General features: G+C 48.4%; 55 protein-coding genes and 2 pseudogenes (2 of these 57 cut by a window edge). 37 read left to right on the forward strand and 20 right to left on the reverse strand.

Annotated features, from left to right (window positions below):
- The 6 genes from ACZYR9_RS09925 to ACZYR9_RS09950 form a co-directional block, all read left to right on the forward strand.
- A protein-coding gene (locus ACZYR9_RS09925; protein ID WP_488978388.1) for an ABC transporter substrate-binding protein crosses the window boundary here: on the forward strand, positions 1–601 show its final stretch. It extends 632 nt beyond the left edge of the window; only the last 601 of its 1233 coding nucleotides appear in the window; its start codon lies off the left edge, out of view; its stop codon occupies positions 599–601.
- Between the two features lie 68 nt (positions 602–669).
- Entirely contained in the window at positions 670–1566 is an 897-nt protein-coding gene (locus ACZYR9_RS09930; protein ID WP_488978314.1) for a carbohydrate ABC transporter permease, read from the forward strand.
- A 1-nt stretch (position 1567) separates the two neighbouring features.
- Positions 1568–2389 carry a carbohydrate ABC transporter permease gene (locus ACZYR9_RS09935; RefSeq protein ID WP_488978315.1) on the forward strand — a complete coding sequence of 274 codons (822 nt, stop codon included), beginning with the start codon at positions 1568–1570 and terminating at the stop codon, positions 2387–2389.
- 123 nt (positions 2390–2512) lie between these two features.
- Complete coding sequence (gene glpK, locus ACZYR9_RS09940) at positions 2513–4003, forward strand: glycerol kinase GlpK (RefSeq protein WP_488978316.1); 1491 nt, start codon at positions 2513–2515, stop codon at positions 4001–4003.
- Positions 4004–4217: 214 nt separating this feature from the next.
- Entirely contained in the window at positions 4218–6704 is a 2487-nt protein-coding gene (locus ACZYR9_RS09945) for a glycoside hydrolase family 31 protein (RefSeq protein ID WP_488978317.1), read from the forward strand.
- 36 nt (positions 6705–6740) lie between these two features.
- Entirely contained in the window at positions 6741–8426 is a 1686-nt protein-coding gene (locus ACZYR9_RS09950) for a glycerol-3-phosphate dehydrogenase/oxidase (RefSeq protein WP_488978318.1), read from the forward strand.
- Between the two features lie 56 nt (positions 8427–8482).
- Here the strand turns inward: ACZYR9_RS09950 and ACZYR9_RS09955 are convergent, their stop codons facing one another.
- Positions 8483–8782: a putative quinol monooxygenase gene (locus ACZYR9_RS09955; protein WP_488978319.1), complete on the reverse strand. Its 300-nt coding sequence runs from the start codon at positions 8780–8782 to the stop codon at positions 8483–8485.
- 237 nt (positions 8783–9019) lie between these two features.
- Here ACZYR9_RS09955 and ACZYR9_RS09960 point away from each other — a divergent pair, with 237 nt between their 5' ends.
- Entirely contained in the window at positions 9020–9346 is a 327-nt protein-coding gene (locus tag ACZYR9_RS09960; RefSeq protein ID WP_488978320.1) for a YnfA family protein, read from the forward strand.
- On the opposite strand, the gene ACZYR9_RS09965 is transcribed toward ACZYR9_RS09960, so the two are convergent.
- The 3 genes from ACZYR9_RS09965 to ACZYR9_RS09975 are packed head-to-tail and all read right to left on the reverse strand — an operon-like array spanning position 9321 to position 13114.
- Positions 9321–10442 carry a GerAB/ArcD/ProY family transporter gene (locus tag ACZYR9_RS09965; protein WP_488978321.1) on the reverse strand — a complete coding sequence of 374 codons (1122 nt, stop codon included), beginning with the start codon at positions 10440–10442 and terminating at the stop codon, positions 9321–9323. The genes ACZYR9_RS09960 and ACZYR9_RS09965 overlap by 26 nt on opposite strands.
- Before the next feature lie 33 nt (positions 10443–10475).
- Positions 10476–11579 (reverse strand): Ger(x)C family spore germination protein, encoded by a 1104-nt coding sequence (locus tag ACZYR9_RS09970; RefSeq protein WP_488978322.1) that lies wholly within the window; start codon positions 11577–11579, stop codon positions 10476–10478.
- Positions 11576–13114: a spore germination protein gene (locus ACZYR9_RS09975; protein WP_488978323.1), complete on the reverse strand. Its 1539-nt coding sequence runs from the start codon at positions 13112–13114 to the stop codon at positions 11576–11578. The genes ACZYR9_RS09970 and ACZYR9_RS09975 overlap by 4 nt, the downstream gene beginning before the upstream one ends.
- A gap of 160 nt (positions 13115–13274) precedes the next feature.
- Between ACZYR9_RS09975 and ACZYR9_RS09980 the strand changes: the two genes are divergently transcribed.
- From ACZYR9_RS09980 to hxlB, 3 genes are all read left to right on the forward strand, one after another.
- Entirely contained in the window at positions 13275–13535 is a 261-nt protein-coding gene (locus tag ACZYR9_RS09980; protein ID WP_488978324.1) for a metal-sensitive transcriptional regulator, read from the forward strand.
- 158 nt (positions 13536–13693) lie between these two features.
- Positions 13694–14329: a 3-hexulose-6-phosphate synthase gene (gene hxlA / locus ACZYR9_RS09985; RefSeq protein ID WP_488978325.1), complete on the forward strand. Its 636-nt coding sequence runs from the start codon at positions 13694–13696 to the stop codon at positions 14327–14329.
- A gap of 2 nt (positions 14330–14331) precedes the next feature.
- Complete coding sequence (gene hxlB, locus ACZYR9_RS09990) at positions 14332–14892, forward strand: 6-phospho-3-hexuloisomerase (protein WP_488978326.1); 561 nt, start codon at positions 14332–14334, stop codon at positions 14890–14892.
- A 54-nt stretch (positions 14893–14946) separates the two neighbouring features.
- Here the strand turns inward: hxlB and ACZYR9_RS09995 are convergent, their stop codons facing one another.
- The gene (locus tag ACZYR9_RS09995; RefSeq protein ID WP_488978327.1) at positions 14947–15498 is read right to left on the reverse strand and encodes a DJ-1/PfpI family protein; all 552 of its coding nucleotides are present in this window, start codon (positions 15496–15498) and stop codon (positions 14947–14949) included.
- Positions 15499–15677: 179 nt separating this feature from the next.
- Between ACZYR9_RS09995 and cdaS the strand changes: the two genes are divergently transcribed.
- Positions 15678–16283 (forward strand): sporulation-specific diadenylate cyclase CdaS, encoded by a 606-nt coding sequence (gene cdaS, locus ACZYR9_RS10000; protein ID WP_488978328.1) that lies wholly within the window; start codon positions 15678–15680, stop codon positions 16281–16283.
- 281 nt (positions 16284–16564) lie between these two features.
- On the opposite strand, the gene ACZYR9_RS10005 is transcribed toward cdaS, so the two are convergent.
- From ACZYR9_RS10005 to ACZYR9_RS10030, 6 genes are all read right to left on the reverse strand, one after another.
- Positions 16565–16750, reverse strand: a complete 186-nt coding sequence (locus ACZYR9_RS10005) for a hypothetical protein (protein WP_488978329.1) — start codon at positions 16748–16750, stop codon at positions 16565–16567.
- On the reverse strand, positions 16747–18060 hold the full coding sequence (locus ACZYR9_RS10010) for a Ger(x)C family spore germination protein (protein WP_488978330.1): 1314 nt from the start codon (positions 18058–18060) through the stop codon (positions 16747–16749). The genes ACZYR9_RS10005 and ACZYR9_RS10010 overlap by 4 nt, the downstream gene beginning before the upstream one ends.
- Complete coding sequence (locus ACZYR9_RS10015; RefSeq protein WP_488978331.1) at positions 18057–19151, reverse strand: GerAB/ArcD/ProY family transporter; 1095 nt, start codon at positions 19149–19151, stop codon at positions 18057–18059. The genes ACZYR9_RS10010 and ACZYR9_RS10015 overlap by 4 nt, the downstream gene beginning before the upstream one ends.
- Positions 19148–20827: a spore germination protein gene (locus ACZYR9_RS10020; protein ID WP_488978332.1), complete on the reverse strand. Its 1680-nt coding sequence runs from the start codon at positions 20825–20827 to the stop codon at positions 19148–19150. The genes ACZYR9_RS10015 and ACZYR9_RS10020 overlap by 4 nt, the downstream gene beginning before the upstream one ends.
- A gap of 208 nt (positions 20828–21035) precedes the next feature.
- Entirely contained in the window at positions 21036–21497 is a 462-nt protein-coding gene (locus ACZYR9_RS10025; RefSeq protein ID WP_488978333.1) for an SDR family NAD(P)-dependent oxidoreductase, read from the reverse strand.
- Positions 21498–21563: 66 nt separating this feature from the next.
- Positions 21564–23180, reverse strand: a complete 1617-nt coding sequence (locus ACZYR9_RS10030; RefSeq protein WP_488978389.1) for a catalase — start codon at positions 23178–23180, stop codon at positions 21564–21566.
- Between the two features lie 150 nt (positions 23181–23330).
- Between ACZYR9_RS10030 and ACZYR9_RS10035 the strand changes: the two genes are divergently transcribed.
- From ACZYR9_RS10035 to ACZYR9_RS10075, 9 genes and pseudogenes are all read left to right on the forward strand, one after another.
- Complete coding sequence (locus tag ACZYR9_RS10035; RefSeq protein ID WP_488978334.1) at positions 23331–24260, forward strand: MBL fold metallo-hydrolase; 930 nt, start codon at positions 23331–23333, stop codon at positions 24258–24260.
- A 380-nt stretch (positions 24261–24640) separates the two neighbouring features.
- Positions 24641–25938, forward strand: a pseudogene (locus ACZYR9_RS10040) (MFS transporter).
- A 15-nt stretch (positions 25939–25953) separates the two neighbouring features.
- Positions 25954–27114, forward strand: a complete 1161-nt coding sequence (locus ACZYR9_RS10045; protein WP_488978335.1) for a M24 family metallopeptidase — start codon at positions 25954–25956, stop codon at positions 27112–27114.
- A gap of 74 nt (positions 27115–27188) precedes the next feature.
- The gene (gene iolB, locus ACZYR9_RS10050) at positions 27189–27986 is read left to right on the forward strand and encodes a 5-deoxy-glucuronate isomerase (protein ID WP_488978336.1); all 798 of its coding nucleotides are present in this window, start codon (positions 27189–27191) and stop codon (positions 27984–27986) included.
- A gap of 171 nt (positions 27987–28157) precedes the next feature.
- Complete coding sequence (locus ACZYR9_RS10055) at positions 28158–28826, forward strand: GntR family transcriptional regulator (protein WP_488978337.1); 669 nt, start codon at positions 28158–28160, stop codon at positions 28824–28826.
- A 190-nt stretch (positions 28827–29016) separates the two neighbouring features.
- The gene (locus ACZYR9_RS10060) at positions 29017–29784 is read left to right on the forward strand and encodes a DODA-type extradiol aromatic ring-opening family dioxygenase (protein WP_488978338.1); all 768 of its coding nucleotides are present in this window, start codon (positions 29017–29019) and stop codon (positions 29782–29784) included.
- Between the two features lie 32 nt (positions 29785–29816).
- Positions 29817–30230, forward strand: coding sequence for a DoxX family protein (locus ACZYR9_RS10065; RefSeq protein WP_488978339.1), 414 nt, complete (start codon positions 29817–29819; stop codon positions 30228–30230).
- Positions 30231–30442: 212 nt separating this feature from the next.
- Positions 30443–31093 carry a DsbA family oxidoreductase gene (locus ACZYR9_RS10070; protein ID WP_488978390.1) on the forward strand — a complete coding sequence of 217 codons (651 nt, stop codon included), beginning with the start codon at positions 30443–30445 and terminating at the stop codon, positions 31091–31093.
- Between the two features lie 83 nt (positions 31094–31176).
- Positions 31177–32304, forward strand: coding sequence for an NADH-dependent flavin oxidoreductase (locus ACZYR9_RS10075; RefSeq protein ID WP_488978340.1), 1128 nt, complete (start codon positions 31177–31179; stop codon positions 32302–32304).
- Positions 32305–32349: 45 nt separating this feature from the next.
- On the opposite strand, the gene ACZYR9_RS10080 is transcribed toward ACZYR9_RS10075, so the two are convergent.
- From ACZYR9_RS10080 to ACZYR9_RS10090, 3 genes are all read right to left on the reverse strand, one after another.
- Positions 32350–33285 carry a ketopantoate reductase family protein gene (locus tag ACZYR9_RS10080; RefSeq protein WP_488978341.1) on the reverse strand — a complete coding sequence of 312 codons (936 nt, stop codon included), beginning with the start codon at positions 33283–33285 and terminating at the stop codon, positions 32350–32352.
- Between the two features lie 61 nt (positions 33286–33346).
- A complete protein-coding gene (locus ACZYR9_RS10085; RefSeq protein ID WP_488978342.1) occupies positions 33347–34015 on the reverse strand; it encodes an SOS response-associated peptidase in 669 nt (222 codons plus the stop codon).
- A 47-nt stretch (positions 34016–34062) separates the two neighbouring features.
- Positions 34063–36210 (reverse strand): bifunctional diguanylate cyclase/phosphodiesterase, encoded by a 2148-nt coding sequence (locus ACZYR9_RS10090; protein WP_488978343.1) that lies wholly within the window; start codon positions 36208–36210, stop codon positions 34063–34065.
- Positions 36211–36514: 304 nt separating this feature from the next.
- On the opposite strand from ACZYR9_RS10090, the gene fdhF reads away from it, so the two are divergent.
- The 6 genes from fdhF to ACZYR9_RS10120 all read left to right on the forward strand — a co-directional run bounded on the left by fdhF (position 36515) and on the right by ACZYR9_RS10120 (position 41522).
- A complete protein-coding gene (fdhF, locus tag ACZYR9_RS10095) occupies positions 36515–39493 on the forward strand; it encodes a formate dehydrogenase subunit alpha (protein WP_488978344.1) in 2979 nt (992 codons plus the stop codon).
- Positions 39468–39950 (forward strand): helical membrane plugin domain-containing protein, encoded by a 483-nt coding sequence (locus ACZYR9_RS10100; RefSeq protein WP_488978345.1) that lies wholly within the window; start codon positions 39468–39470, stop codon positions 39948–39950. Before fdhF ends, ACZYR9_RS10100 begins: the two co-directional genes overlap by 26 nt.
- Positions 39951–39972: 22 nt before the next feature.
- Positions 39973–40224, forward strand: a complete 252-nt coding sequence (locus tag ACZYR9_RS10105) for a heavy-metal-associated domain-containing protein (RefSeq protein ID WP_488978346.1) — start codon at positions 39973–39975, stop codon at positions 40222–40224.
- A 22-nt stretch (positions 40225–40246) separates the two neighbouring features.
- Complete coding sequence (locus ACZYR9_RS10110; protein WP_488978347.1) at positions 40247–40390, forward strand: hypothetical protein; 144 nt, start codon at positions 40247–40249, stop codon at positions 40388–40390.
- Between the two features lie 214 nt (positions 40391–40604).
- Positions 40605–40907, forward strand: coding sequence for a hypothetical protein (locus ACZYR9_RS10115; protein ID WP_488978348.1), 303 nt, complete (start codon positions 40605–40607; stop codon positions 40905–40907).
- A gap of 87 nt (positions 40908–40994) precedes the next feature.
- The gene (locus ACZYR9_RS10120; RefSeq protein WP_488978349.1) at positions 40995–41522 is read left to right on the forward strand and encodes a hypothetical protein; all 528 of its coding nucleotides are present in this window, start codon (positions 40995–40997) and stop codon (positions 41520–41522) included.
- 79 nt (positions 41523–41601) lie between these two features.
- On the opposite strand, the gene ACZYR9_RS10125 is transcribed toward ACZYR9_RS10120, so the two are convergent.
- Together ACZYR9_RS10125 and rbsK are read right to left on the reverse strand one after the other, a co-directional pair.
- The gene (locus ACZYR9_RS10125) at positions 41602–42330 is read right to left on the reverse strand and encodes a YwmB family TATA-box binding protein (protein ID WP_488978350.1); all 729 of its coding nucleotides are present in this window, start codon (positions 42328–42330) and stop codon (positions 41602–41604) included.
- Positions 42331–42437: 107 nt separating this feature from the next.
- Positions 42438–43364: a ribokinase gene (rbsK, locus tag ACZYR9_RS10130; protein ID WP_488978351.1), complete on the reverse strand. Its 927-nt coding sequence runs from the start codon at positions 43362–43364 to the stop codon at positions 42438–42440.
- 231 nt (positions 43365–43595) lie between these two features.
- Here rbsK and ACZYR9_RS10135 point away from each other — a divergent pair, with 231 nt between their 5' ends.
- Complete coding sequence (locus tag ACZYR9_RS10135) at positions 43596–44531, forward strand: D-2-hydroxyacid dehydrogenase (RefSeq protein ID WP_488978352.1); 936 nt, start codon at positions 43596–43598, stop codon at positions 44529–44531.
- A 27-nt stretch (positions 44532–44558) separates the two neighbouring features.
- Here the strand turns inward: ACZYR9_RS10135 and ACZYR9_RS10140 are convergent, their stop codons facing one another.
- On the reverse strand, positions 44559–44894 hold the full coding sequence (locus ACZYR9_RS10140) for a L,D-transpeptidase (protein WP_488978353.1): 336 nt from the start codon (positions 44892–44894) through the stop codon (positions 44559–44561).
- 200 nt (positions 44895–45094) lie between these two features.
- Here ACZYR9_RS10140 and bacA point away from each other — a divergent pair, with 200 nt between their 5' ends.
- The gene (bacA, locus tag ACZYR9_RS10145; RefSeq protein WP_488978354.1) at positions 45095–45892 is read left to right on the forward strand and encodes an undecaprenyl-diphosphate phosphatase; all 798 of its coding nucleotides are present in this window, start codon (positions 45095–45097) and stop codon (positions 45890–45892) included.
- A 67-nt stretch (positions 45893–45959) separates the two neighbouring features.
- Here bacA and ACZYR9_RS10150 read toward each other — a convergent pair whose 3' ends face one another.
- Positions 45960–46739 (reverse strand): DUF1836 domain-containing protein, encoded by a 780-nt coding sequence (locus ACZYR9_RS10150; protein WP_488978355.1) that lies wholly within the window; start codon positions 46737–46739, stop codon positions 45960–45962.
- Between the two features lie 252 nt (positions 46740–46991).
- Here ACZYR9_RS10150 and ACZYR9_RS10155 point away from each other — a divergent pair, with 252 nt between their 5' ends.
- The 3 genes and pseudogenes from ACZYR9_RS10155 to ACZYR9_RS10165 all read left to right on the forward strand — a co-directional run bounded on the left by ACZYR9_RS10155 (position 46992) and on the right by ACZYR9_RS10165 (position 49841).
- A complete protein-coding gene (locus tag ACZYR9_RS10155) occupies positions 46992–48332 on the forward strand; it encodes a hemolysin family protein (RefSeq protein ID WP_488978356.1) in 1341 nt (446 codons plus the stop codon).
- Positions 48333–48404: 72 nt separating this feature from the next.
- Positions 48405–48743 (forward strand): annotated as a pseudogene (locus tag ACZYR9_RS10160) (molybdate ABC transporter permease subunit); the annotation flags it as partial.
- A gap of 141 nt (positions 48744–48884) precedes the next feature.
- Positions 48885–49841 (forward strand): formylglycine-generating enzyme family protein, encoded by a 957-nt coding sequence (locus ACZYR9_RS10165; RefSeq protein WP_488978391.1) that lies wholly within the window; start codon positions 48885–48887, stop codon positions 49839–49841.
- Positions 49842–50209: 368 nt separating this feature from the next.
- Here the strand turns inward: ACZYR9_RS10165 and ACZYR9_RS10170 are convergent, their stop codons facing one another.
- On the reverse strand, positions 50210–51100 hold the full coding sequence (locus tag ACZYR9_RS10170) for an IS1595 family transposase (RefSeq protein ID WP_488978392.1): 891 nt from the start codon (positions 51098–51100) through the stop codon (positions 50210–50212).
- Between the two features lie 332 nt (positions 51101–51432).
- On the opposite strand from ACZYR9_RS10170, the gene ACZYR9_RS10175 reads away from it, so the two are divergent.
- Complete coding sequence (locus tag ACZYR9_RS10175; protein ID WP_488978357.1) at positions 51433–51756, forward strand: DUF2325 domain-containing protein; 324 nt, start codon at positions 51433–51435, stop codon at positions 51754–51756.
- A gap of 17 nt (positions 51757–51773) precedes the next feature.
- Here ACZYR9_RS10175 and ACZYR9_RS10180 read toward each other — a convergent pair whose 3' ends face one another.
- Positions 51774–52460, reverse strand: a complete 687-nt coding sequence (locus ACZYR9_RS10180) for a FadR/GntR family transcriptional regulator (protein WP_488978358.1) — start codon at positions 52458–52460, stop codon at positions 51774–51776.
- Between the two features lie 178 nt (positions 52461–52638).
- On the opposite strand from ACZYR9_RS10180, the gene ACZYR9_RS10185 reads away from it, so the two are divergent.
- From ACZYR9_RS10185 to ACZYR9_RS10205, 5 genes are all read left to right on the forward strand, one after another.
- Complete coding sequence (locus tag ACZYR9_RS10185; protein WP_488978359.1) at positions 52639–54084, forward strand: FAD-binding oxidoreductase; 1446 nt, start codon at positions 52639–52641, stop codon at positions 54082–54084.
- A 2-nt stretch (positions 54085–54086) separates the two neighbouring features.
- Positions 54087–55457, forward strand: a complete 1371-nt coding sequence (locus ACZYR9_RS10190) for a (Fe-S)-binding protein (RefSeq protein WP_488978360.1) — start codon at positions 54087–54089, stop codon at positions 55455–55457.
- Positions 55458–55739: 282 nt separating this feature from the next.
- A complete protein-coding gene (locus ACZYR9_RS10195; protein ID WP_488978361.1) occupies positions 55740–56363 on the forward strand; it encodes a hypothetical protein in 624 nt (207 codons plus the stop codon).
- 241 nt (positions 56364–56604) lie between these two features.
- Entirely contained in the window at positions 56605–56970 is a 366-nt protein-coding gene (locus ACZYR9_RS10200; RefSeq protein WP_488978362.1) for a response regulator, read from the forward strand.
- 123 nt (positions 56971–57093) lie between these two features.
- Positions 57094–57671: the 5' portion of an alpha/beta fold hydrolase gene (locus ACZYR9_RS10205; RefSeq protein ID WP_488978363.1), read on the forward strand. It continues 292 nt past the right edge of the window; only the first 578 of its 870 coding nucleotides appear in the window; the start codon lies at positions 57094–57096; the stop codon falls past the right edge of the window.

The raw sequence follows: 57671 nt of genomic DNA on the forward strand, positions 1-57671 counted from the left end.
CAATGAAGCAGGTGTCCAAGCGGCTGAATATTTCAAGAAGCTTCATACGGACGGTACGATGCCGACATCGGTATGGTTTGGCGGAGAAAATCCGAATAACCTGTTCCGTTCCGGTACCGTTGCGGCACACTTGGCCGGTAACTGGATGATCAGCAACTATAAAGATATTACCAATTTTGAGTGGGGCGTAACGTACATGCCTAAAGCAAAACAGCGTTCTTCCGTACCGGGCGGTAAATTCGTAATGGCCTTCAACGGTTCGAAGGTTGAAAAGGAAGCCGCTGATTTCATTCAATACTTGTCGACTAAAGAAGTGAATTCGAAGTACAACCAAGAGTCCTTGTTCATGAGTCCGCGCAAAGATAGCGCCAAGCTTGACTATGCTTTCGGTAAGGAAATGTTCGAGGTTTTCTCCGATGAATTGAACAACACGAGTGCAGCAGCAGCGGAAGATTGGTCCAAGCAAACGATTGTTCCTAAATTCAGCAATGATTTGAAGAACAATCTGGTGGAAGTCATCGCCGGTAAAACGACGGCACAAGAAGCAATGGATAAAACGGCGAAAGCCATTGATAAAGCCATTGCTGATGACAAGAAATAATGAATCGTAAGGCTGCTGCTGAACATTGGCGGCAGCCCTTTATTTCCTGAAGTGAAGGGGGAAGAGTGATGGCTGAAGGAACGGCGGTGTTGAAGCCGGTTAAACGGAAGAAAAAATTTCAATTTGCTCCCTATTTATTTGTTCTTCCGAATTTCTTGATTTTTAGCATTTTTATTATTGTCCCAACCATCATGGGTTTTATTTATTCATTTAATGAGTACGACGGCTTAAATCCTATGGAATTTGTAGGGTTTGAGAATTACGTGAACGTATTTACGAATGCGGAGTTCTGGTCGGCGCTCGGCAAAACGGCATTGTACGCCGCCATAGTGGTTCCGCTGATTTACTGTTTGTCTTTAGCCGTGGCCATACTCCTGATTCAGGAAATTCGTGCCAAAGGGATATTCCGGGCCATCTTCTACTGGCCGACGATGATCTCGTTTATTATTGTGGGTTTAACCTGGAAATGGATTTTTGGCGATTTGGGTGTTCTTAACTATGTTCTTAGCCTGTTTGGGGCGGATACGATACCGTTTTTGTCTTCTCCGTTTTATGCGAATTTATCTGTGATCATTGCTACCGTCTGGTCGCGTCTTGGTTTCTTTATGGTCATCTTTATGGCCGGCTTGCAAGCCATTCCCGGTGATTATTATGAGGCGGCTCATCTGGATGGAGCTTCCAAGCTCCGCTCCTTCTGGAGTATCACGCTCCCGCTGCTCAAGCCGACAAGCTTGCTCGTGATTATGATCTCTCTGATTGACGCGTTTAAGTCCTACCCGTTGATGTTTGCTTTAACGGGCGGCGGTCCGGGAAAAGAGACGACCTTTATCGTGCAATATATTTACGAGGTCGGCTTTATGAAACAAGAATTGGGCGTGGCCAGTGCGATGTCCGTTGTGCTGTTCGTGATTATTTCGCTGTTTACGATTTTGCAATTCCGTCTTTCGAAAGGGGGCGCTGTATAACATGGAAATGAGGTCTTCGGCCAAATGGATCGTGTATGTACTGCTTTTTGTGCTCAGCCTCCTGTGGATATTCCCGGTGATCTGGGTCTTGCTATCGTCTTTAAAAACAACCCCGGATTTGTACAGCTTTCCGCCAAAGTTCTGGCCTGAGCCATTAACCTTTGAACATTATTTCAACGCTTTTGAGAAAGGTAATTTCGGTGTTTATTTCTTAAACAGTGCGATTGTTACGGTAAGCTCTACCGTACTGCTGCTGCTCATTAACTCGATGGCCGGGTTTGCTCTGGCAAAGTACAGGTTTAAAGGGGACACCGTGCTGTTGATCGGATTTATTTCGACGTTGATGATTCCTTTGGAAGTCATCATGATTCCGATTTTTAAGGTGATCAGCTACCTGGGACTTTACAACAGTCTGCTTAGTATTATTATCCCTCCGGCAGCTACGCCGACAGGTGTCTTCCTGATGCGGCAGTATTTGCTGACGGTACCGGATGAACTGCTCGAAGCGGCCCGGATGGATGGAGCCTCAGAGTGGAAAATTTACTGGAGCATTATTCTTCCTATTGCCAAGCCTATATTAGCCGTGCTGGCGATTTTCTCCTTCATGTGGCGTTGGGATGATTTCTTGTGGCCGTTGATCGGAATTAGCGACCCGTCCCTGTATACGATCCAATTGGCTCTTTCCAACTTTATCGGTGAGTTCAACGTGGATTGGGGCAGCTTGCTGGCGATGTCCATTATCACGATGATTCCTGTCTTAGCGGTGTTTATGGTGTTCCAGCGCCACTTCGTCAAAGGAATGGCTACTTCGGGTATGAAATAGTAAACGTTTGTCGACATACATCCGATTCCCTGTAAGTAACAGTGGCTTAAAGCAGGTGCTGTTACTTAAGGGAATTTTTTGTAAATACCGTCTGTTGCGGGTCAGACCGATGGGGGAATCCTTATGGAAACTTATATTTTATCTTTGGATCAAGGAACTACGAGTTCCAGGGCGATCTTATTTAACGGCAAAAGCGAAATCATTCATTCAGCTCAGCAGGAAATTACCCAAATGTTTCCCCAGCCGGGATGGGTGGAGCAGGATGCGGAGGAAATCTGGGAATCGATCCGGTCGGTCATCTCCTTATGCTTGACCCAATCGGGAATTCAAGCGAATCAAATTTCAGCCATCGGCATCACCAATCAACGTGAAACAACGGTGGTTTGGGACAAATATACAGGCAAGCCGGTGTATCACGCGATCGTGTGGCAGTCCCGGCAAACGGCGGACATCTGTGAGCAGCTGCATGCAGCGGGGCTGGAAGAAACGGTCCGGAGCAAAACGGGGCTGCTGATCGATCCGTATTTCTCCGGTACAAAGCTGGCATGGATCTTGAATCGAACCCCGGACGCAAGACAACGGGCGGAACAAGGAGAGCTTCTGTTTGGTACGATCGATTCCTGGCTGATATGGAAGCTTACGGGGGGGAGCGTCCATGTTACGGATTATTCGAACGCTTCCCGAACGATGCTCTACAATATCCACGAATTAACCTGGGATGACGAGCTGCTCCACGTGCTGAACATTCCTCGCGCCATGCTGCCGGAGGTCAAGCCTTCCTCTTGCCTCTACGGTTATACGGCGGATGATCTGTTTTCGGGACAGGCCATCCCGATTGCGGGGGCTGCAGGGGATCAGCAGGCGGCGCTTTTCGGTCAAGCCTGCTTTGAAGAGGGAATGGCGAAAAACACTTATGGCACCGGCTGCTTTATGCTGATGAATACCGGGGAAAAAGCGGTGTCCTCCGAGCATGGTTTGCTGACAACGATCGCTTGGGGGATAGACGGGAAAATTCAGTACGCTTTGGAAGGCAGTATCTTCGTAGCGGGCTCAGCCATTCAGTGGTTAAGGGATGGACTGCGTATGATCTCCGATGCTGGGGAGAGCGAAGAGTTGGCCCTGACCGCAGGATCGGCCGACGGGGTATATGTGGTACCAGCCTTTGTAGGATTAGGGACTCCTTATTGGGATAGCGACGTACGGGGGGCGGTCTTTGGACTCACCCGGGGGACAACCAAAGCGCACTTTATTCGTGCTACGCTGGAGGCTTTGGCATACCAAACCAAGGATGTGCTGGCGGCCATGGAGGGAGACTCGGGGCTTTCGTTAAAAGCGTTGCGCGTAGACGGCGGAGCGGTCAAAAATAATTTTCTGATGCAGTTTCAAAGCGACATGCTGGGTGTGCCGGTAGACCGTCCGGTCGTCAGCGAAACGACAGCCTTAGGGGCGGCTTATTTAGCGGGATTGGCGATCGGGTATTGGAAGGACCAGTCGGAAATTCAATCCCAATGGAGCATGGATCGTACGTTCCTCTCGGCGATGAATAAATCGGAAAGAGATGAGCTGTATGGGGGATGGAAAAAAGCGGTTCAGGCGGCCAGAGCTTTTAAGTAGATGAACGATCTGAAATCAGACAAGATCGGTAAAATATGCAGCAATAATGGTAAAGCAATGTAAATTATAGATGGTATCATATAAGTAAGAATCCTATTAGAAGCGGAATTTTATATTACAAGCTTTATCAAGGCAGCATATATTTTTGATAAATATTGTTGTTATACCGGAGCTATTGTCATTATTACCATCAGGAAGAAGGGCAGATGTTGTCATGAAAATAAGCCATAAAATTATGAATATAACCTCCGGCACTAACTTTCTGGAGCTTAAAACCAATGCAGCCAAGTACAGAGTCGTGCTTCTAAACGATGAAATCGTAAGAATCCGCTGTACTTTTAACGAGCAGTTTGCGGAGGAAGCTTCGTATGCGCTGGCCATGACCGCGTGGGAAGACAAAATGGATCATCTGCTGGATGAGAGAATCCGGGTAGCGGCCCTTCCTGTCCCTTATGAGGATCTTGGCACACACTTGCTGTTATCGACGTCCAAATTGAAGGTGCATGTATATAAAGAACCGTTCGCCATTGAGATTACGGACCTGAACGGTCAGGTGCTGCATTCGGATTTGAAAGAAAAAAGCTACGTCAAGGACAGCTTGGGCCGACTTTATCATTATTCGTGCATGGATGATGACGATTATTTCTACGGCTTTGGGGAAAAATCGGGATATTTAAACAAAAACAAACGAAGAATGCGGATGCACAATGTGGATACGCTCGGATACGATTCGGAGCTCACGGACCCATTATACAAGCATATTCCTTTTTATATTAAATTCAACGGCAAAAGCAAAGTCGCTTCGGGGCTCTTCTATCACAACTCCTATGATTCGGTATTTGACATGGGCAACGAACGCAGCGGCTATTGGAATAAATACTCCTACTTCTGCGCGGATGGGGGAGAGCTGGATGTCTTCTTCATCCTTGGCCCGGAAATGAAGGATGTCATCCGAAACTATACCGATTTGACGGGCAAGACGATATTGCCTACCAAAGCGTCTCTAGGGTATATGGGCTCGACAATGTATTACACCGAATTGGAAAAAGATTCGGATAAGGCTGTTTTGAAATTTTTGGATAAATGCGAGCAGGAAGGGATTCCTTGCGACGGGTTCTTCTTGTCCTCAGGATATACTACCGGACAAGACGGGAAGCGGTATGTGTTTAACTGGAACCTTGACCGATTCCGCGATCCGAAGAGCTTTGTGGAGCAAATGGAGGACAAAGGGGCTCTCCTGGCGCCTAACATTAAACCGGGTATGCTCAAAACTCATCCTTTCTATGCCGAATTTGCCGAATCCGGTGCCTATATCAAAGACGAGCAGGGCGATCAGCCTGAGGTCGACCGGTATTGGGGAGGAGCGGCCTCCTTCGTTGACTTTACGAATCCGAAAGCCAGGGAGCTTTGGAAGAAGCATCTGAAGGATTCTTATATTTCTCTAGGAATCACTTCGATCTGGAACGATAATAACGAATACGAGCTTAATGATTTGGATGCGAAATGTGATTATGAGGGCTCAGGAAAAGAAATCGGCGCATTAAGACCGATTATGCCTAACCTGATGGCATTAATGGCCAAGCAGGCGATCGCTGAGGCCGATCCCAATGTGAGGCCTTATATTGTGAATAGAGCGGGGTTTGCAGGGATTCAGCGTTATGCCCAGACCTGGGCCGGAGACAATAACACGAGCTGGAAAAGCCTGAAATTCAATATCCCGGTTATTTTGGGCATGGGGCTTTCCGGCGTTGCGAATCAAGGATGCGATATCGGCGGCTTTTACGGTCCGGCTCCGGAGCCGGAGCTGTTCGTAAGATGGGTGCAGAACGGAATCTTCCAGCCGCGGTTTTCCATTCACTCCTGTAACACGGATAATACCGTAACGGAGCCTTGGATGTATCCGGCTTACACCAAGTATATCCGGGAAGCGATTAAGCTTAGGTATCAGCTGGTGCCTTACTTCTACTCTCTGTTATTTGAAGCTTCTACCGAGGGATCTCCTATCATGCGTCCTTTAGTATATGAGTTTCAGCAGGATGCTAGAGTATGGGAAGAAAGCTTTGATTTCATGCTCGGCCGATCTCTGCTGGTCGCCAACGTACTTGAAAAGGGTGCGGAAAAGAGAAGCGTGTACTTGCCGGAAGGATCGGATTGGTTTGACTGGTACACCAAAGCATGGTATCGCGGAGGGCAGACGATTGAACAAAAGGTTTCACTGGATTCCATTCCGATGTTCATCCGAAGCGGAGCGATTATCCCGATGGCACCCGGACTCCGGAATATTCATAAGGATGCGGTAGAAGAGCTTCACCTCCTCGTCGAACCGTCCGAGGAATCCAGCTTTGTGTACTATGAGGATGACGGCAAGACGAACAACTATCAAACCGGTGATTATCTGAAAACGACCATCAGCATCCGCAACGATAAAGAAACCAAAATGTCCTTTGTCAAAGAAGGCCGGTATGTCCCGTCACTGAAAAAGGCGGTTGTCGATGTCATTTGTAAAGAGATTGCTCCGGTACAGGTGATTTTGCAGGGGAACAAGCTGCCGATGTTTTTGGACCCGGCAGAATGGGAAGCAAGCACAGCAGGCTGGTATTATGATATGGAACAAAAAACGGCTAGAATCAAGCACGACTATGTGCAAGAAGATTACGATTTGATTATTAATTTTGATGTGAAAGATCTGATTTCGATATAACTACACCGCAAGGATTCATATAGAGGAGATACGGCCATGGAAAATTCGTTTTCTGGCGTGCAAAGAGAAGCGCTATTAAAAAAATTAGCCCATCAGACCTTTGATCTGCTGGTCATCGGCGGGGGCATTACGGGGGCCGGAATCGCTTTGGATGCGGTCACCCGGGGGATGAAGACCGTGCTTTTTGAAATGCAGGACTATGCCGCCGGCACCTCGAGCCGGTCGACGAAGCTTGTACACGGGGGCCTGCGCTACCTCAAACAGCTGGAAGTCAAGATGGTGGCGGAGGTTGGGAAAGAGCGTGCGGTCGTTTATGAGAACGGGCCTCATGTGACTACCCCGGAATGGATGCTGCTGCCGCTGCATCAAGGGGGCACGTTTGGCAAATTCAGCACTTCATTGGGTTTAAGAGTATATGATTACTTGGCCGGCGTAAAAAGAAGCGAGCGTCGTACCATGTTAAATGTCGAGGAAACCGTGAAACGGGAGCCCTTAGTGAAAAGGGAAGGGTTAAAAGGCAGCGGAGTTTACGTGGAGTACCGAACGGATGATGCAAGACTGACGATAGAGGTACTGAAGGAAGCGATTCACCGGGGGGCCTCGGCTGTCAATTATTCGGAGGTTGTTGGCTTCCTCTATACCGACGGCAAAGTATCCGGTGTTCAAGTGAAGGACCGCATTGGCGGCGGCATCGTCGAGATCTACGCCAAAAAGATTGTGAATGCCGCGGGACCGTGGGTGGATACCCTTCGGGAGAAGGACCGCTCCAAAGATAAAAAGCATCTTCAGCTAACCAAAGGCATTCATTTGGTCATAGACCAGAGCCGCTTTCCGCTCAAGCAGGCTATTTATTTTGACGCCCCGGACGGCCGGATGATCTTTGCTATCCCACGTGATGGCAAAACGTACGTAGGAACGACGGATACGGTATATCAAGGGGATAAGGCGCATCCGCGGATGACTTCAGAAGACCGTCAATATGTTATTGATGCGATCAACTACATGTTTCCGTCCGTGAATATGACGGTCAAGGATATCGAATCCAGTTGGACCGGTCTTCGTCCCTTAATCTTTGAGGAGGGAAAAAGCGCATCGGAAATATCGCGGAAAGACGAAGTGTGGCAATCTCCCTCCGGTTTAATTACCATCGCAGGCGGTAAATTAACGGGATATCGGAAAATGGCGGAGATGGTTGTCGATCTGGTCGTTGACTTGTTCAATAAAGAGCACGGCGGAGCTTTCCCTTCCAGCAGCACCAAAACCATGCCGATCTCCGGCGGGAAAGTCGGGGGAGCGGACCGTTTTGCAGAGTATTGCAAAAGAAAGGCCAGAGAAGGGACGGCAGTCGGTTTTACCCTGGAACAGTCGGAGCGGCTGGTCAGCCGATACGGCTCAAATATCGATCGATTGTATACGCTGGCATCCCTCAATGGAAAACAGGCTGAAGCTTTTCAGCTGCCGCTGGATGTGTTCATCGTGCTGGAGTACGCTATCGAAGAGGAAATGGCGGTCAAGCCTGTAGATTTCTTTATAAGACGTACCGGCGCTTTGTTATTTGATATCGCCTGGGTACAGCAGCATCGAGCTTCGGTCATAGCCTATATGGCTCATAAGCTGGGCTGGAGCGGGGAGCTTCAAAGGCAATACACGGAAGAACTGGAGAAGCATTTGCATGATGCTGTCGTTCCGATAGATGAAGAGACACCCTTAAAGCAGGCGTAAAAAAATCCCGTTTCCACCATGTTGGTGGTTCGGGATTTTTTTCATGCCGTTTCATACTAGCGGCGTATAGCTGCAGCTTCTTCATAATGGGTAATCTGTATTTCTTCTGCCAAAAGCAGCTCAAGCTTTGCGCGCAGATCTTTCATGTGGGGCGTTGAGTCATGATGCTCTAACGCTGCTTGATCCTTGTATTTCTCAAGAAAGGTGAATGTTCCCGGATCATCCTTTGCCCGCAGAAGAGTATAAATCAAAGCGCCTTCTTCGTTCTGTACTTCTGCCACCATTTGAACGAGGGCATCCTCCAGCTCTTGTTCTTTTCCCGGCTTGGCTTTCAAAGTGGCTGTAAACACGATCATGGCATTCCCTCCGTATTGTCCGTTATTTTTTTAGTATAGTTGATCATCCCCCTTTGAGTACAGTGGAGAAATTCAATTTGAAGGGGGTTTTTTTAAGCGGTAACCCATTTTAACTAAGTATAATATTCATGGGCAAAAGTAATGTATAATGTTTAACATGCCGTAAGGCTGCGGAAACAAAGATCGGCTGGAGGCAGCCGTCTTTAAAGTTTCTCTGAAAAATAGGAGTGATGTCATTTGATTAGCGCGATTTGGCTGTTCGTGCTCGCCGGAGTGGCTGAAATCGGCGGCGGTTATCTGGTCTGGCTGTGGCTAAGGGAGTCCAAGCCGCTTTGGTACGGTATTGTGGGAAGTATGGTACTCGTTGCTTACGGTATCATCCCCACGCTCCAAAGCTTTCCGAGCTTCGGCCGGGTCTATGCCGCTTATGGCGGCGTGTTTGTCGTTCTTGCCGTACTTTGGGGCTGGTGGATCGATAAGAAGACACCCGACCTTTATGATTGGATCGGGGCCTTTGTTTGTGTCATCGGCGTTTCGATTATGCTGTGGGCTCCCCGTCAATGATCGGTTTGCGCTGCATCCATTTTTGTTTAAGATGAACGGCAACAAAGACCAAGGGGATATAGACATAAGCAAAATAGAACCCGGCATGGGTATAAAATTGAGTCCATTCTATGATCATCCGGGAGTCCTTTATGAGATGGGATCCCAAAAAGACGATAAGCAAGCTGATGCTTAACGTGATTCGGTTCTTCACATGTATTAATTTCCTGACCCCGCGGCAGACCGACCATAAGCTTAAACTGGTATAAGGCAATATGACCAGACACCATAAAGAAACCACGATATATTCGACTCTTTCGATAAAGGGCATTTGAGCAATTTTGATTAAAGTCAAGGTCGGCCAGATGTTATGCTTGAGATGCCCCTCACTAAAATAAGAAAAGGTAATTACTGCCAAGATAAGGTGGAGCATCAGAGTAAACAATACTCCCCCTTGCGCCCATTTTTCTGATTTTTCAGGATGCTTAATAAACGGGTAGACCATGAATAACACTTCAAACCCGAGAAACTGAAGCAGCATCGTTTTGGATGAAGCTGCGATTTCTTTAACCGAGTGGTTGAATAGGGGAAGCAAATTCGTAATCCGCGCAAATTCCAAGGGGAAGAAAAATAGAGGGAATATTAGGATGAACGGGATGACGACTCCCCAAAAACAGACCCCCGTAATGACGCGAAATCCGCTTGAAACAATATAATACACGAGGACCAGTAAAATCAGATCCACTTGCCATGTTTTCATGACCGGAAACATCCAGACTTGAACTACCTGAACATAAGAACGGAGTACGATTAAGGCTGTCAACAGAAAGTAAAGAATAATAACACTGTTGAGCAACCGGCCAACCCCTTTGCCAAAGCACCATTGATTGATGTAAAACACATCCTGATTAGACGTTCTCAGAATGCGGTACATCATCCAAACCAAGACATGAATGCTTAATCCGCTTAAGATGATCGAAATCCATGCATCATAACCGGCGGCCTGGATAATATCGCGTTGAAAGGTCAAAATGCCCACGCCCACTTGACTGGAATGCAGCAGGAAGAAAACAAAATAAGGAGATACCAAAAACCGTTCATTGACTGATGCCTTCACCTTAGTCCTCCTCGAATCTTGCAGTCCTTTAACTTAATCCCATACCCCGGATTGAATGATGTCAAATTGCGTACTTACATTGGTTTTTACTTGAGGGTAGATCTCTCTAAACTGTTTGTAGTTCCAATTTTTGGTCTTGGCTCTTACCATATCTCCGAGTCCAATCGGATCCACCCTGTGTTTTTGAAATAATGAAATTAATTTTTGCACTTCCTGAGTAAAATGCTTATCCAGCATCTTTTCCAATGTGAGGATGGTGTTGTTATCGGTCAAATCCATCCATGGCGGAGCGTCTTTGATTTGCAGCTTCATTTTAATGCCGATGGAAATATTCGGAATAGGCTCGATTTGCTGAATGCTTATACTTGTTTTGGCATTCAAATTTTCCAATAAAATAAAGCCTTTTTTATCGTTTTCTTTAATATCAATTTTGTACCGGCCATTTTTGATACCATCGACTAAAATCTTTAAGAGGAAAGACTGCCTGATATCAATATGGTGGACATACGTTCCTTTTCTGAATAAGGCCAGCCCATCAATTTTCACTTCCCCCAGCTCTTTAATGAAATAAGGTAAATAAGGGTCCCTGCCTTCGCCATAATAATTTTCCAAAAACACATGCAGGTTCATTTTCGGCAAATTTCCGAGTTTTATATTGTGATTAATTTTATTGCTTAAATGAAACGGCATTTTTATATTTTTGCTTGCCAGCATGATGGAGTCTGCTCTATTCTCGGCAACACCCAGATGCATACGGCTTCCTATATCCGGATCCCTGGTCAGATTATGTACAACCGCGTCGATCCCGTGCTTCGCAAATGCTTTGCCGAATAACACCATGCGCAATTGGCCCACTTCGATTGGAAATGTAGATTTGGTATCTAATCTCGGAAGAATGTCATCATACGAATCGGATTCGGTCTCCAAAATATTTAATTGAGTTTTTCCTTTTTCCGCGAATGTAGGATAAATCAGCGTCCCTTTGATTTTGTCATGCTGCATGTCATAGCCAATGGTTTGGAAAATCTGAATCTTATCAATGATTTTTGGGTTGCTGCATCCGGTCAGGAGAAGCATCATGCTCATCATGAAGAAGAAACGAAGATTCATTCTCGCCATAAGTCCTTTCTGAATCACTCATCAAACTCGCTGTTTATTTCTGCTTTCCGATAATGCGGCTGATATCTCCAGATGGATTGAGGGCGTAAATAGCTTGGTCTTTTGGAAGTGAGCCGATAAGAAGAACGAACAAAGCTATCTGCAAAATCGGTATGTCGAAACGGGTATAGCGGAACGGTGTAGGGTGTGTCCAGGGATTTCAGCCGTGTCACATGAACAATTAAAAAACCGACCCCCAAAGCAATGCCGAAACCGCCCCATATCGCCGACAGAATAATTAAGGGAAACCGTAAAAAGCGGATGGTATTCGACATTTTAAAAATAGGCGTCGTAAAGGAGGCCAGAGCGGATAACGCTACGATAATGAGCAGCACATTGCTGGTAAGCGCCGCTTCCACGGAGGCCTGCCCGATCACAATACCGCCTACGATACCCAGCGTTTGTCCGACCTTTGTCGGCAGCCGTGCGCCGGCTTCACGTAAAAGCTCAATGGTAAATTCCAAAAAAAGAACTTCCAGCAGCGGCGGAAAAGGGACGTTATGGCGCGAAAAAATCAAGGGATTGAGCAGCACCTGCGGAACCATCTCGTAATGATAAGTCAAAACCGCGATGTAGACAGACGTTGCAAAAATGGAGAAAAGAACGCCAAAAATACGGATTAACCGAAAGAAAGTACCGATCATCCAAGGCAGATAGTAATCCTCGGGAGAAACGAAAAAATCAAGCAGTGTGGAAGGGCCTGTGATGGCATATGGCGATCCGTTGCTTAAGACAGCGACTTGTCCGTTAATCAGCGTATAGACCGCCCTGTCCACACGTTCCGTGGATAGAAACAGTGGAAATGGGGTCAGTGTACTATCGGATATTAATTGATGGAGCTGGGAGGAATCAAAAATGACATCAAAATCAATATGCTTCAATCGTTGTTTCATCGCATGAATATGATGCAAATTCGTAAGGCCCTCGATATAAGCGATGACGACTTTAGTATGAGACATGGAGCCTATCCGGATTTCTTCAATAATGAGATCGGGAGTGTTGATTTGCTGTCGAAGCAGATGAATATTGATATCTATATTTTCAACAAACCCAATCTTGGGCCCTACGACACTGAACTCATTTTCAGCTTCATTTTGATCACGAATTCCGGCTTTTTCTTTAGACAAATGAATTAATGCACATTGGCGGTCCTGTTCTTTTAGCTGCAAAAGCGCGTATCCTTTAAGCAGCTTGGATTCCATGTCTTCTATATTGTCTGTAATCCCGATGCCTTCAATGGGAATGATCTGCATAATATCCTCAATGTGATGTATACCGCTTTTTCCCAACGCTTGTTCTTTGAATACTTTCAGCACATGCTCCTGCAGCTTTTGAGGATCCACTAGCGTACTGTAATAAGAAATAATAAAATATCCTTCTTCGTTCGTGAGTGAATATTGTCTAAAATCGCTTGACCTTTTGGCTTTAGCCAACAAGTCGTCCATACTCGGGAGGTTTGCCGCCTTTTGCGTTAGATGCTTATTTTTTTGGAGCCATTTTTTGAAAAACATCATTCTCTCACTCCCAAGTTAAAGATACCAATGATTATCTATAGAATGATGATTTTGGCATCGATTTATGTATGCTTAAAGGCAGAGTCCATGGATTTATTTGTGACGAGCTCCTCCCGGTTCGGGTATAATGTTCCTATATAGGTATGAGGGGATGACGTTTATGAATTATGATGAGGATATCAAAAGACGCCTGCGCCGGGTGGAAGGGCAGGTACGCGGCATATTGAAGATGATAGAGGAAGAGAAAAACTGCAAGGATGTCGTCAGTCAATTATCGGCCGTACGCAGTGCGGTAGATAAAGCGATGGCTTACATTGTTGCGGTCAATCTGGAAAAATGCATTCACGAAGAGATGGAATCCGGCAAGGATACCGGCAAGCTGGTTCAAGAGGCTGTGGAATTGTTGATCAAGAGCAGGTAGTTGAATACGGCGGCATAAAGTAAAGCACCTCGCCTTGAGGATGCTTTTTTGCTGCCGTTTGCAGGCAAGGTAAAATTCCCATTGAACAATCGGAATAGCTTCGCACGAATCCTCCATAATACGAATGAACAACACTATGGATAAGGAGCGATTCATTCATGAAGCTTCAATTAGCGTTGGACCTTGTCGACATTCCGGGAGCGAAACAGCTGGTGGCCGAAGTGCAGGATCATATCGATATTGTAGAAATCGGCACGCCGGTTGTGATTAATGAAGGGTTAAGAGCGGTAAAGGAGATCAAAGAAGCCTTCCCTTCCTTAACCGTATTGGCCGACCTGAAAATTATGGATGCTGCCGGATATGAAGTCATGAAGGCATCCGAAGCAGGGGCGGATATCGTTACGGTGCTTGCGGCGGCTGAGGATATGAGCATTAAGGGTGCGGTGGAAGAAGCCAAAAAGCAAAACAAACAAATCCTGGTCGACATGATCGGCATTAAAGATATCGAAGGACGCGCGAAAGAGCTCGACGCCATGGGCGTAGACTACATTTGCGTACACACAGGCTACGATCTTCAAGCCGTCGGACAAAACTCGTTTGAGGACCTGAAGAAAATTAAAAGTGTGGTTAAAAACGCGAAAACGGCGATTGCAGGCGGTATCAAGCTCAGCACGTTGCCGGAAGTCATTAAAGCACAGCCTGACCTGGTTATTGTAGGCGGGGGCATTACCGGTCAGGAAGATAAAAAAGCGGCGGCCGCTCAAATGCAAAAATTAATTCAGCAAGGCGCCTAAGCATGAGGCTAACGACGCAGTATTTAGCTGAGATCATCAAAGAACTGGAGCGTTCGGCAGATCTCATTGCCGATGAACAAGCACAAAAACTTGCGGACGGAATTTTTCAATCAAAGAAGATTTTTGCGGCTGGAGCGGGGCGATCCGGATTGATGATGAAGTCCTTTGCGATGCGTCTGATGCAAATGGGTTTTGATGCTTATGTCGTTGGCGAAACGGTAACACCCAATCTGGAAAAAGAGGATTTGTTCATCATCGGATCCGGTTCGGGAGAGACGAAAAGCCTGGTGCCTATGGCGCAGAAAGCCAAAAGCCTCGGGGGATCCGTTGCGGTAATCACCATTTCTCCGGATTCAACGATCGGCACACTCTCAGATATCGTCGTGAAGCTGCCGGGCTCGCCTAAAGACCGGTCTGACGGAGGCTGTATGACGATCCAACCGATGGGAGCCTTATTCGAGCAGACGCTGTTGATATTCTGCGATGCCGTCATATTGAAGCTGATGGAGAAGAAGGGATTGGACTCCGCTGCGATGTTTGGAAGACATGCCAATCTGGAGTAAATAAGAGCGGGCCATCCTCTCAGCGGTATTTTACTGAAAGGATGCCCGCTCGAATTATTTCAGCAGCTTGATAAATTCCCGCATAAAGCCGGGCAGGTCCGGCCAAGCACGACCCGAAACCAGATTTCGATGCGTATGTAATCCTGCGTCAATATACGTTGCCCCGCACACCGTTACATCGGGCTTGCAATTCGTAAACGCGGTATATTCCCGGCCTTTCATGACATCGGGCATGACCGAAAGAATCTGTGCAGCATGGCAGATTGCGCCAACAGGCTTATTTTGCTCAAAAAAGTGGCGGACAATCTTCGGAAGTGCCTCATGCATTCGAATATATTCCGGAGCGCGCCCTCCGGGAATAATCAAACCGTCAAATGAAGCCGGATTCACATCGGCAAAAGCCATATCCGACTGGATGTCGTAAGCGGGTTTTTCAACAAACGTCTCCATACCTTCAATAAAGTCGTGGCTGACGGTATGCAGCTTTTTCACGGAAGGGGAAGCGATTTTGACCTCGAAGCCTTCTTCTAAACAGCGGTAATACGGATAAAAAATTTCGAGAGCTTCAACGGCATCTCCAGATACAATCAATACTTTCTTGCTCAATGTTAAATATCCTCCATTGTCATCATGATGTTGTTTTGAAAAGGAAATGTTCCTTCAATAAGGTTATCTTGCTTAAAAATATGAAATATATACATGCCTGATTAACGCATAGAAATGATGAACCTGGGTAATCTAGCTTTATGACAAACATCGTTGTACACAAAGGATAAGTGATCTTTATGAGTCAAGACTGCGATTTTTCTCCTCTGAAGCTGGAGCTCCAAGAAAGAATTCAAGCTCTTATAGGCAAAATGGAGCAAGCGTTATACGGGTTAAACGAAGAAACGACCTGTATATTGAACGATTTCGGGCAAATAGGCGAGGAAATCAATACGATAGAGTCGCTTGCCGCTTCCTTTTATTTAAAGTGCTATCTGGCCGCTTACACGGACAAGTATTCGGAAATATCGCAGTCCGTCCGCAATCTCTCTCACCGGCGGCATGGGGCCCTCATCGTCGTGCAGCGGGAGGACTTGCTTGAAGGACTCATCACGCCGGGGATTTCCATTGAAGCGAATTTAACCTACTCTTTATTGGAATCCGTTTTTGTTCCCGGGGGGCCTTTGCATGATGGGGCTGTTCTGGTGCAAGGAAATAAAATTGCCTCTGCGGCAAATGTGCTTCCGTTAACGGGCATAGTGACAGACCGGAAGCTTGGCACCCGGCATCGGGCTGCTCTAGGATTGACGGAACAAAGCGACGCGCTTGTTATCGTTGTATCCGAGGAGACGGGTAAAGCATCATTCAGCATCCAAGGGAAAATCTATGCTTTTGCCACGGGATAACAGATTGAGAAAGAGAATCATTTTCAAATACTTATTTATAGTAAACTGCTTTACATTAGTAAGTTGATAGGTTATAATCTGTTTATCATACATAGGGAGGCAATAAATTATGGGGAAATGCGCATGCGGCAACACTCAGAACCCGGCCGGAAACTGTGACGGTTCTCACGCCAAAAAAGAGAAGTAATCTAAAGAACGAATCAAATAGAAAGTTTCTAAGGCGGTCGCTTTTCGGGATTTTACCGGAAGGCGATCGCCTTTTTTGCAGGATAGCTGCAGATTCAGCTTTGGCTTAACCATGTTAATAACGTCGGAAGGATCAGGGTCAGGCATGCAAGTATAACGACCCCAATCGCTCCCCTAAAGTTCTGCTGCCTCCAGAGCAGGGGAGAAAGGCTGCCGACATACACGCCGCCCCAAATGGAAACTGCAGCCAATAAACCATACTTTGCTATGAACTGGATCACGACATTTTATCCCCCTCAATGGCAGGCCCAACCTGATCCCCGTAACGGCGCATTTTAAAGCGGATGTGTATTTGATACTCCGTATCCTTTATATGTTCCTTCCACTTAAAGGCTTCCCATTCCCGAAGGGTTGGGAAGGTGGACTTGACTTTGTCATGTATCAGAAAGCAATCCGTTTGCCATTCATGCAGTGTCTTCTCGAGCAATTTCACCGATTGTTCGGTTAACTGCTGTTCAATCGAATGCTCAAGTTTTTTCGTATTTTCCGGTTTCGTATAATCGACATTGCTTTGAGAGCTGATTAATTGGCCTTCCATTGCGACTCGAAAGGTGACCGACACCCGGTCGTTATTCCTTTTGACTTCCATGATGGCCGGCTTTTGGGAATTCATAAAAACCGACAAATTTCGTTTGCTGTCGGAAGGATCGCGCAAGCTCCAAACCATTCTCGTAAATTCACCGCGGAGCATATTCAGAATGCGCGTTTCGCTGCCGTTAAGAAAACCGGCCAGAGCACTGCTTTTATACACGGCGGAGCCGAAAAAATCGATAGGAGTCTCTCCGATTCGGGGGAGCTTTCCTGCCTGTCGTTCTCCGATATTGGGCTGGGCGGCATCGGGATCCGCGTTTTCTGTAGGCAGGCGTGCAGTACCCTTGCGGATATCAGGCCGGGGTGCCGTTTGAATGGTAACTGCCCCTGTTCCCGGAGCTTCAATATCCATCATGAAGTCGTGAAAGCGTGAGCTTTTCGGCAGCAAGGACCCTATATTATTCGGATCCATTTCCAGTTCCAGCCACAAGCCGATATCGGTTTCCGTTGTCGGTAAAATATTGCGGATGTAGGCTGACGCCTCTCCTCTTGTCGTCAATACATACATGGAGCGGCGGAATTGGCGATTGCGCACAACCTCGCTTAGAACCGGCATCACCCCCTTGCGGGCCAGCTTTTCCCCAAATATAAACGCTTTTGCATGGATGAGCGTCAGTCTGCGCGCAACAAAGCTTTGGCTGGCCAGTAAGGCGGAGGCGATATTTGAGCCCTCCACGGTATATACAGAGACGGCCTTCTTATTGCCGCCGCCGGAGCCCTGCCCTCCACTACCCCCGCCACCTCCGGCAGCTCCGCTGATCGCTTTTGGCACGGCGAGGGCGAAGGTGAATAAGTAATCGTTGCTGGGACCGGGATCAATGCCGATCGCAATGACGAAAGCCATATTTTCAGGGTCAAGCCGATCCCAGCAGCCGGACAGCAGCGGCAGCATCAACATGAGGATCATAAAGGCTTTCGTCGTTTGCACGAACCGTTTCATAACCGCCCCGCCTTTCTCCGCAGTATGCCTACGAGCCAGGTGATCATAGGCAGGGCGATAGAAAAGATGGAGCCGTAGGTTCGCAGAAACTCTGTATCCCAAGCCACTGCCGTCATCTCGCTGTCCGGTAAAATCGCGAAGCTGTAGACCATAAGAGCCAATGGGAAAACAAGCGGTTGATCTCTAGGTAAACGAAGCATTTGCGACAGCGTGGATGCACTGCAGTACAGCCCTACGGCAAGCTTGATCACGGTGCACAACAGCCAAACCACCAGAAAAATGATTTCTACTCGTTGTACCCAACGACCGAAAACAATAATCCGGCTGATTTCAAAGAGCGGATCGTTTATTCTTGTGATCGTGGGGTAAGGAAATACGTACAAGCAAACCAAGGTTATACATAGCAGGGTCAAAGTTGAGCTTGTGATGCACCACCAGGCGGCTCGTCCCCAATCTTCTTCTGATCGCATTCGGGAAAGGAGGAATCCCAGAACGAGCAGCTCTGAAAAGAGAGAGCTCTTAATCATTCCTGTGATCAATACGTTGTTCAAGCCCTTTCCCCATAGGGGAGTTAATGCATTCGGCTCCATATGGGAATATAATCCGCCTATGAGCAGGATCACTATACTCGTAATGATTAAACCGAGAAAAAGCCAAGATATCCGTCCGATCGCTTCAATTCCGGAGTGAGCCACTACGGCCACAGTGACAAGAAGTGATACCACGATGACGTTGAGAGGAGTCCTCGGCAAAATGTCGGTCGTTAAAATTTCCGAAAATTCGCGGAGGACGATGAAGGTGATCATGAAAAGAAAGATGAAGTAGCTCAGATTGATCAAACTGCCCAGGATGGGGCCCATAATCTGTTCGGTTGCCGTAATGAGAGAAGATCCCGGCTTCCCATGCTTGATCACCCCCCGGATGGCCCACCAAGACAACGGGCACAGCAATGCTGCGATAACAACGATGATCCAAGCGGCCGTGCCGCTGACCTCCGCCAAGGATCGGGGAAACGGAAGAAATATTTTCGTGATCACAAAAATAATTCCTACGGATGCCGCCTCGCGAATCCCGACGTGATGCTGTCTCACTGTTTTCCCTCCTCTGGATGCTCAGATGTGCTTGTCGTCTTGTTTTCGGTTGGCATTTTTTGCGTGACTTTGGGACGGACGGAAAACGGCCGATATTTTTGTTTTTCTATGGGTCCTCTGATCATTTTGTCGTTGCTTGGCTGATGCGGCGAAACCGGAGAGAGATGCGGCACACCGAACGAATTACTCGCTATCCGATAGGACAACAGTATCATCGATAACAAGACAACTCCGACCAACCCGAGAAAAGAAGCAGCAAACAAATAAATAAACCGGAGAATGCGTGTGGCAAACTGCATATTGTAATTGGGAATCGTGTAGGAAGCCAGCGCCGTCATAGAGGTAATAATCACCATGATCGGACTTACGATATTGGCTTGAACCGCCGCTTGGCCGAGAATCAATGCCCCGACGATGCCGATGGTCGGTCCGATCACGCTGGGTATCCGGATGCCCGCTTCCCGAATCAGTTCAAACATAGATTCCAGCATGAAAGCTTCAGCCGCTACAGGGATCGGAATGGTCTCCCGGGTACCCGCAATGGCCAGAATAAGCGGAGTCGGAATCATCTCTTGATGAAAATTAGCAATGCCTACATAAACCGCAGGCAAATACAGCGAAATAAAAAATCCTAAGGTGCGGATGGTACGAAGAAAAGTGCTGTACGGCCACCTGAGATTGGCATCCTCGGCGGTCTGCATGAAGAGGGGGAAATGCCCCGGAACAATAATGGCAAAGGGCGAATTGTCGACGACCAGCCCTACATACCCGTCGGAAATTTGCGCCGCTACCCGGTCAGGTCGTTCCGTGCTTAATACACTCGGGTAAAGTGCGTTGGGACGGTCCTCGATCAATTGCTCGATCATACCGCTGTCACCGATATAGTCATATTGAATTGAGGCGATCCGCTTGCGTACTTCCGCGACTAATTCATCATTAGCAATCGATTTCAAATAAACGATGGCAATGTCTGTCCGCGAGATGGTCCCCACTTGTCCCATTTCGATAATGAGATCCGGCGTGCGAATCCTTTTCCTAAGCATGGACAGGTTGGTTTGAATATCTTCTGTGAAGCCTTCGTGAGAGCCTCGAACCACCGTTTCCGTTCTCGGATTATCAATGCTTTTTTTCTCCCAGCCTTTGACCTCTACCATAACTGCGGAATCCATTCCTTCTACGAGGACGGCGGCTAAGCCCGTCATAATCCCGTTGACGATTTCCGTGCGCTTATCGGTGGCGGTGACCTGGCCTTCGGTTAAGATTTCCTCGATAAGCGTAACGGTATCCATCCGTATGTCGTCGGGTATGTCCGATGTCATCAATGGAACAAGCACCGTCCGGTTTAAATGCTTCCGATCGATTCCTCCGTCCAAATAGAGGATCACACCTTGAAGTAAAGAGCGGCCGATCACCACCGGCCGGATGATCAGTCCCCGATTTTGAGGATACGAGAAGTGCTGCTTGAACCAATCAATATTCACTTGGAGCTGCAGTGAGAGGAGACCATAGTCTTGAACGAAAAGGTTTGCTTTAGGCATGCTTTGGGCTGCCTGTTCACAGCCTTGATCTTTAGCGCCATCACCAGACTTGTCTTCCCAATGGCCTAAGGAAAACGTATCCTGGGTCTGCGGCAAATCCGCTATAATGTACTTCTTAAGTTTCTTCCAATTGTTCATATAGTTAATCTCCTGTGCGATTTGAGCTAGGCGGGGCCGCTGTATATCATTACCAGCGGAGAACAGGCATAGTGTTTACCGTAACAAACATTGTTATTCCGAAAAGAACGCTGTAGGCCTCCCCATTTGGTGGAGGACGGCTGCTGAAAAGCGGATCCAACGCAAAGAAGGAGCGTGCCTGCGGCAGCTCCTTCTTTCCATAAGATGATTAAAATGCCCGAAGCGAACCGCCGTTAACGGTATACTCTGCACCGGTAACGAAGGAAGACTGATCCGACGCCAGGAATAATACCACAGAGGCTACTTCCTCAGGAAGACCTAGACGGCCGAGCGGGAGCTGCCTCACATTTTTGGCAAAGTGCTCGATGGCTTGCTCCTTCTCCATTCCGAACTGTTCGGCTAATCCCTCTGCAAACCCGCCCGGCTTTTCCCAAAGCGGTGTTCTTGTTGGGCCGGGGGATACGGTGTTTACCCGGATCCCTTGAGGTCCGTATTCGTTAGCCATCGCTTTGGACACGCTCAGCATCGCTGCTTTGAATGCGCTGTAATCGAGCAGAATCGTATCCGGCTGGCGTCCGCTTTCCGAAGAAATGTTAATGATAGCCCCGCTTTGCCAGCCACTTTGTTTTCCAAGCCAAGCTTCATTGCATATTCCTCCTTTGGATTTCATAAGACAATTTCAGCTTATCAAAAGTAAAAAGAAAAGAACACCTTTCGGTGCTCTTTTGTCCAAAGGTCAATATCCGTCCGTAGATTTGCCCAATTCTTCGGCTATTTCCATGGACGTTCTAGCGGTGTCGGACCCCATATGGGAGGAGTCTGCTTTTGCTTTCGCAAGCCCCTCCTTAACCCGGCTGCCATATTCAGGGTCGGCCTGGGTGAAATGCCCGATCATCTTTTGCTGGATCCGGGGATGGCACACCTTCAGAGCGTCGACCAGGTTGTTGATTAATTCATCGCGTTCCCATGGCTCGAATTTACGATATGTTTCTCCCGCTTGTTTAAAATCATTGGCTCGTTCGATTTTTTGCCGGACCAGCTTTGCGTTATAGGCAGGCTCATGTTCTTTGCTGACTCTGGTCGCCTCTTGCAAACCGCCCAGGGAGGAAGGCTCATAATTGACATGAGGGGTTTGACCGGGTGCACGGTCGACGAAATACGTCATCTGACCGTCGCGCTGGTTGGTGGCCACCCGCTTTTTGGGCGCATTGATCGGAAGCTGCAAATAATTGGTGCCCACCCGATAACGCTGCGTATCGGAATAAGAAAAGGTACGGCCTTGAAGCAGCTTGTCATCAGAGAAGTCAAGTCCGTCAACCAATACGCCCGTGCCGAAAGCCGCCTGCTCCACTTCAGCAAAATAGTTTTCAGGGTTTTTGTTAAGCACCATTTTCCCGACGGGCAGGAAAGGGAATTGCTCGCGGTCCCATATTTTGGTCGGATCCAGCGGATCGTAATCGAGCTCCGGATGCTCGTCATCACTCATGATTTGAACGCTCAGCTCCCACTCCGGATAATCGCCGCGCTCAATCGCTTCATAAAGGTCTTGCGTAGCGTGACTGTAGTTTTTCGCCTGGATGGCATCGGCTTCCTTTTGCGTCAGGTTGCGGATCCCAAGCTTGATAGGCTCCCAGTGATATTTAATCAGCACGGCTTGTCCTTCCGCATTGACCCATTTGTAGGTATTGACCCCGGAGCCTTGCATCTCCCGATAATTCGCAGGTATTCCCCACGGAGAAAAGAGGAAGGTGATCATGTGCGTCGCTTCCGGGGAATTCGATACAAAGTCAAACATCCTCTCGGGATTTGAAATGTTGCTGACGGGATCCGGGCGGAAGGCATGAACCATGTCCGGAAACTTCAAGGGATCGCGGATGAAAAAGATTTTCAGGTTGTTGCCAACCAAATCCCAGTTTCCATCCTCCGTATAAAATTTGACGGCAAATCCACGCGGATCGCGCAGTGTTTCAGGCGAGTGTCCTCCATGTACGACGGTGGAGAACCGTACGAACACGGGGGTCCGCTTCCCGGCTTGTTGAAACAGCTTCGCGCGGGTATATGTGGAAACCGGCTCATCGCCTACCTTGCCATAAGCTTCAAAATAGCCATGGGCGCCTGTGCCGCGCGCATGGACGACTCTTTCCGGGATTTTTTCCCGGTCAAAATGCGAAATTTTCTCGAGCAGGTGGTAGTTTTCCAGTGTCACCGGACCACGGCCGCCTATGGTTCGTACGTTTTGATTATCCGTTATAGGATGCCCTTGACGGTTTGTCAGCGTCATCTCGTTCTCGCCTGTTCCCATCCTCTGATCGGAAGGTCCGCCTGTACCCTCAACATGTGTTCCGTTCGTCATGTTTCCATCCATAACATCAACCTCCAATATAAAAATGGTACAGAGCCATTTTTTACCGTTGGGAACCATTTTATGCATTTAAATTTTCCGTTCCAAACCGATATAATGAGTGTAGCTATACATCCTATGCAGACGGAGATCAGGTACGATATGAAAAAAATCAAATATCAAAATTATGACGGTGTACAAAATACGCATACGTTTTCCGACATGGTTCGGTGGTACAAAGAGCGAAAAGCCAAGACGAAAGATTTAACAAACCCTATTCCCCAGGCGGAACATAAGGTCATAAAGAGAATTCAGGAAAACCGGAATTCATTTTCCATCACTTGGATCGGCCACTCCACCTTTTTGATTCAAATGCAGGGACTGAACATCTTAACGGACCCGGTGTGGGCTGATCGGATGGGCTTTGGCCGCAGATTGACCGAACCGGGACTTCCCATCGAAGCTCTTCCGGAAATCGACATCGTTTTGATATCCCACGGCCATTACGACCATCTGGATTTCGGCTCGATCAAGAAATTGAAAGGATCTCCCGTGTTTTATGTTCCGGCCGGGCTGAAACCGGCCTTTACCCGCAGAGGGTACCGGCAGGTCATTGAAGCGAATTGGTGGGACCGGTTTACGCATGAAGAGGTATGCATCTCTTTTGTACCTGCGCAGCATTGGACAAGAAGAACGCTGTCCGACATCAACACGTCTCACTGGGGCGGGTGGATTGCAGAAGACCCGAAGGCGGGCAGATCGGTTTATTTCGTGGGAGATACCGGTTATTTCAGAGGGTTTAAAGACATTGCCGACCGTTATGAACTGGATATCGTCTTAATGCCTATTGGAGCCTATGAACCGGAATGGTTTATGTCCATTTCCCATATCAATCCGGAAGATGCGGTCAAGGCTTTTCTGGAGCTGAAAGGGAAGACGTTTATTCCGATGCATTACGGTGCCTACAGGCTTGCGGATGATACGGGACCGGAAGCCCTGGAGAGGATGTATAAAGAGTGGGACCGATTGCAGTTAAAAAAGGATGCGTTAAAGGTTATGGCCATTGGTGAGTCTTATTGGATATCGGAATAAACACGACGAAGGACGTTCTCAGGTGACCCTGCCGCCGCAGGTTCACGTCACTTGGGAAGGTCCATTTTTATTGAATATACAGCAGTTGCTTTCTGGAAGTTCAAAGAACCTCTTTTGGGAAACTTAAAATATCTTGTTTAAAGAAGGAAGACATCTGAAATGTTGGAAATAAAAAGATTGAAATGTAAGCGTTTTTAATATATGATTGTTACATATCATACATGATTTTGATTAACCCCACATGGAAGGAGGTTAGGTATGAGAAAATTCAAAGGGTTATGATTTAGATTGCTATCAAAATTACACATGTCTTACTTCATTATTTTACTGAGGAGATGACAAGAATGGCCCTTTCGAAAAAAGAAATGCGACAAGTGGCTATGGCAAGCCTAATCGGATCGGCAATTGAATGGTATGATTGGTTCTTGTATGGAACAGCGGCAGCCCTAGTATTTAATACATTATTTTTTCCGAAATTCGATCCGTTGGTCGGAACTTTGTTGGCGTTTGCAACCTTTGGAGCGGGTTTTTTGGCCAGACCGTTGGGGGGGATTATCTTCGGATATTACGGGGATAAATTAGGACGCAAAACGACATTGATCATTTGCTTGCTGCTGATGGGGATTGGAACCTTTATGATTGGACTTTTGCCTACCTATGAGCAAATTGGAATATGGGCTCCTATCCTGCTTGTGTTTCTGAGAATCATCCAGGGAATAGCCGTTGGTGGTGAATGGGGAGGAGCTGTTCTGCTCGCCATTGAACACTCGCCTGAAGACAAACGCGATTTTACGGCAGCTGGCCGCAAATGGGGGTTCCTGTCGGGCTTTTGCTTTCTACTCTTGTATTCTCGGCTTTTACGGTCCTTCCCGAAGAGCAATTCATGTCTTGGGGTTGGAGAGTTCCCTTCTTGTTAAGCATACTTCTGATTGCCACCGGGTTGTTTATCCGTCTAAAGGTTATGGAAACGCCCGCATTTCTTAAGGCCAAAGAAGAGGGAACCCATATTAAGAACCCGCTGAAGGAAGTATTGCGCACCTCCAAAAAAGACATTTTGATCGCTTTAGGCTCCCGCTTTGCTAACGATGCGAGCTATTATATTTCAAATGTTTTCGTTCTTTTGTATGCGACGAAATATTTATCCTTGGATAAAACGATGTTCTTAACCGGTGTCTCTGTCGGAGCCGTTGTTGAAATATTTACGATTCCTTTGTTTGGTGCACTGTCTGACAAAATCGGTCGCAGGCCCGTATTTTTAGCCGGATCTTTATTTTTCGTGCTGTTCGCTTTCCCATTCTTCTGGCTGGTGGAAACCAAAATGACAGTGCTGATATGGCTTGCTCTGGTAATATGGATTGCCGTTGGACACGGAGCAACCTTTGCCCCTATGTCAGCTTTTATTGCAGAACGCTTTAACACAGCTACACGCTATACCGGAGCTTCCATCAGTTATCAAGTTTCAGGCATTCTTATCGGAGGTCCTGCTCCGTTTCTTGCAACCGCTTTACTTGCATGGTCCGGGCATTACTGGCCGGTTGCCGTGTTCGTAATGATATTAGGCGTCATCAGTTCAATTGCCGTCTATGTGGCGAGCGAAACCTACAAAAAAGACATTACAAAAGATGAAGACACACCTAAGCATGTTGTTGATCCAAACCCTCACTCTATCAATTCTTAAGGATGGTGCATGAACATGAAGGCCAGTATTGCTGTAAATAGTCCGCTTCATGAAATTCCGGTGGAAGAATACGCGGATCGTGTCCGCAAAACCCAGGCAGAAATGGCCAAAGAAGGAGTCGACCTGATTATTGCCTGGTCCGACAGCTACCGGATGAGCAATGTCCGCTGGTTGTCCAATTACAGGGCGTTTGACGGTATATTTCCGTATCCCGCTATCGTTACCGTACCGGCGAAAGGAGATCCGATTCTTTTTGTTGAAAGCAGCCTGACTTCCATCGGCGCAGCATCAGTGATTAAAGATGTCCGCGGAATCAGACAGGATCTCGGCCCCGTACTTGAAGAGTATGCCGCGTCGGGCAACGTGAAAAAAGTCGGTATCGCCGGTTATAAATACTTGGCTTTGGAATTCTGGAGCGTGATTCAGAAATCTCTGCCCGACATCCAAATCGAACAAACACGCATCATTGATTTTCTGAAATCGATTAAAAGCGAAAATGAGCTTCGCAACATGAAGGTTGCCGGGTATTTGGCCGATTTAGGCATTGAAGCCATTAAGGAAGCGGCCCGGGAAGGGGTAACCGAGAAGGAACTGACAAAGCAAGCCTATATGGCCATGTTCGATCATGGCGCCGATACCGTCGCATTTGACATTATGGTGCAAACCGGAGAAAACTCCTCCGATTTTTATCTTGCCAGGCCGACAGACCGGAAGCTTAAAGATGGGGATACCCTTTTAATTGATATGGGATGCCGCTATAACGGTTATGCTTCCGACATGGCGCGCGGGGCCATTTTCGGCCATGCCTCCAAAGAGGCACATGCGATGTTCGATGCCGCTATCGAAGCTTATGAAACCGGGTTTAAGTATTTGCGGCCAGGCTTAACCGGGGAAGAAGCAAGCTATCCCGCAAATGAAGTGTTGGCCAAGTACGGTTATATCCATTCACCCGGTGAAGGAAGAGGTGTTGGCCATGGATTAGGTATGGATCCGGAAGAAGAGATGCCTATTCTAGCTCCCGGCATTAACTGGGTACTGCAGGAGAATCAGACACTCGCTTATGTGATTACATTGCTGATCCCTGGCGTCGGCGGCTTAAGAATCGAAGACAGTGTCGTCATCCGCAAGGACGGAGCGGAGTCCATGACGAATTTCCCTTACCGCAATTATTGGTAAAGTAATAGAATGGGCGGAAAGGCGGTCATGGTTTGACCGCTTTTTCTTCAACTTTATAAAGAAGGAGTAAATCCATGAATCGTTTGTTCCAAGCCAAGGAAGCCGCCGGTTATCAGGATATTATTCATGAAGATAACGGGATATTAAATTATCTTGCCATGGGGAAAGTTTGCTTAAACAAAGGTGAAGAGTTTACAAGCGCTACCGGTGATTACGAAACGGCCTTAGTTATTTTATCGGGTACCGCAACGATAGCTTGCGAAGAAGAGAAATGGACCAATATAGGGGAACGGGCGAATGTTTTTGAAGGAAAGGCCACGGCCGTGTATATTCCATGCCAATCCGAATATCAGATCCTTGCACAAACCCATGAGGTTCAAATCGTCGTTTGTAAAGTGAAAGCGGAAGTCAGGTTCAAACCGTTTATGGTTAAACCAGGCGATGTCGTCGTTAATCATCGGGGGAAGAAGACGTGGCAGCGGGAGGTGCATGATATTATCGTCGATAATGGAGAGGGCCGGGTACAGCGTCTGATCTTAGGCGAAACCTATAGTCACCCCGGACATTGGTCCAGCTATCCGCCCCATAAGCACGACGGGGAATTTTACCCGGAGGAGCCCGATCTTGAGGAGGTTTATCATTATCAAGTTCATCCCGGGCAGGGATTTGGCATACAGCTGCATTACACAAAGGATCGAAGCATCGACCAAGCCTATATTATAAGACATGGAGACAGCTTTGCTGTGGATAAGGGATATCATCCTGTCAGTGCGGCAGGCGGATATCAAATCTATTATTTATGGTTTATGGGAGGAGAGGCAGGCAGAACCTTACAACCCTATGATGATCCGGAACATCGGTGGCTTAAGTAAATAGGGTTCACATGAAAATACTACCCAATACGGTTATAATAAAAATGATTCTTCTATTAATATAGACTACATGCAGACGTTTTGGTTTAGAGCCATTCATCGGATTTAACCGGCGCTTATTGGCTGACACAGTAATGAATAATTACGTTACTAGAGAATGGGTGATCGCTATTGAAAAAACTGGATCCCAATAAGCGGAAACTGGTTACTGAAGACATCTATGAGATCATTAAAAATCAAATTTTGTCTCATGAACTTTCGCCGGGAGAAAAAATTAATATTGACCAAATGGCCCGTGATTTCAATGTGAGCAATATCCCCATAAGGGAGGCGTTGTCACGGTTGGCTTCCGATGAATTTGTCAATATTATCCCTTATAAAGGTGTCTCTGTGGCTGAAATCAGCTTGCCCGATCTGGACGAATTATATGAGCTGCGGATTGAGCTGGAGGGATATGCGACACGGAAAGCGACACATGTCATTCCGGATGCGGAATTAAACTGGTTGGATCATGAAATGAAGCAAAGCTATGTATCTCTGGAAAATGCCCAAGGCAATCTGGAAACGGTGATGAAAATGAATGAACAGCTCCACGGTACGATTTTAAAGTATGCCCATAATGGAAATCTGCATAAAATGATGAAGCATTACTTGCAAAGGATCGAACGGTACTTGATTTATGTTCGACAGGATTTGGATATTGATACGGTCAAAAAGGAATGGCATGAGCATCATGAAATTTTAACATTCCTGAAAGAACGGAACCATCAAATGGCTGAAAAATCCATGCGAACCCATATTTCTAATTCTCATCTGAGGACAAGAAGCTTTTTTTTATAAAATAAAGAGAACGCTCTTTTTGGTAGATTACTTTCCAGCCAAAACGGGCGTTTTTTGTTTTTTTTGAGGTCCTAACGAATGAAAGCAACATCAGTACTTTGCGAAAATTAATTACTTGACAGAAATAAATTATTAATATATATTTACTTACACAAAGTAACTATAGTAATAAATGTGAGGGGGTTAGCTCATGGTTCCGGCTTTGTTTTTGGCGCACGGATCGCCGATGCTTGCCATTGAAGATACGGTTTACAGCGATTTTCTGAACGCCTTTTCCCGGGAGATGCAGCCCAAAGCGATCGTTATTTTTACCGCGCATTGGGAAAGCGAGGTTCTGGCCATTTCGTCTCTGGATGACGCATACGATACCATTTACGATTTCGGCGGATTTCCTGATGAACTGTATCAGATTAAATACCCGGCCAAAGGCTCAACGGAAATCGCCTCGATGCTGGAAGACCGGTTTAAAGAGCAGGGGATCCCGGTAAGGAAGGATACAACAAGAGGGCTGGACCACGGTTCTTGGACGTTATTATATCGTATGTTCCCTAAAGCCGATATTCCGGTAGTGCAAGTTTCCGTTCATCCCTATTTGTCTATGGACAAGCAGTTCCAGATTGGCCAATCGCTTCGGGGGCTGGGGGAAGAAGATATTCTGGTGATCGGCAGCGGAGTAACCGTTCATAATTTAAGGATGATTCAATGGGGGCAATCCGCTCCTGAGCCTTGGGCCGTTGACTTTGACGACTGGCTGATCGATAAGGTTGAAAAAAGAGATATGGAGTCGCTTTTCAACTATGAAAGGCTGGCCCCTTACGCTCGTCAGGCGGTGCCGAGACCGGAGCATTTCGTTCCGTTTTTTATCGCCATGGGCAGCGGAGATCCGCAAAATACGCCAAAGATCATCCATCGAAGCTATGATCTTGGAACATTAAGCTATTTGAGCTATCAATTTTGATAAACTTATATAAACATGGGGGAGAATGTATAATGAACATAAAGCATGAAGCAGGTTCGCTGATTTTGAGATTGGTGCTGGGTATTTCTTTCTTAATCCACGGGTTAATCAAGTACCAAAGCGGAATAGATAACATCGCCGGTTGGTTCCAAAGCATAGGCTTACCCGGATTTGCGGCTTATGTCATAGCCATCATTGAGCTTGCCGGCGGTATTGCTCTGATTGTCGGAATCGGGACACGATTTGTATCGGTATTGTTCGCTCTGATCATGGCGGGGGCAATCCTGACGGTAAAGCTGGCTGCAGGCTTTGCCGGGAATGGTCAAATGGCCGGCTATGAACTGGATCTGGCTTTTCTGGCTATGGCCATTTATCTTGCACTGAACGGGAGCCGCATGTATTCATTGGGAAGTTTGTTCAGCTCGAATACAAATAAAGCTGCTTGAAGAAAATAGAATCAGGTTGAGGTTCTTGCCCCATGGGCAAGGCCTTTTCATTTTTAGCGAAATCACGGCTTCCCGTCCATTCGTTGACAATGCCATCTGAAAAATATATTATTTGTATAAACTAATTTAAAATTAGTAACATATTTTAAATATGAGTATGAGGAAATTTGGGTTTTAAAGTTCCAATGCGCAAGTAAAGGAGGCGAGGGATGATGACCCTTAAAATAAAAGTCTACTCCGATTATGTATGTCCGTTTTGTTATATAGCGGAGGTTCCGTTGGAAGAGGCCGTCAAAGGCAAGGATGTAGAGATCGAATGGATGCCTTATGAGCTCCGTCCTTATCCTAACCCGACGCTTCGCCCGGAAGACGAATATTTGCCCAGAGTATGGAACCAGTCCGTATATCCCATGGCGGCTCAATACGGTTTGCAAATGGTATTGCCCAAGGTTTCGCCGCAGCCGTATACCCACTTGGCGTTTGAAGGATTTCAATATGCCAAGGAGCATGGCAAGGGTAATGATTACACGCTTCGGATGTTCAAGGCTTTTTTCCAAGAGGAGCAGGACATTGGCCAAATCGATGTGCTTACTTCATTAGCCGGTGAGCTGGGCCTGAATGAACAGGAATTCCGCCAAGCTCTGGAAACCCGCAAATATCGGGAAATTCACCAAAAGGCTTTGGAGCATGCATACCAGGAAGCCCAAATCACCGCCGTTCCTACGATAGTGATCGGTGAAACGGTTCTTCAAGGGGTCCGTTCCAAGGCATCGCTTGAGCGGGCTATTGAAGAAGAGCTCGCGAAGAAGCCGAAGCTGTTGGATTTGGGTGAAGGCATGGCTTGCGGAATCGATGGCTGCTAATCCAGCAATCTTAAGCCGGAATAACGTTTTTTACAGCAGCAAAAGAATAGCATTGTCTTAATTACTAAGGAGGCTTTAAACGTATGAATGAAAAATTTAAGCCATTATTCGATTCCTTTACTTTACGAAGCGGAATTCCATTGAAAAATCGCTTGGTTTTGGCACCGATGACCAATTTCTCGTCCAATCCTGACGGTACGGTTACAGATGACGAAGTGAAATATTATATGCGCAGATCCTCGGGAGTCGGTTTGGTCATTACGGCTTGTACGTATGTAACGGCCGACGGCAAAGGGTTTCCGGGAGAGTTTGGTGCGGACACGGATGAGATGATCCCAAGCTTACGCCGTTTGGCCACGGCGATCAAAGAACAAGGGGCCAAAGCCGTACTGCAAATTTTTCACGGCGGCCGTTCTTGCCCGCCGGAATTGGTGCCTAACGGAGATATCGTCAGCGCAAGCGACGTAGCTCAGGAAGGAATCAAGGCTCCTAGACCGCTCACGGATGCGGAAGTTGAGTCGATCATCAAGGCTTTTGGAGAAACCACGAGAAGAGCGATTGAAGCCGGTTTTGACGGCGTAGAGATTCACGGAGCCAACGGCTATTTGATCCAGCAATTTTTCTCTCCTCATACGAACCGCCGGACGGATCGTTGGGGCGGAAGCTTGGAGAACCGCCTGAGCTTCCCGCTGGCGATTGTGAAGGAAGTGAAGCAAGCCGTAGCTTTGCATGCCAAGGAGCCGTTTATTGTGGGCTACCGTTTTTCACCGGAAGAAGAGGAGACGCCGGGAATTACGATGGCGGACACCTTAGTGCTGGTGGATGCATTGGCTGATCAAGAGCTTGACTATCTCCACGTTTCTTTGATGGACTTCTGGTCAAAACCAAGACGCGGCGTGGAGGACACAAGAGCACGTATCGAAATTATCAAGGAACGTGCAGGAAATCGCGTACCTGTTATGGGGGTAGGCTCGATTCATACCGCAGACGATGCCTCTAAGGCCTTGAAAGTGGTTCCTCTGGTCGCGCTCGGCCGTGAATTAATCGTAGAACCGGATTGGGTCGAGAAAGTGGAGCAGGGCCGCGAAAGCGAAATTGCAACGACCCTGACCAAGAACGATCAAGAGCGTTTAGTCGTTCCTGGCCCGTTATGGCAAGCGATTATGAACACACCGGGATGGTTCCCTGTGGTTGAACCTTCCTCCAAATAAAAAAGACAGACCCGCAAGCTCGGCTTGCGGGTCTGTCTTTTTTGATTAAGCTTTGTGCTGAAGCAGCGCGGCTTCTTCTAGGATACGTATCATTTGATACAGCATGTCATTGATCGGGGTGGGTGTGCCGTACTGCAGCCCAAGCTCCCGTACTTTTCCCGCCAGATACTCAACTTCCGTCTTCCGGCCGGCTTCTACATCTTGAAGCATGGAGGTCTTGCCATCGGGTGACAGCTGATGCAATATTTGAATGAAATCATCGATATCCGCCTGAGTAAGAGGAACACCGGCCTTCTCCGACAAGGCAATCACTTCCTGCATCGCCTCGGCCATCAGTTTTTGGGCTGCCGGTATTTCCTGAAACACGCCATAGGGTGCCTTGAGCACGGCTGAACACTGATTGACCCCGACATTAATCATAAACTTCCACCACATCGTACGCAGCATATGTTCAGGAATTTCATAGGGAATATTCGCTTCCTCGAACAACTCCTTTACGAGTTGAACACTAGGTGAGAGGGAGACATTCCGTTGTTCTCCGAAGCAAATCCTTCCGATGTTGGAGAAGCGGACGGATAGTCCGTCGCGTACGGCATCGATGCCCACGCAAATGGCGTATAACACATGATCACTGCCGTAGGCCGAAACCAAGATCTCTTCGCTTGAGATCCCATTTAACAGCGATAGGATAATGGTATCGGGCCCGACATGATGTCTTATGTCATGGATGGCTTGCTCAAGTCCTTCATATTTGACGGCAACAATGACTAAATCGGCAGGCCCGGTTTCGGCATCGGGAGAGACGTACCGGAAAGTATAACCCCTTCCATTAACCGATAATTGACCGGCTTCGTAACGTTGGATGCGCTGCGGATCGGCAATCACTTGAACGCATTCGGGGTTCATATCATGCAATCTGCTTGCATAGGCCGCACCAATGGCTCCAAGCCCGATAACAGACACTCTTTCGATTTTTTTCATTTTGATAGACTTCCTTTTAATGGTTTTTATAGGACCACGCATACTGCCATCGAGAGTTCTCTTAAGGAACAAGGGCTTGTATACATTCGGGGACATCCTGTTTGGCATTGCCCACCAGAGGCGAAACGGGGTAGGCTTTCATTTCCCGGCCGGGGAAAGGTTTCAGCAAAGGCATAAGCGTCTTTGGGTCCTGGATGTCTTTGTTTAACCAAACGGCTTCGTCCTGCGGGCTTAAAATGACCGGCATCCGGTTATGAATATCGGCAACCAGCGGATTTGGCGTTGTCGTAATGATCGTGCAGCTGTGGATCTTCTGACCGTCTGGCGTAATCCATGTATCGTACAAGCCGGCCATGCTAAAAATATTTTCGGATTTCAGCATGATTCTCATGGGCTGTTTGCCCGATGTCGTCTTTTTCCACTCGTAGAAGCTGTCTGCAGGAATCAGGCATCTTTTTCGTGCAAAGGGTACCTTAAATGCAGGCTTGTCCTTTAAGCTTTCGGCGCGGGCGTTGATGATCATCGTTTTGTCATCTTTTGCCCAAGGAGGAACCAGCCCCCATTTTAACGTTCCCATCCGATTTTGAATCCCGTCGTTGATTACCGCTATGACCATCTGGGAAGGGCTGATATTGAATCGCGGTTGATGCTGGGCCAAATCGGATAAGTTGGAGTAAAAGCGGACAAGCAAATCATCTAAAGTAACGGTAAGCGTAAATCTGCCGCACATAAAGCCTCCGCAACAACAATTTTTTTATGTATATTATACTACGCAGCTCAAGTGCCGGAAAACAAGCGCCTGATATCTGAAGCAGACATCGGATATCCCAGCCCGTACCCTTGGACCTCGCTGCAGCGGTATTGCTGCAAGAGGAGAAACTGCTCCGAGGTTTCCACGCCTTCGGCAATGACTCTAATATTCAAATGCTCTCCCAAGGCGATGATTGTTTTGACGATGTTTTGGTTGCTTGGATCATGAGAAATATCTTGGATAAAGGAACGGTCAATTTTAATGCGGTGAATCGGCAATGACTTGAGATATGACAGCGAGCTGAAGCCTGTCCCGAAATCATCGATTGCGATCTTAATTCCTATCGCTTCAAGCTTTTGTAAAAACACGGCCGCGTGCCCCAAATCCATCGTCATACTTTCCGTCACTTCAAGTTCCAGGTAATGAGGATTCATTCCGGTTTCCTGCAGAATGTGAGAGATCCGATCGATCAAATCGGGCTCAAGCATTTGACGGGAGGAGAGATTCACGGATATGGTGAACGGCCAAGCCCCCAGCTCCTGCCATTCCTTCCACTGACGGCAAGCTTCCCGCAGGACCCACTCTCCGATCGGTACGATCGATCCCATGTCTTCAGCGGCAGGGATAAATTGTGATGGAGGAATGAGCGTGGTATCGGATGGCTTCCAACGAATTAAAGCCTCCACGCCAATGAACTGACGTGACCTGATTTCATACTGCGGCTGATAAAGCAGGATGAATTCTTCGTTTTCCAATGCTTTTCGGATACGGTTATTCAATTGAACGTAATCGGCGGCGAAATGTTCGAATTCCTTACTATAGAACCTGTACGCGTTTTTACCCTTCTTTTTGGCTTGGTACATGGCAATATCCGCATTTTTGATGAGGCTTTCTGTCGTATCGCCGTCCGTTGGAAATCTGCTGATCCCAAGGCTCGTTGTAATGTATACTTCCTGTCCGTTTAGTACAAACGGTCTGGACATCGCGTCCATAATCGATTGTGCAGCATGGGCGGTTTCGGTTTCGGTCGCGTCTTTCAGGAGAATGGTGAATTCGTCCCCGGCCTGTCTGCAAGAAACCGCTTCCGGATCAAGGCATCCGGTCAAACGCTTTGCAACGTTTTGAATCAGCTCATCTCCTATGGTGTGACCCATAGAATCGTTAATCATTTTAAAGCGGTCCAGATCCATATAGATAACGGAGAGAGGGGAGTGACGATCTTCCCGCTCAGCGAGCGCATGTTCCAATAGATCCCGAAAATATTTGCGGTTGGGCAGCCCGGTCAGAGAGTCAAAATAAGCCATCTTAAAAATGGTTTCTTCCGACCGTTTGCGTTCCACAGCCAGCATGGCCAGATAGGATGCCCTTTCAATCATCAGCAGTTCCGCTTCATTTGGGGTGTAGGGATAATGATAATACATGGCGAAGGTGCCGAGAACATGACTATCAAGCCCGATGATCGGTGATGAGCAGCACGCTTGTAAGCCGTAAGCCTCCGTCAAGTCCCGGCAATTCTCCCAATGCGGATCCGTAAGGATGTCGGCCGTGATAACCGTTTTCTTGTAATACGCCGCTCTTCCGCAAAAACCGGTCGCAGGACCAATCTCGATACCGTTAATGGCTTGGATGTAGTCTTTGGGCATATTGGGCCCCTCGCTAAAATACAGCTTACCGTTATGGGTAAGAAATATCGAACAGATGGCTCCGCTTTGGGTTTCAACGGAATGGATCAACTGCTGCAAAATCTGCTGGAGCGACTTTCCTTTGGCGATCATTTTCAAAATGGCATTTTGAAGATTTAAGCTGGTTTCGATCCTTTTTCGCTCGGTGATATCCCGGCCAATGACAATAAGCCTTTGGGGCAAACCAGCCTCATTGAATATCGGGGCTTTCATAAACTCAATGACAACGACCTTACCGTCCGGACGAACGATGGTTTCTTCAAATGTAAAGACTCTTCCCAAGCTCCAGGCTCTTTGATCCGTTTCTTCACACTGGGTAAAAGCCTCCCGGTAAAAAGCGTGAGTCCTCATAAAGTCGGCATGTCTGTTTCCTCTGAATGTCCGTTCATCCAGTTCGAACAGGTCAAGGGCCATGTTATTGGCCTCCAACCATCGGCCCGTCTCATCTTTAATAACGATCACTTCCGGGATCGTGTTGATTAACGTTCGCAAGTCTTCCTCATCCCAATCAGAAAACCTTCGAGAAGTTAGGAGGGGATGTGCGCTTTGCTTCTGCGGATTTTTTTTGGATTCGCTGCTGTGTAATTGGTTATCCACTCTACATCACCTAATTATGGGGACTAAGTTTGCTGTTTGTTCGACGTATTCGACAAAAATGCTCGGGATTCCTTCCGAAAAACTAGAGATACAGACAGTTTCGCATCATTTTATTTCCATTCTTTTGAATCCCGAGTTTAGATTTTCTGCAATTGGAAACCATATGGGCATTAGGACAGCTAGATAAGGTGGTGTATAAATGAAGGAGCCAACATTTGCTATTCAGATTAACGGTCAGGAGTATACTTGTCATCCGAACCAAAGCATTTTGGAGGTAGCCAAAGCTCACGATGATTACCTTCCGCATGTCTGTTATCATGAAAATCTGGGTGCCATTCAATCCTGCGATACCTGTATGGTTGAAGTAGACGGTGAATTAAAACGGGCTTGCGCCACTCCCGCAGCACCGGGGATGAAGGTCAACAGCCAGTCCAAACGGGCCAAGGATGCCCAGCTGGAGGCGATGCAGCGGATTTTGCAAAATCATGAGCTGTACTGCACCGTTTGCGACAATAACAACGGGAACTGCACCGTACATAATACGGCGGAATATTTGCAGGTCGAGCATCAAAAATATGAATTTGCGCCAAAGCCGTACCCTCCGGACAATACTCATCCCTTTTATCGCTATGAGCCGGATCAATGCATCCTTTGCGGGCGGTGTGTTGAGGCCTGCCAGGATCTCCAGGTGAATGAAACGTTAACGATTGACTGGAGCCTGGAAAGGCCGCGGGTTCTGTGGGACAACGGTGTTCCTATTGACCAGTCTTCTTGCGTATCGTGCGGCCATTGTGTGACCGTATGTCCGTGCAATGCGTTAATGGAAAAAACGATGCTGGGTGAAGCGGGGTATTTGACGGGCATTCCGAATAATCTGCTTTTGCCGATGATCGATCTGACTAAAGAAGTGGAGCCGGGGTACCAGGAAATCTTCGCGATATCGGAAGTCGAAGCGGCGATGAGAAAGTCCCGGATCAAGCGGACCAAAACCGTATGTACCTATTGCGGGGTCGGGTGCAGCTTTGAGGTGTGGACCAAAGATCGTCAAATTCTTAAGATCGAACCGCAGGTGGAAGCCCCGGTTAACGGAATCTCGACGTGTATCAAGGGCAAGTTCGGATGGGATTTCGTAAACAGTGAAGAGAGATTGACCAAGCCGTTAATCCGAAAAGGGGATACGTTTGTTGAGGCGACATGGGATGAGGCTCTGACTTTGATTGCCGGCAAATTGAAAGAAATAAAGGAAACGCATGGCTCCGATTCGATCGGGTTTATTTCTTCCTCAAAATGCAGTAACGAAGAAAACTTCATCTTTCAAAAGCTGGCCCGGGCTGTGATGGGTACGAACAATGTAGATAACTGCTCGCGTTATTGTCAGTCTCCGGCGACGGCGGGGCTGATGCGTACGGTAGGAATCGGCGGCGATTCGGGAACCATTGTGGATATTGCCAGTGCGGAATTGGTGATGGTGGTCGGAGCGAACCCGGCTGAGTCCCACCCCGTATTGGCCACGCGGGTCAAGCGGGCTCATAAGCTCCACGGTCAGAAACTGGTGGTCGTCGACCTTCGCAAGCATGAACTGGGGGAAAGAGCCGACCTTTTCCTTCGCCCCAAACCGGGCAGCGACTTGATTTGGCTGTCTGCCGTAACTAAATATATCCTGGAGCAAGGCTGGGAGGATAAAGAGTTTCTCAAAAAACGGGTGAACGGCTTCGAGGAATACGTGAAATCCCTTGATAAGTACAGCCTGGATTACGCGGAAGAACACACAGGACTATCCAAAGAGGAAATCGTTCGGATCGCAACGATGATACATGAGTCCAAAGCGACGTGTATTTTATGGGCCATGGGGGTTACCCAGCACATAGGGGCGACGGATACTAGTACGGCCATATCCAACCTGCTGTTGATTACGGGCAACTATGGACGTCCGGGTACAGGAGCTTATCCTCTGCGGGGCCATAACAATGTTCAGGGGGCGTGTGATTTCGGAACGATGCCGGCCTGGTTTCCGGGCTATGAGGCGGTTCAAAGCGAGGAAGTCCGGACACGGTATGAGCGGGCATGGGGCGTGAAGCTTCCGGAAAAACCGGGAATGAATAACCACCAGATGGTCGAAGGCATACATGACGGCAAGCTAAAGGCCATGTACTTGTTCGGGGAGGAAATGGCGCTTGTCGATTCCAACTCGAACCATGTACATGCCGCCTTCGAAAAGCTGGACTTTTTCATAGTTCAAGATATCTTCTTTTCCAAAACCGCACAATTTGCCGATGTGGTGCTGCCCGCGGCGCCAAGCCTTGAAAAGGACGGGACCTTCACCAACACAGAAAGAAGGATTCAGAGGTTCTACAAGGTGTTCGAGCCCATCGGCGATTCCAAACCGGATTGGGAAATCATTCAAGAGGTGGCTAACCGTCTCGGTGCGAAGTGGAGCTACAAGCACCCGAGCGAGCTGATGGATGAAGCGGCAAGCCTTGCTCCTGTTTTTGCGGGGGTTAGTTATGAACGGCTGGAGGATTGGAAGAGCCTGGTGTGGCCGGTTGCAGCCGACGGAGTAGATACGCCATTGTTATATACGGAGAAGTTCGGGTTTCCTGACGGAAAGGCCAGACTGTTCCCGGTGGAATGGACAAAGCCTTATGAAGCCGGAGAGGAATACGATTTGCATTTGAACAACGGCCGGCTGCTCGAGCATTTCCACGAAGGAAACATGACCTACAAATCGGAAGGGATTTCGCATAAGGTGCCAAGCGAATGGCTGGAGGTATCGCCTGAACTGGCGAAAGAACGCGGCATTGAGCATGGCGCATTGGTACGTCTTACCTCGCCTTACGGCAAGGTGGAGGTGCGGGTAGAGGTGACGGACCGGGTGAAGGGCAACGAATTGTATATGACGATGAATTCAGCGGAAGACCTGTCTGCGGTGAACCGTTTGACGAGCAGCTATCACGACCGGGTTACCCACACTCCGAATTTTAAAGAAATGGGTGTGAAGATGGAGGTCCTGGAGCCGAAGGGAGAGCGGCCGCTGCCGCGTGTGAATCATCGTTTCGGAAATCGTGTACCGCAGCTCGGCGTAAAGGTAGAAGAGAAGTGGAAGCGTTCCGACTATATACCGATTCCGGAGATCATTGATAGGGGGGATAGCCATGGCGAGGGCGATTACCAACATTGAAAAGCATATACCTAACCGTATAGAGGAAGAGGCTCAAGCCGTTCAGCACATCCTACAAGCGGCGGCAAGCCATTCCGAACCGCTGGTTAAATTTATGGATATCCTGCAAGAGCTCGATCGGCTGGGAGTGCTGGACGCGCTTCAAGGAATACTGAAAAACAGCGAGCAAATCGCTTTGGTCGGGATGAGTCAGTTGAACAAACCCGGCGCTCATCGAATCATCAAGAATGGAATGGGAGCCGTGCAATTTTTGAGCCGGATCGACCCGGACAAGCTTCAAACGATCCTTCGCGGCGTGGCCTCCGGGGTAGAGTATGCTGCCAACGATGAGCCAACCCGGAAGCAGGGCTTATGGGATATGGTCAAAGCATTACGCGATCCGGAAGCCGGCGCGTCGTTATCCATGATGACGAAATTTTTGCAGGGCATGGGCAAAGGGTTGAACGAATCTCACTGACGGTGATGAACGGAGTGGCGACATGATTACAAAAACGATAGTCATTCAAGGTATGGAGGATGAAGAAGATCTCAATCAAGTCAATCGCGCCCTTCATGAGGTTTGGGGCGTGAACAGGGTAGAGATCAGTTTGAACAACAAAGAGGCTACATTCTCCTATGATGAAACGGCGGCTTCCTTTCATGACTTTGAGCAGGCCATTCAGGAATTGGGATATGAGATCAAACCGGTGGATGGAGTTGCGAAATCGGGCTTGCAGGACGGACATTCTTGAAATTAGGCAGGAGGACACGGAAATGCCGGTGATTTGCGAAGTGTGCGGAAGTGTTGAAGACGCGGCGGAGTGGATAACGCTCAATGAACATTTGCACGTCTGTGCCAATTGTATGATGGATCGCCAGCAGCCTGACATCTCCGGGCTGCGGGAAGAGGAAAAGTAGCGCGATTTGGATGAAAGGGGCTGCCCAAGCAAATGGACTGCAGCCCCTTTAGCATGAAGTTATTCTGGAATTTGAAAATATGCTTGCACAAACTGACCGGAATCTACAAGATGAGCCCCAATGAATGAGTTTTCATTTACGCTTGTAGCGGGTAAGTTACAGAGATTGTATAATGTGGATGTATCCCATTGGTAAAAAAGGAAGGGTGAGTTCTATGAGTCCGCAAACGGCTAGAATGTTAAACCTGATTCAGCTGATCTCCGAAATCGGCATTGCCGCCGGTTATTTGATCGGTATGATACCTTTAGCTTACGCCTGGTCGGGTACGTGGGTCGTTCCGCTGGCGGTCATCAGCCTGATCATTGCCCTGTTGACCTCTAATGGAACATTAATGATGACCATCATTAATGTTGTGCTTTCACTGGTCAGCTGGATTCCGATCGTCGGCTTCGTGACCCGGATTGGAGGGATTATCGTATCCGTAATGAACATCATGAATCTTCGCAGGCGTGTTTAACTGCCGTAGAAAGAGCCGACGGGAATGGATAAGTTTTAATATTTTGGTTACGTTAAAATCATCATCCCTTACGTTAGGAGTCTGACGATGATCAGTAACCGCGAGCTTAAAGGCCAGATGGATCAATTAGCCGAACAAAACCAGTATTTATCGGAAGAACTGGAGCAAATCAAGGAATTATTGAAACAGCAGTCGAACAATAATCAAGGACAACAATCCTCAAACCAACATTCACAGAAGGCGGGCGGAGGAGGCAATTCACAGGGCGGCGGTTCCTGCGGCACCAATGGCTCCGGTGGTTCAAATCAACCCGGAAGCGGAGGGGTAAGCAGCAATGGCGGTTCCAGGGGTACCGGCGGCTCTAACGGACAAAGCGGCTCTAACGGCTCCGGTAATTCCGGCATTTCCGATCTGGCCAATGATTTCAGTAAGCTAAAAGATTTAACGAGCCAATTAGAAGACAAGATGAGCAATTATATTGCCCAGAAGTCCTCCAGTAAACCGATGAGCGACGAAGATGCCGTCAATCTCGTCTTGACGATGATGAACGGGATGATCGACTGGTCTATGGACCTCCTGTCGAGGTCGTCCAATTCACCAAATCAACAACAATAGCCCCGCTCACACCCGTTCCTGTAAAGGGACGGTTTTTTTATATCGTCATTTCCGCAGAATACCGATTATGCAGCTTTGTTCAATATTCCATAGTAATGACGGGGACGCCCAGAGTTACTCTTTGCTTGCCCGTGACCGAATTCTCATGAACGGCCGCCTGAAGGTTCATCTGCCGTTGTCCCGTAATCAGACGGGACTGGAGACTGCGGGAGAAATAAGAGACGCTGACCGTTCCGTTATCCGTATAACGTTCTACTTCTGCCGCGGCCAATAAATCAGGAAGCCGTTGGAAAAACGCTTCTGCGGTCGAATACCCTTCTTGCAGCTCCCCTTGAACCATTACATTCCAGCCGACGGTTATACCGAGAGAAGTCAGTGTACGCTCGAGCTTTTGCTGCAGCCCCACAAGGTGTGCCCGGCCCGTTTGACTATCCGTTTCCAGGCTGAGGACAAGGTTGGCTGACCGGTCCTGCATCATTCCCATATAGAGCAGAGAAACCCGCACGTCATGCAGCGTTTCCGTTGTTTTGTATGCCAGATGATCGCTTTCATGTATAAGCTCGCCGTTTACTGGCAGTTCGAAACCCCTGCTTAACTCTGCGGCCGTCTTCATAAAATCGTCTTCATTTATGAAAGTAGAATAAGGGCTGAATTGTTTGACAAGAACCTTTTTAGGGCCTTCTATGACGCGTTCGGATAACGATAGCAGCCGCTGCGTGTCCGAATCCGTATTTGCGCTGGCTCCAAAGCCTTTCCAAATCAGCAGCGCTGCCATAACCATCCCTATCACAAACCATCTGGATTTCATCCTGCCGGGCCTCCTAAGAATAGTTCTACGTACTCATAGGATGACCCAATCTAGCAGGTTTTAAACCTCGATTGATAGATAAGTAGAATCGTCTATACGCTGCCTGTTCAGCATTGCTTCCCCATGCTTCTTACCTCCTCCATGGTGGCCATACCGTCTTGAGCGCCAAAACGGGTTACCGAGAGCGAAGCGGCGTGAATGGCAAACGAGACGGTTTCGTCAAAAGTCCAGCTGGATGCCAGTCCAAAACAAAGGGCCGCATTAAACGCGTCTCCTGCTCCGGTCGTATCCACCACCTCAACCCTGGGTGCGGGTACGGTGCGGATGCGTCCGCTGCCGTCAAGGTAAGAGCAGCCCGCCTTTCCGCGGGTAACAATGACTGCGGGTCCGACGGCGGCTTGATATTCGCGCAAGGCGGTTTCCCATTCCGCCTCGTTCTGCGGATTTTTGCCCGACAGCAGGGCGAATTCCGATTCGTTGGGCGTAATCCAATCCACGAGGGCAAGGAGCTCTGGCGGCAGCGCTTGTGCCGGTGCGGGGTTGAGCACGGTGGTAACGCCGGCCTCTCGTGCCGTCTTAAGCGCATATTCTACTGTTGTGAGCGGCACCTCGAGCTGCACCAAGAGCACCCGGGCCTCCCGGATCGCTTGTTCATGTGCGGAAACGAGATTCGGAGAACAAAAGGCGTTGGCTCCCGGTACGACGGCAATGCAGTTATCCTCATGTGTATGGTAGATGCTGGCGATGCCGGTAGGGGCGTCCTCCATCTGTGCCAGACGGTCGGTAGCGATACCGAGCTCCTGAAACTTTTCAACAATTTGCCTGCCGAATACATCCTGGCCTATGGCGCCGATCATCGCTGTTTGAGCTCCAAGCTTGGCGCAGCCTACGGCTTGATTGGCGCCTTTTCCTCCCGGCAAATAGCTTACATGCTGCGCGGTTACGGTTTCCCCGGCATGAGGCATGCGCTCCATCGATACCATGATATCCATGTTCAGGCTGCCTACGACTGCAATCTGTGGTTGGTTTTTCATCATTTTTCCTCCTTATTGAGCTATCCAAGGACCTCCGTAACATTTGAAAACACTTCTCAAAATTAATAGTATTTGAAAAAAGCGGGGATTTCCAGTATCGTTCCAAACCATGAAATGATGGATTTTTGGCCGGATTCATCTTTGTATTGTTGACAGAAGCGGCGGTTTATGATTGAGTGTCTAAACAGAGATTCATTTTCTAACGAAATGTATACGGGTGGGTAGGAATTTATGAATATTCACAACATTTTAGTCACCGGTCGTCTTTACAACGAGATGAACCAACGGTTGGACGGGTATCAAGGCAAGTCATTCCGGTTTTTGCCTGAACATGAAGTGAGTGAGGCCGATTTGGCATGGGCGGATGCTTATGTGGCGTTCAAACCGACGGATAACTTCCGGTTTGGACGTTTGCAGTGGGTTCATGCGTTGGGAGCGGGGGTGGACGCTTTCCTGATCGGGCGGGAATGGAAGCAGGAGGTGCTTCTAACCCGGACGATAGGTCCTTTTGGAGAGAAAATCAGTGAGTACTGCTTAGGCTACATGCTTTCGGAGCTGCAGTATCATAAGCAGCTTGGGAACAGCGCAGCACAAAAGATATGGAAGCCCATAACACCCATGCCCCTGAAAGGACAAAAGGTTGTTATTTTTGGTACTGGAGCCATTGGCCAGGATATCGCCCGCACGTTATGCCGGTTTGGGGTGGTTGTAAGCGGAGTGTCCCGGAGCGGAGTCCGGCAGCCGCATTTTTCGAAAACTGTGGCTTTAAAAGAGAACATGGACGAATTACTATCCGAGGCCGATTGGGTTATCAATACACTTCCTCTTACAACGGAGACGAGGGGCTTGTTCAACGGGGACTTTTTCAGCAGGCTGCAGGACTGCGGGTTTATCAACGTCGGCCGGGGGGCCTCGGTCAGGGAAGAGGATCTGTTAGCCGCCATCGACCTAGGACGTGTTCGGCTCGCTGTACTCGATGTGTTCGCAGAGGAGCCTCTTTCCCCGGAATCGCCGCTTTGGAGCATTAAGGGATTGGTGATCACTCCCCACATCTCTGCGGTTACAACGCCGGAAGATGCGGTGCAGAGCTTTATTCAAACGCTGTCGGACATAGAAGAAGGCGGCGGGAGACCAAGCAATTCGGTCAATCCGGACCAAGGCTATTAAACCCGGCTTCCTGCCTATAGAGGCAGGTTAAGCCCGTATCGTGACCCTTGTCCCGATCGGAACGAGCCTGGATAACGCGAGGACGTCGGAATTGTACATGCGAATGCAGCCGTGTGAGACGGCCTGGCCGATGGACGCCGGATTATTGGTCCCGTGAATGCCGTAATGAGGTCTCGATAAGCCCATCCAGAACGCGCCGAAGGGTCCCCCGGGGTTTGGCACTTTGTTTATAATCGTATACTCCCCGATTGGGGACTGCGTCAGTATTTTGCCGATGGCGATGGGAAAGGAGCGTATGACGGTGTTGTCTTGGAGCAGGTGCAGCTGACGGTCGGACAGGTCGACGATGATCCGATAGGCCATAATCAAATCTCTCCTTTGTAAAGGCAGATGGAATATCCTAAATTACCTTATGCTTATCGGCCTATCTGCGTATTGGTCAAATACCTAGCTGTAAACTGTCTTTTTCTATGAAATTCGCTGTTTCTTTCGCATTTAACTTTGTATGGACATCAACTATAATGGAGCATGGTGGTAACTAGAGACAGGAAAGAGGGAGAACATTGAGTGACATACTGATCGCCATAATTATGGGGATAGTGGAAGGCTTGACGGAGTTTTTGCCTGTATCGTCAACCGGACATATGATCCTCACGGCACATCTGCTCGGATTTGAAGGCGAAAGGGCCAAAACATTCGAAATCGTCATACAGCTTGGAGCTGTTTTAGCCGTGTTTGTATTGTACTGGCGCCGCTTTTTGGGCATGCTGCGCTTCAAGCCGGGTTTCTTGCAGGAACGTCGTGTCAATATTGTGCATGTTGCCCTTGCGATGGCTCCGGCGGTTGTTGTCGGATTGGCCTTACACAGCTTGATCAAGGCCTATTTGTTCGGACCGGAAACGGTATTGGTCGGATTGGTTGCCGGCGGCGTACTGATGATTGTGGCTGAAAAATCCCGGAGAAGGGTAACGGCCGAGAACATGGACGACATTTCGTATAAGCAGGCGTTCGGTATCGGGCTTTTTCAATGCCTTGCTTTGTGGCCCGGATTCTCAAGGTCGGGTTCGACCATTTCCGGAGGGATGCTGCTCGGTACGAGCCAGAAAGCCGCGGCGGAATTTACCTTTATCGTTTCTGTGCCGATCATGTTCGCAGCGACGATCCTTGACTTATACAAAAGCCGTGAGTACCTGTCTATGGACGACATGGGATTATTTATTACAGGCCTAGTATCCGCGTTTGTCGTCGCTATGATTGCGGTCGTTACCTTTTTGAATCTGATCAAACGGCTCAAGCTGTCGTGGTTTGCGTATTACCGTTTTGTGTTGGCTGCGATTTTCTTTTATATTTTGTTTATGTAAAATACACAAGCCGAAAGCTTACGGAGCCGTTGATGTACGGTCCGGAACACTTTCGGCTTTTTTTAATTTATGATTGCAAATCCTGCAGGAATAAGGTCGCATTCAAGAAGCGTCTGGCCAGCGATTGAAAATACGTGGTTTGCACCGAAACCATCGCGATAAAGATCGTATTGCTCACGGCTTCCTTTTGCTCCTCGCTTAATCCGTTGAGCGAATGCGCAAAATCGTCGGCTTTTTGCTTAATCAGCTGTTCCAGCATATGATCGTGGTTTCGTATGCCGATATCATGGCCGGAGAGATCCAATACCTGATCGTTATTCTGATCCATTTCCTCGAAGATCGTGGAATACAACGAATATAATTGGAGCGGGCTGATCAAATCGTCGGTATCCTCATCCGGGCTTTGAAACAGCAGCGTCAACAGCTTTCGGATCGATTCGAAATCCAGAGTAGCTTTCAAATCTTCAATAATGAACAAGACGGCGGTTTGCTTGATTGAATATTTTTTTCCAACCCGGGGGGAACCGATTAAATCTTTGAAATCCCGTTTCACCCAATTTTGTACGGTGGTAATAGAGAAGTGAGTATATTCAATCTGATTGCCCAGCGAGACGATCTCCGTCAGGGAAAATCCTTCATTTTGATATTTTGTTTTGATGATTTTTTCGAAAATCGGTGGGAGCGACGTGGAAATAAAGGCGCCGAACGATTTGCCGCCTTGAATTTCGGCCCGATGCGATCTGGCCCACGCTTCCTGAAGAACGGCCAGAGGTGTCTTGCAGCTTATCCCTTGAAGTGACATTAAGAGAGCGGCCATTTGTTTTCTCGTTAAATAGAACAGTTCCATCGGATTTCTTCCTTCTCGATTTTGAAGTTCATATGAACTCATCATAAGATTATTTCGTAAAAAAGTCAAAGCTTATAAGAAGAAAAGAATACGTCATGCACAGATGTTAATTAAGCATAAATTGCTTCAATTTAAGCCAAAATGATCAAATACGGACTTTGCAGTTTATGTATATAAAGGTCTATGATAAGTTCATAAGAACTTTATATGTTGGTGTTCATATTTTAAATCCTATTAACTGAGGAGAATCAAATGTACGCCTTAAATTTGTTTATGGTCGCAGTGCTCATTGTGGCAACGGCCTTTTTTGTAGCTACGGAATTCGCCATCGTAAAGCTTCGGCCTAGCCGGGTGGATCAGATGGTGATGGAGGGCCGCAAAAATGCGCTCGCTGTGAAAAAGGTCACAAGCAACCTGGACGGATATTTGTCCGCCTGCCAGCTGGGGATTACGATTACCGCTTTGGGGCTGGGTTGGTTGGGAGAGCCGACAGTGGAGAAAATACTTCATCCGGTGTTTGAGCGCTTCGAGCTGCCGGGCGAGATTATAAGCCTTCTTTCTTTCGGAATTGCCTTCATGTCCATCACGTACCTTCATGTAGTGCTCGGCGAGCTTGCTCCGAAATCCGTAGCCATTCAAAAGGCTGAATGGATTAGTACCATTACGGCTAAGCCCATTATTTTCTTCTATAAAGTGATGTATCCGTTTATCTGGGCTTTAAATGGTTCGGCTAACGCTTTAATAAGGCTTTTTGGCTTGCGTCCGGCCAAAGAGCATGAAGAAGCGCATACGGAAGAAGAACTGCGCATCATTCTGACCGAAAGCTACACAAGCGGCAACATCAACATGACGGAGTACGGGTATGTGAACCGGATCTTTGCATTTGACGAGCTGTTGGCCAGAGAAATCATGGTTCCTAGGACCGATATGGTTTGCTTGTATCTCAATAATACGCCCGAAGAGAATCTTCGTATTATTAGGGAAGAGCAATATACCCGATTTCCGGTGGTTAAAGACAGTAAGGACCATGTGGTCGGGATGATTAACACAAAGCAGTATTTTCTGCGTCGTGATGACGAACCGGAAATCGAGCTATCCGAGCTGATCCATCCGGTGATGACGGTATCTGAAGCTATGCCTGTCAAAACGTTGTTGAAAAAAATGCAGCAGGAACGAGCCCATATCGCGATCCTGGTAGATGAGTTTGGCGGTACGTCGGGCATGGTCTCCATTGAAGACGTGCTGGAGGAAATCGTCGGGGAAATTCGCGACGAGTTCGATGCAGAAGAGCAGACCGAAGTGGAGAAGCTGAGCGAGGGCCATATCATCGTGGATGGCAAGGTGACGTTGAACCACCTGAATGACCTTCTGAATACGGATATTACCAGTGAGGAACTGGATACGATCGGCGGCTGGCTGTATCGTCAGAATCCGGATTTGGAAGAGGGCCAGGAGTGGAAGTACGAAGACTTAATCTTTATTATCCGTGAAAAAGAAGAGCATCGGATTCGAAAGTTGGAGGTTATGAAGCAAGATCCGCAAAAGACGGAGACAGACCCCAACGAAAGTCAGGAAGAACCGGTGAGCACATAAAAAAGCTTTGGGCAAGGATGGATCATCCGTAGCCTAAAGCTTTTTTTTCATTAGGCATGCTCAATATAATAGACCGTTGCAGGATTTATTCTTCTAATGCTTCTGGGCAAGAAAAGCTGGGTTGGACAATTCTTTGAAAGCTGGTTGGCACAGACAATTATTTTTACTTGGTGGGCTGCCGCCATCGCTTCGGTCGTTGTCGCTTTCCCTTGGTGTATCAAAACGATGAAGGTTGGTTTTTCCTCCGTAGACCGGGATTTGGAGGATGCGGGCCGGTCGATGGGGGCAAGTGAATGGCAGGTACTGCGTTTCATTACGCTGCCATTGGCTTGACGGGCTTTGATGACGGCCTATATTCTCGGTTTTGCCCGTGCGTTGGGTGAGTTCGGCGCCGCGTTAATGATTGCCGGGTGATCTCCTTTTTTCATGCTGCTCAGCATCCAGACTAAAAAGTAGCGCTCAAAAGTTTATTCCAAAAAGAAATAAAGTGTTGTATGCTTAAGGTATACCGAAGTTTTGGAAAGCGAGGTCGCGAACATGGCCGATCCCAACATAAAACAAGGCTGCTGCTGTTCTGCGAGTAGAGATCATAACAAAGGAGAGGCAGAGGGACATCCAAGACAAGAGTGGATAGAAGGTTTGTCACGTCCTTCCAAAGAAGGAATGATTTATCTCCCCGGCGGGGATTTTATGATGGGAACGGATGATAAAGAAGGATATCCGTCGGATGGAGAGGGGCCTTTACGCAAAGTGACGCTCCGTCCTTTTTATATCGATCCTTGTGCGGTAAGCAATCAAGAATTCAAGGCGTTCGTTGACGCAACCGGATATGTAACCGAGGCCGAGCAGTTTGGCTGGTCGTTCGTATTTCATTTGTTCGTCTCGGAGGCCGTGAGCCGAAAAGTAACGCAAGTCGTACAACAAACGCCATGGTGGTGGCAAGTAGAAGGGGCGAATTGGAAATGTCCGGAAGGTCCGGACTCATCGATCATGGACCGTATGGATCATCCGGTCATCCATGTATCCTGGAACGATGCCGCTGCATACTGCCGGTGGGCAGGAAAAAGGCTGCCTACGGAAGCGGAATGGGAATATGCGGCCAGAGGCGGTCTGGTGCAGAAACGATATCCGTGGGGGGATGAACTGAAGCAGGGCGGAGAGCATCGCTGCAATATTTGGCAGGGGAAATTCCCGGATAAAAACAACTGCAGCGACGGATACGCCGGGACGGCACCCGTTCGTTCTTTTCGGCCTAACGGCTATGGTCTTTACAATGTATCCGGTAACGTTTGGGAGTGGTGTGCCGATTGGTTCAGCCCGACCTTTCATATCAACGGTCCTCGTGAGAATCCGATAGGACCGGATAAGGGCAGTGCAAAAGTGATGCGCGGCGGATCTTACTTATGCCACAAATCGTACTGCAATCGTTACAGAGTTGCCGCGAGAAGCAGAAATACGCCTGACAGCTCGAGCGGAAACATGGGCTTCAGATGCGCGGCGGATGTTTAATTTTTGGCGGCGTAATGGTAAATCAGGCACAACGTAAAAATCAAATGAAACGGATCACGGAAACAAAGTCGGCTCTCCTGAAGGGGGCTGGCTTTATTTTTATTCTCGGATTCAGATTCGGATTGATGCATATCTTTTCTCACAACGACTTATGGTCACTATCCCTTTGGCTCAGATACTGCGCATGTTCCCCTGAGTGCGTCCCCCCAGTGTGTCCCCTGTCCCCCCAATGCATCCTCCTAGTTGCCGGATGAAGAGTGATAGGCTATCCATGTAAATGCTTGATATGGTGGGGACATGTAAATGCTGGATCGGCGGTGAATGAATGCGCTCGCTGCAGTATGGGGGTTTGTGCAAATGCAGCCGGACTAAGGGATAAGGGGCTTCAGACTCCAATCTCCCGTTAAAAACGAGTATGTAACGCTTGGTGTTACGGCGCATAGGTGTACTAAGTGGCGAAATACCGGCGTTTGTTGAAGAGAGAGGTTCCGTCGATAGCAAAATTCGTCCAGGTAAGCTTGAAGATGCTTGGAACCAAGTCCATGAAAGGTCGAATTGATCCATTGACTCGCTGCAGCGGAAACATGGAGCAGGCGTTGGAAGCGCTTGCGGCTCCAGCGACTTGTGACGATTTGGACATCCTTTGTCTTGGGTTCTATACACTGTGCAGTAAACAGGTGTTCGGCAGAACGAAGAATAAGCCGCTCCCTGCGGTGTTCCCCGGAGACCACCTTCATTTTGATGCGGACAGGCTCTCCATGCTCGTCCATCGATGCGCCGATCAACAGCGGATGCTCCTGCGGATGATGGTACCAGCTGGGATTATGAGGCCGTCCGTAGACGGAACCGTTAACCCGAACGACGCCTGACAGGAGGGAACGTCCATCGGCCTTGCTTATGGCATGACGGATCTTTCTCAGGATCAGCCAGGCTGTTTTGTAAGTAACACGGATGGTACGGCTTAATTCGACGGCATTCGTGCCGCATTCGGTTCGTGAAATAAGAAATAAGGCTATGAACCATTTGCGCAGCTCCGTACGGCTTCCTTCCATAAGTGTTCCTGCGGTAAGAGACGATTGGTAATGGCAGTGGCGGCATTCATAGAGAGGCAGCCTGCGGGTGACGATTGTGGAGGCATGGGGATGTCCGCAGCGAGAGCAGGAGAACCCGTTAGGCCACTTGGCTTGAAACAAGGCATTTGCACATGCTTCTTCCGTACTGAAATGATTTCTAAATTCCATCCAAGTTATGAACTCCATCTTCAAAAAAATCCCCTCCTTTCAAAACAAAAGCTCACATAAAAATCATAACAAACATATGTTCCCATTTCAAGTGAAATTCTACTATTTTGTAAATCCCGCTATTTTTGATTGAACCTCTGCATTGAGAATTTTTACTGAGCGTTTGGGATAGTGGCCATAAGCACTTGGAGGGGCATAATAACTCCGCTTGACTTTGTTGATGAGAACGATTATCATTGATTCAAGAATGAAATTGAGAATCATTATCAAATTATACATATAGCTTCACCCTGCACGGGATGAATACTTGCGTAAGCTCATAAATCTATTTTGTAAAGGAGAACGTGATCATGGCGTCGATTTTGGTCGTAGGAGCTGATCATTTGGGCAATATGCCCGAACATTTGGCGGATATTGGGTTTGATGAAGTCATGCATATGTCGGGTCGGAAGTGTCAAATGGTACGAAAGGGCATACCTGACAAGGTCGATGCGGTACTGGTGCTTACCGATTATGTGAATCATAATTTGACCAAAGCGATTAAACAGCAGGCCAAAGAGCAGGAGGTGCCGATCTACTATGCCAAGCGGTCTTGGTGCTCGGTCAAAAAAGCATTGTGTGCATGCGCGGACACCTGTGAATGGCTCAATGACAGGAAAGGCGTACTTTCGTAAACGGTTCTACCGAGGGTTTAATCCTCATAACTTAATTTATTCAGAATATGCTCCACTTTACGAAGATGGGAGGCCATGCGCGTTTTGGCAAGCGCAGGGTCTCTTTTTTCAATGGCTTCCACAATTGACCGGTGCTCCTCGGAGAGACGGGCGGTTTGGCTTTGCTCTGCAAATAGCCACAAACGTCGGCTTTCTCTCATGACAGGTCCCATGGTGAGAAAGAGCGTTTCGAGTGTTCGCACAAGCAGTTCGTTGCCGGATGCCCGGGCAACAGCCAGATGAAAAGCAATATCGCTTTTCTCCAGACGATCTTCCTCTTTGCTTGACATCATCTCCTGGATGATATTTTTCATATCCTGCAAGTGAAAAGGCGTACAACGTTCAGCCGCTAAAGATGAGCTTTCCGTTTCGAGAATAAACCGGAGCTCAAGCCATTGTCTTAATTGCTGGATATTGGCGATTTCCGGAGCTTCGATCTGGAGGGAATCGGTATTCTTAAGGACGAATGTACCTTCACCATGGCGGACGTCAACCCATCCCTGTGCTTTGAGCGACATAAGCGCCTCACGGATCGTGGAACGGCCGACGCCAAACCGCACGGCGAGCTGCTCGACGGAATCCAATTTGCCGTCCAGCGGCCATAAGCCTTGTATAATTTGTTCGCGTAAAGTATCGGCAACGATTTCATATGCTTTGCGGATCATGTTCGAGTTTCCTTCCTGTATGTAAATAGGGCGGGCTGCAATATTATATTGTAACACGTTTGGTTCGCGGAAGCATTTCGTTGACAAAAAGAAGAAAGCCCTTTTATAATTTAACTCATCTGATGACCTGATTATTTAATTTTAGCATAATGAAAGCGCTTATCTGGGAGGGGATCTTTTGTTAAACGAATTGATTCGCGGGGAGCTTCGCTCCATTGTTGGACCATCCTGGTTCCGTGACGATATGGAAGCACTTGTTTCTTATAGTTATGATGCGACACCATTGTATCAATCGATGCCGGACGGAGTCGTGTTTCCTGCGTCCACGGAAGAGGTTGCTGCGGTGATGAAGGTGTGTGCCAAGCATTCCGTTCCTGTCGTTACGCGCGGAGCCGGCAGCAACCTGTGTGCCGGTGTCGTTCCGCTGCATGGCGGGATTGTCATGGTGATGACGAGAATGAACCGCCTGCTTGAGATTGATCAGGATAATTTAACGGCGACATTCCAGACCGGACTCAATACAAAGCAATTCCATACGGCTGTGGAAGATACCGGACTGTTCTATCCTCCCGACCCGAGCAGCATGATCATATGCACGATGGGCGGCAATATTGCTTTGGGTGCCGGGGGGCTTCGCGGATTAAAGTACGGGACCACCAAGGATTACGTCATCGGGCTGGAGGCCGTGCTTGCCAACGGTGAGATTCTGCGTACCGGGGGAAAGCTGGTGAAGGATGTTGCAGGCTACGACTTGACCCGGTTGCTTGTAGGATCCGGCGGAACGCTGGCTATTCTTACCGAGGCAACGGTGAAGCTCATTCCGAAACCGGCTTACCGGCGGGCGATGGTGGCTGTTTTTGCCGATTTGCCGGCGGCTGCCCGGACGGTATCCCGGATTATCGCTAACCGGATAACGCCGTGTACCTTGGAATTTATGGACCAATCGACCATTAAGGTCGTAGAGGATTTTGCACGGATCGGACTTCCTGTTGATGCGCAGGCGATCCTGGCGATCGAACAAGATGGTGAAGAGGCGCAGGTGGAAAAGGACTTGAGGCTGATTGAAGGCATCTGTGTGCAAGAAGGTGCCATTCAGGTGAGGGTAGCGGCGTCTGCAGAGGAAGGAGCCAAGATTATGGAAGCCCGGCGGAGTGCGCTTGCGGCGCTCTCGCGACTAAGGCCGACGACAATTTTAGAAGATGCTACCGTGCCGAGATCCAAACTCGCCGAAATGGTCCTGGAAATACAGCGCATTGCCCTCAAGCACAACGTGCAAATTTGTACGTTCGGCCATGCGGGCGACGGCAACCTGCATCCGACGGCGATGACCGATGCCAGGGATGCTGAAGAAATCCACCGGGTTGAAGAGGCGTTCGAGGATATCTTTGAGGCGGCGATTCGTTTGGGCGGAACAATTACCGGGGAGCATGGTGTAGGACGTGTCAAAGCCCCATATTTGGAATGGAAGGTCGGCGCATCGGGGATCGACTTGATGAAGCGGTTAAAGCATGCGTTTGACCCGGATGGACTGTTAAACCCAGGCAAAATGTTTGCTGAGACACGCAAGAGGATCGTATTTAAAACAGCTGGAGATGATTCCTCTTCCGCAAAGGGAGGTGAGTGAGCATGGCTGTAGAAGAAAAGCAGCTTACGGAGAAGCTAAAGCTAACGCTGGATTCCGAGCAGCTGACCAACTGCATGCGCTGCGGCTTCTGCCAGACGGCTTGTCCGACATTTCAGGAAACCGGATTGGAGGCAGCGTCGCCGCGTGGAAGAATTGCACTGATGAAGGCCGTCTATGATGGGAAAATGGAGCCGGATATCCGGTTTCAAGAACAGATGGATTTATGCCTCGGCTGCCGCGCCTGTGAGCCGGCTTGTCCATCGGACGTCAAATACGGACAGCTCATTGAGCAAGCACGCGAATCCATTGCAGCTACCGTCAAGCGTCCTTGGCACGTCAAACAAATTCGGCATCTGTTCATGGAGCGGCTGTTTCCGCATCATGGCCGGATGCGGATTGCAGGCGGCCTGCTCAAGCTGTATCAAGCAAGTGGAATGCGAAAGCTTTCGCAGGGCCTCGGAGTGATGAAGCTTTTTCCTGAGCATATGCGGGAAATGGAAGCCGTCCTTCCCGACGCCTCGAGCGACGGTGTGATTAAGCGCTGGCAGCGGCTTGGTCTGCCCGCCCGTTGGGAACAGACAGAAGGAAAGGAACCGGTATTGGTCATACCGGCTGAGGGGGAGCCTTTGGCCCGTGCCGGTTTTTTCCGCGGCTGCATCATGGATGTGTTGTTCACGCAGACCAATGTGAACACGGTCAAGCTGCTCCGCAAGGCGGGTTACGAGGTCGTTATCCCTACCTCTCAAACCTGCTGCGGAGCGCTGCATGCCCACGCGGGCGAACGGGAGAGCGCCCGCCGGCTGATGAAGAGCAACATCGCAGCCTTTGCTGCAGCTCACGCCGATTTCGTCGTGAGCAATGCCGGCGGCTGCGGCGCCAGTCTGAAGGAGGTCGATCACCTCCTTCACGGAGATTCCGGCGAGCCGGAGGCCCGCCGTTTCGCGGCCAGTGTCCGCGACGTGTCAGAGCTGCTCGCCGACGGACGTCCGCTGCCGCTCAAGCCGCAGCGGCAGCCGGAGCGGGAGATCACGGTCACCTATCAGGACTCGTGCCATCTCCGCAACGTCATGCGCGTATCTTCGCCTCCCCGTCAGCTCATCCGTTCCCTGCCTGGCGTACAGCTGCGTGAGCTGCAGGGCGCTGAGAGCTGCTGCGGCTCCGCCGGCATTTACAACCTGACGCAGCCGGAGATGTCCGCGAGCGTGCTCGACCATAAAATGGAGCACGTGGACCGGACGCATGCACAGGTCATTGTGACTGCGAATCCCGGCTGCCTGCTTCAGATGAAGTGGGGGGTTCACCGCCTCGGCCGCGGTGATACGATGGAAGCCATGCATCTCGTCGATTTCTTGGCAAATGCGGTGGATGACTAGATAGCAAAGGGAGACCTTCCCGCAAGAGGTCTCTTTTTCTTCCTTAAGTGAGAAAATTTTCCGTGCCTCCCGGACCTGTACGGGCGGAGTCACTGCGGCGGAATAGACGGGGCACCGATATCCTGTATAGAAACCTGCTTTGTCACCGCAACTTGTAAGCGCTTTTTTCGTATAAAAAGGTAGTATTTTCTTAACGATAAAGAAAACCTGTCTCTGAATCGCGGCCGCTCATTCTTAAATGGCCTCGATTGAGGTTCTCTTATTGGAAACGTAGGTGATGTGTTGAATTCCATATTTTTTCCCAAGCCGCTGCTCATTGCTATCGTAGTAACCCTTACGTTGTTTTTTATAGTTATCGGGGTAGGATTAAGGAAGGACGCTACCCGGATCGTGCATGCGGCCAGTTGGGATCGGGTTAAAGATTATCAATATGAAAAAACGCCTGGGCTAAAACGCGCGGAAGAACTCGGTCTTACCCGAAGCTTTCATATTCAGGTGCCTGTACCGGAAACGGACCTGCTTTTAACCATGTACGAGGTTTGGTACAACAAAGAACACATTTATTTTTTCTACAGCTTTGAACGGACGAAGGGAAGCTTGGTCAAGCATCTGAAGGACCGTGAAACGCCGGTTTTATCTTTTCGCGCGGTTTTACTCGGCGGCGCGGCGGATGCCGCTGGTCAGGAGTCCTATCCATTGAACTGGCCGTCATGGGAAGGAGCACAGCATCAAGGGAAGTATCATCAAAGGTCAGCGGTGTCACCCTTTAGGGAAGAGGGACAGCATACCCTCGTGTCCAAAATCGAGGAATTGATATTGAAGCAAGTCTCCGTTCGGTGGGGGGAGCGTACGTATCCTATCCAAGATCTGCGGCTTCCGATGGATGTTGACCTTACAGCCGAGTAGAGCGTCTTGGTACCGATGAACAGTTCTCCCACGCTGAAGGGGTGAGTATTTATATTCCATTTTCATAAACAAAAGCCGTTTGGTATCTCATGGGGACTGACTCCATGAGACGCTGGACGGTTTTTTTGCTGAATTGTGAGCTTATTTTACAAAATTCGAAAAGAAACTTGCGAATTTTTAACAACTTTTTAAGGAATATCTGGCATAATGATAGAGAGGTTGATAACTTGGGGGCAGAGAAATGGCAAAAATCATGGTAGTGGATGATGCCGCATTCATGCGTGCGATGATTAGGACGATACTTATGGAGGAAGGTCATGAAATTGTTGCGGAAGCGAGCAACGGTTTGGAAGCGGTTCAAGCGTATATGAGCACGCGTCCGGATTTGGTGACGATGGACATTACGATGCCTGAGATGGATGGGGTAGAGGCTGTCAGGGAAATCGTTAAGCTTCATCCGGGAGCCTTGATCATTATGTGCTCGGCGATGGGTCAGAAAAAAATGGTGGTGGACGCCATTACCGCAGGAGCCAAAGATTTTGTGGTTAAGCCCTTTCAGAAAGACCGCGTACTCGCCTCGGTCAATAGGGTATTGAACATTTTGTAAGCAGCGTACCGTTGGAGAATGGCATAAGAACAGCCGGCTCTGTATAATTTCCCCAAGTCCTGGAAAGGATATTTGCGATTTATCTCAAGACGATACCAAATATACCAAAAGGGGATGGCCGATATGCCTTATGCCGACATCAACGGTACTAAGCTGTATTACCGGATAAGAGGACAGGGTGTCCCTATACTGTTCTTGCATCCGCCTCTGATCACAGGACACACGTTTACGTATCAACTGCATCAGCTCGCGGAATATTTTCAAGTGATCACATTCGATATGCGGGGCCATGGCAAAAGCCCATATTCCAAAGAGCCCATTACCTATTCGCTCATAGCCGAGGATGTTCGGCAGCTGATGGATGAGTTGGGTATTCAAAAAGCGTATCTTTGCGGGTACTCAACCGGCGGTTCGATTGTTCTGGAAGCGATGCTGAATTATCCGGAACGCTTCCTGGGCGGGATTCTTGTCGCTGCGATGTCGGAGGTCTGCACTCCCGTGCTCAAACTGGAAATCTGGCTGGCCTCCGTTCTTTCGGCATTAGGAGCCAAACGATTGCTCGCGGCCGCTATTTCAGCCGGTAATGCCGACAGCCTTCAAACGTTTAAACAGCTATACGGAACCTCGGTACAAGGCGATATCCGAAACCTGTACCAATATTACCGCTTTAGCTTAAAATATAATTGTACGAATAGGTTGAA

Source organism: Paenibacillus sp. F024, from assembly GCF_057814255.1.

What these genes read in the sequence shown, in the direction of transcription:
- ACZYR9_RS09930 (WP_488978314.1), top strand. Translation starts at nt 670, where the DNA reads ATGGCTGAAGGAACGGCGGTGTTGAAGCCGGTTAAACGGAAGAAAAAA.
- ACZYR9_RS09935 (WP_488978315.1), top strand. Translation starts at nt 1,568, where the DNA reads ATGGAAATGAGGTCTTCGGCCAAATGGATCGTGTATGTACTGCTTTTT.
- glpK (WP_488978316.1), top strand. Translation starts at nt 2,513, where the DNA reads ATGGAAACTTATATTTTATCTTTGGATCAAGGAACTACGAGTTCCAGG.
- ACZYR9_RS09945 (WP_488978317.1), top strand. Translation starts at nt 4,218, where the DNA reads ATGAAAATAAGCCATAAAATTATGAATATAACCTCCGGCACTAACTTT.
- ACZYR9_RS09950 (WP_488978318.1), top strand. Translation starts at nt 6,741, where the DNA reads ATGGAAAATTCGTTTTCTGGCGTGCAAAGAGAAGCGCTATTAAAAAAA.
- ACZYR9_RS09955 (WP_488978319.1), bottom strand. Translation starts at nt 8,782, where the DNA reads ATGATCGTGTTTACAGCCACTTTGAAAGCCAAGCCGGGAAAAGAACAA.
- ACZYR9_RS09975 (WP_488978323.1), bottom strand. Translation starts at nt 13,114, where the DNA reads ATGATGTTTTTCAAAAAATGGCTCCAAAAAAATAAGCATCTAACGCAA.
- ACZYR9_RS09980 (WP_488978324.1), top strand. Translation starts at nt 13,275, where the DNA reads ATGAATTATGATGAGGATATCAAAAGACGCCTGCGCCGGGTGGAAGGG.
- hxlA (WP_488978325.1), top strand. Translation starts at nt 13,694, where the DNA reads ATGAAGCTTCAATTAGCGTTGGACCTTGTCGACATTCCGGGAGCGAAA.
- hxlB (WP_488978326.1), top strand. Translation starts at nt 14,332, where the DNA reads ATGAGGCTAACGACGCAGTATTTAGCTGAGATCATCAAAGAACTGGAG.
- cdaS (WP_488978328.1), top strand. Translation starts at nt 15,678, where the DNA reads ATGAGTCAAGACTGCGATTTTTCTCCTCTGAAGCTGGAGCTCCAAGAA.
- ACZYR9_RS10010 (WP_488978330.1), bottom strand. Translation starts at nt 18,060, where the DNA reads ATGAAACGGTTCGTGCAAACGACGAAAGCCTTTATGATCCTCATGTTG.
- ACZYR9_RS10020 (WP_488978332.1), bottom strand. Translation starts at nt 20,827, where the DNA reads ATGAACAATTGGAAGAAACTTAAGAAGTACATTATAGCGGATTTGCCG.
- ACZYR9_RS10025 (WP_488978333.1), bottom strand. Translation starts at nt 21,497, where the DNA reads ATGAAATCCAAAGGAGGAATATGCAATGAAGCTTGGCTTGGAAAACAA.
- ACZYR9_RS10030 (WP_488978389.1), bottom strand. Translation starts at nt 23,180, where the DNA reads ATGACGAACGGAACACATGTTGAGGGTACAGGCGGACCTTCCGATCAG.
- ACZYR9_RS10035 (WP_488978334.1), top strand. Translation starts at nt 23,331, where the DNA reads ATGAAAAAAATCAAATATCAAAATTATGACGGTGTACAAAATACGCAT.
- ACZYR9_RS10045 (WP_488978335.1), top strand. Translation starts at nt 25,954, where the DNA reads ATGAAGGCCAGTATTGCTGTAAATAGTCCGCTTCATGAAATTCCGGTG.
- iolB (WP_488978336.1), top strand. Translation starts at nt 27,189, where the DNA reads ATGAATCGTTTGTTCCAAGCCAAGGAAGCCGCCGGTTATCAGGATATT.
- ACZYR9_RS10060 (WP_488978338.1), top strand. Translation starts at nt 29,017, where the DNA reads ATGGTTCCGGCTTTGTTTTTGGCGCACGGATCGCCGATGCTTGCCATT.
- ACZYR9_RS10065 (WP_488978339.1), top strand. Translation starts at nt 29,817, where the DNA reads ATGAACATAAAGCATGAAGCAGGTTCGCTGATTTTGAGATTGGTGCTG.
- ACZYR9_RS10070 (WP_488978390.1), top strand. Translation starts at nt 30,443, where the DNA reads ATGACCCTTAAAATAAAAGTCTACTCCGATTATGTATGTCCGTTTTGT.
- ACZYR9_RS10075 (WP_488978340.1), top strand. Translation starts at nt 31,177, where the DNA reads ATGAATGAAAAATTTAAGCCATTATTCGATTCCTTTACTTTACGAAGC.
- ACZYR9_RS10080 (WP_488978341.1), bottom strand. Translation starts at nt 33,285, where the DNA reads ATGAAAAAAATCGAAAGAGTGTCTGTTATCGGGCTTGGAGCCATTGGT.
- ACZYR9_RS10085 (WP_488978342.1), bottom strand. Translation starts at nt 34,015, where the DNA reads ATGTGCGGCAGATTTACGCTTACCGTTACTTTAGATGATTTGCTTGTC.
- fdhF (WP_488978344.1), top strand. Translation starts at nt 36,515, where the DNA reads ATGAAGGAGCCAACATTTGCTATTCAGATTAACGGTCAGGAGTATACT.
- ACZYR9_RS10100 (WP_488978345.1), top strand. Translation starts at nt 39,468, where the DNA reads ATGGCGAGGGCGATTACCAACATTGAAAAGCATATACCTAACCGTATA.
- ACZYR9_RS10105 (WP_488978346.1), top strand. Translation starts at nt 39,973, where the DNA reads ATGATTACAAAAACGATAGTCATTCAAGGTATGGAGGATGAAGAAGAT.
- ACZYR9_RS10110 (WP_488978347.1), top strand. Translation starts at nt 40,247, where the DNA reads ATGCCGGTGATTTGCGAAGTGTGCGGAAGTGTTGAAGACGCGGCGGAG.
- ACZYR9_RS10115 (WP_488978348.1), top strand. Translation starts at nt 40,605, where the DNA reads ATGAGTCCGCAAACGGCTAGAATGTTAAACCTGATTCAGCTGATCTCC.
- ACZYR9_RS10120 (WP_488978349.1), top strand. Translation starts at nt 40,995, where the DNA reads ATGATCAGTAACCGCGAGCTTAAAGGCCAGATGGATCAATTAGCCGAA.
- ACZYR9_RS10125 (WP_488978350.1), bottom strand. Translation starts at nt 42,330, where the DNA reads ATGAAATCCAGATGGTTTGTGATAGGGATGGTTATGGCAGCGCTGCTG.
- rbsK (WP_488978351.1), bottom strand. Translation starts at nt 43,364, where the DNA reads ATGAAAAACCAACCACAGATTGCAGTCGTAGGCAGCCTGAACATGGAT.
- ACZYR9_RS10135 (WP_488978352.1), top strand. Translation starts at nt 43,596, where the DNA reads ATGAATATTCACAACATTTTAGTCACCGGTCGTCTTTACAACGAGATG.
- ACZYR9_RS10140 (WP_488978353.1), bottom strand. Translation starts at nt 44,894, where the DNA reads ATGGCCTATCGGATCATCGTCGACCTGTCCGACCGTCAGCTGCACCTG.
- ACZYR9_RS10150 (WP_488978355.1), bottom strand. Translation starts at nt 46,739, where the DNA reads ATGGAACTGTTCTATTTAACGAGAAAACAAATGGCCGCTCTCTTAATG.
- ACZYR9_RS10155 (WP_488978356.1), top strand. Translation starts at nt 46,992, where the DNA reads ATGTACGCCTTAAATTTGTTTATGGTCGCAGTGCTCATTGTGGCAACG.
- ACZYR9_RS10170 (WP_488978392.1), bottom strand. Translation starts at nt 51,100, where the DNA reads ATGGAGTTCATAACTTGGATGGAATTTAGAAATCATTTCAGTACGGAA.
- ACZYR9_RS10175 (WP_488978357.1), top strand. Translation starts at nt 51,433, where the DNA reads ATGGCGTCGATTTTGGTCGTAGGAGCTGATCATTTGGGCAATATGCCC.
- ACZYR9_RS10180 (WP_488978358.1), bottom strand. Translation starts at nt 52,460, where the DNA reads ATGATCCGCAAAGCATATGAAATCGTTGCCGATACTTTACGCGAACAA.
- ACZYR9_RS10190 (WP_488978360.1), top strand. Translation starts at nt 54,087, where the DNA reads ATGGCTGTAGAAGAAAAGCAGCTTACGGAGAAGCTAAAGCTAACGCTG.
- ACZYR9_RS10200 (WP_488978362.1), top strand. Translation starts at nt 56,605, where the DNA reads ATGGCAAAAATCATGGTAGTGGATGATGCCGCATTCATGCGTGCGATG.